Source organism: Psychrobacter sp. T6-1 (assembly GCF_052258445.1).
This window is the reverse complement of sequence record NZ_JBQQFC010000003.1, coordinates 1-40551: the sequence shown is the minus strand read 5'-3', so window position 1 is coordinate 40551 and position 40551 is coordinate 1. Positions and strand designations below refer to the sequence as shown.

The following is a 40551-nucleotide window of genomic DNA, read 5'->3' as shown; positions in this document are numbered from 1 at the left end:
TGCTGCTCTGCTGCTCTGCTGCTCGATTTATGGCTCGCTTAAAGCAAATTGCCAAGTGATTGGAACGTCTTGATAAGTAAAGCTCATACCAACGCCGTTTGGTAGTAGTGGGTTTTGCGCAGTTGCAGCGGTGTCCGTATTGGTATTGGCATTTGAATTATCTTGTGGAAAAGTACTACTTGGCTCTGGTAAATAGGCTTGCATGCGTCCATCGCTCACATCTTTTAATATTACACTATCTAAGCTGATCCCCTCAAAATTGTCATCGATACTATCGCCTTGAGGACTCAGATATTGACGGCGAATAAGCTGCTGATCAGCAAAGACGTAATCAACGCGAACGATAGTAGGACTGCTCTGATACCTAGGGTCTGGATCGGCAAAACGGATAAAGCTTATCGTCTCAGTGCTTACGCTCATAAATGGCTCGGCAGGACTGACTTGCACGCTATTGGTTTGAGCATTATTAGCTTGGGCATTGCTGTTTTGATTATTAGGGTTTGATGTGAGCGCGTTATTGTTGTTTTCAATAGAGGGTATCTGATAAGGGATGATTTGTCCCATATCTTGTTGTAGCTGCAAGTAAGCATACTGCAAGAGCGCTAGATTATCTGCTTGATACTGCGCCCGTTCTCGCGCTCGATTGACGCCGTCAAATACTTGCCAGCCTGCCACAGCGAGCATCGCAAATATCGACATGGCTACCATCAACTCAAGCAGCGTAAAGCCGCGCTCATACTTCACTGCATGCCTCTTAACGCTTGGGTAGGCTGTGCTTGAGGCGACTGTGCTTGCACGGACAAGTCTAGGCTACCGACCTCTTGCTCTGGATCACTAATCATGACAGTGATATCGGTGACCACAGAGCGCGTTTGCCCGTCAACGACAGGAGCGACTGTTATAGTCACTTGCTTTAGTGCAGAAGATAAGGTGTCAGAGGGGATCATCTCCACTTGCCAGTCGCGCCCTTGCTCACTTGTCATCTGACTACGGTTGGTCGTCAGCCATGTTTTTTGAATATACAAGTCACTAGCAGCATTTTGCGCCACAAAGTGCGCCAGCGTACGCGTACGCAGAGTATCTACCGAGCTTAGATAAGCACTACTAGCGCGGCTAGCGGCAACTGCGACGACGGCGAGTATAGCCAGCGCTACCATCACTTCGATTAAGGTAAAACCGCTTTGATGCTCTGATCTACTTTTAGGATAGACGGCTTTGGAGGAGTCAGGCATTGTTATATTTCCTGTCCTATCACTATATTACCATCGGGCATAATGGTGATGACCTCACCCACTAGACGGGAGTCATGACGTATCTCAATAGTGACAGGGGTTGCCTGTCCTGTCCCAAACCATAAGACTTGTGGCACAGTTTGATCGGTGAACCAAGGCTGTAGTGTCCGCGTCTCTATCACACGATTACTCATACTAGAATCATCTAATCTTTGAATATTAACACTTACTCCAGCTGGCATAGTAGGTAGCGTGATGTCTGGCTCAATATTCCAGCTGGGCGCTTGAGTTTGCTCATTATTTGCAATATCTGCTGACAGCTCCATAGCATTCTTCGGTGTACTACTTATGTCAGTAGCTTCTACAGATCTCTGATAAGCAATATAAGGATTAGATAAGGTCATGATAACGGGGGCAACTTGACCTTGTTTGTCTGCTTGCAAAGCCAGTCCCATAGGCTGCATGCGCTCAGCAGAGAGTAGTCTGACATAACTGAGTGAATCGGTTATATGCTCATAAAAGGCGCGGTTTTTGCGGGAGTCGCTGCTACCGACAGACAGACTAATCATGCCTGCAAATATAGAGAGAATAACAACGACGACTAATATCTCAACGAGAGTGAAACCTGCTTGAGACGAGATGTTTACAGGCAGTGGAGTAACTGATTTATCGATATAAATAACGCAGGCTTGCTCAATTTTTTTCCCGTTTACAGCCGCGTAATGGCTAGCATGATGGTTGCTAACCTTATAGGGCAATCTCGTAGGTAATAGATAAAGTGCTGATTGAGGCGTAACAGGCATGTTGCACCTATACTTTTTGAGATCATCAATAGTTAGTATTACGATGCTCTTCTGATTCGGTATCAATCTGCTCGACCAGCTCTTGCATATCTTCATCAATAACTTCATTAGTATGTGCAGGATAATGACTTGGCAACTCTAGCATTTGCTGAACCAAAGCATAGCGCAAAGTGTCACGACGACCCAAATAACGCTGGTAAAAACTTGAATTTAGTAGTCCTGCGCCGCCTTGACCCATTGCCCACAATGATGATAAATAGTCGCGGGTACTCAAGCTGCTCTGCTGATCTTTAAGATAAGTGCTAATAATATCGAGCATGTGTTTCATGCGCTGACGACGAATGTCGTACAGTTCACCAAATAAACGGTTAAGTCCTGTGACCGAAGCGGCCAGGCGCTCTTCTATTTGATTGAGCAGCATCGCTTTTTGCGGATTCATCAGTTGCTGAAATATCATGCGCGAGATACCAGCTGAGGGACAATCATCGATACGATTGATCTCAAAGAGCTGCTCCTCGTAGCGAATAATAATGCGCAGATACAGCTCATCTTTGCTAGAGAAATGCTTATAGAGCGTACCCTTAGCTAAATCAAGCTGGTCAGCTAGGCTATCTAATGTGATATCACCATCACCCGACTCAAGCAGCAGCTGCTCAGCCATTGCTAAGATATTCTCTTCTCGTATCTTGAACTGGTGTTGACGACTCATATTATCTCCTAAAATCTGACAGCGTTAAGCGTATGGCATCAATAGGAAAACCTTAGCTTGACAATGTCTGGTAACTGCTTGATGACGCAACAGATTTAAATATAAATGACTGATTGGTCATAGCATAACGATTTTAGCGATACTGTGCCAGTAAATTTTCAAAGTTTTTTGCAGTGAGCGTACCGATCTTTTTAGTCGTACACCCGTGTAGCTCAGCTAAGCAATCAGCAACATACGGCACAAAAGCGGGTTCATTGGGACGACCGCGCTTAGGTACTGGCGCTAGATAGGGGCTATCTGTTTCTATCAGTATTCTGTCTTTAGGCATATTTTGCGCCGCCTCTTTAATCATCTGCGCGCTCTTAAAGCTAACGATTCCTGAAAAGGAGATATAAAAACCCAAATCAAGCGCGCGCTTGGCTGTCTCCCAATCCTCAGTAAAGCAGTGGATAATACCGTGCTCTGCGTTCTCAGATTTTAGGATATCAAGCGTATCCTCTTTAGCGTCACGCATATGTACGATTAGCGGCTTTTTGAGCGCTTGACTGGCATGGATATGACGGGCGAAGCTCTCGCGTTGCTCATGAGCGTTTTCGGTAGACCAGTAATAATCTAGCCCCGTCTCCCCTACTGCCCAGACGTGGTCGCAGGCAGCAGTCTTAATCAAGCGCTCTACAGTTGCTGATTGCAACACATCGATATCCTCACAAGGATGAATACCGACGCTCATCCCCAAGTTTAATTGCTCATCACTATAGGTCTGGATAATACCATTGATCTCGTCATACTCAGCAAAGTCGCACATAATTGCCATAGCACGCGTGACGTTAGCCGCTTTCATGGCATCGATAGCGCCTGATAGTTGACCATCGTATTTGCTCAAATCGAGACGATTTAAATGACAATGACTGTCTGTAAACATATACACTCTCGTTATAATATAGGTTTGACCTTTTTACTTTAAAGTAAATAGGCTTATCGTGGTCATTAGATTGACACGCAAAGAGCATATTTCAAGTGACTAGCTTTGTAAGTCAGCGTTACAAAGTACTGCTTTGGCAAGCATTTATTTGCTTAAGTTAAGATGAGTCACTACTGTAAGGGCACCACTCGCATGACCTCTTCTATACTAGTCACCCCTTCACTAATACGCTTGGCACCAGAGAGTCTGAGCGGTTGCACGCCTTCGCGGTAGGCTTGCTGTTTGAGGGTATCTAAATCAGCATCAGCGGCGACGAGTTTTTTGATCTCATTAGATAAAGGCATAATCTCGTACAGTCCAATACGTCCCTGATAGCCCGTATGACGACAATGCTCACAGCCAGGCGCGGTATAGATCTGCGCAGGCAAAGGCGCGCGCCAAGGCTGTACAAGCTCTTGCCACTGAATCGCGATATCGCTATCTGCAGGTACAGGTTTGCCTGTTTTGCAATGCGGGCAAAGTGTGCGTAGTAGTCGCTGCGCCATGACACCAAGTATCGTCGCTGAGGTCAAAAAAGGTTGCACGCCCAAATCATGCAAACGCGTAAGTGAGCTTGGCGCATCGTTGGTGTGTAAGGTTGAGAGCACCAAGTGACCGGTCAAAGACGCCTGCACTGCCATATTTGCCGTCTCAGAATCTCGTATCTCGCCCACCATAATGATGTCTGGATCTTGGCGCATGAGCGAGCGAATACTATCGGCAAAATGCAAATCAATGCCTGTATTGACCTGCATCTGATTAAACGCCGGCTCAATCATCTCAATAGGGTCCTCAATAGTGCAGACATTGACCTGCTCGGACGCCAATTGCTTAAGCGTGCTATATAGCGTTGTCGTCTTGCCTGATCCTGTCGGACCTGTGACCAAGATAATACCATTGGGATGCGCAGTCAGCTCATGCCACATCTCAAGCTGCTTGCCCGATAAGCCTAACTGCGCAAACGAGCGCACTAAAACTTCAGGATCAAAGACGCGCATCACTAACTTCTCACCAAAAGCAGTTGGCAGAGTCGATAAGCGCAGTTCCGTCTCCATACCGTTGTGCGTGCGAGTTTTTAGGCGTCCATCCTGCGGTTTGCGTTTTTCAGCGACGTTCAGCCTTCCTAGTATTTTGATACGGGCGGTAACCGCGACCATAATCGCAAGCGGCATCTCATAAACCGTATGCAGCACGCCATCGATACGAAAGCGCACTTTGCCCGTCTCGCGGCGCGGCTCAAGATGAATATCACTGGCGCGCTGCTCAAAGGCGTATTGAAGCAGCCAGTCGACGACTTTGACGATGTGCTGATCGTTGGCATCAGGATTGGTTTTGTCACCTAATTGCAATAAGGCTTCGACATTGGTGACATCAGCAGCGGCGCGTTTATGCAGGGTATTTGCTCCTGCTATCGCTTGCGTGACTTGATAAAACTCTTGGCGATAGCGGTTAATCTGCTCAGGACTAATATAGACCGTACGATAGCGTCGCCCTTGAATGATTTTATCGATAGTGGCTTGCCAGTCTACAAAGAACGGCTGATCAGTCCCTACAACGACCTCGTCGGTTGTGACCTCTATCGGTAAGATATGCTGCGAGCGTGCATACTCAAAAGACATAATCTGCGTAACCGCTGGCACGTCAATCTTTAAGGGATCAATACGTATTAAGCTCATATCGGCTTTGGCAGCTAACCATAGATTGAGCCATGCCAGCGTGAGTTTTTGCTCGCCTTCTTGGCTCTTAGCTTGCTGATGAATCAGATGAGCATTTGGCAGACCAAACTCACTAATAGTCACTAATGGATGCTGAGCCTTGTCACGGCGGCTGGTCATTACAAGGTTATAGCCGCGCGAGTCTATAACTTTATCAGCCAACAACTCATCAAGGCACCAGCGTAGATCGATTACTAGCGAGAATTTTGGAGTGGACATAAGGATCTTCTTTTATTAAAGTGCAGTGATAGCAGTGATTTGTAGTTGTCCTGCCTCTATCTGGCCAAAACTGATATCAACTGATTTGTAGCGCATGATAAAAGTAGTTCCTATCTCACAGCGGCGATAGGCAGGGCGAGGATCTTGAGCGATCAAGGCTTTGATATGCTCGATATCCGCTGGCGTCAATCGCGTTTGCACGTCATCTATCATAGCGTTTAAACCTGTCTTTTGGGTATCACCTTTATTTTGAGCATCAATAATAGATAAGATCTGATCAAATGCCTGAGCAGTTATCTCAACGTCTAAAGATATAGGTGCTATCGGCGCAAAACCACTACTAGTGTCCTTTAACGCGTCGCTATAAGCGATATAGGGTTTAATATCAACAATAGGCGTACCCTCTATCATATCAGCGCCGCTTATTAATAATAGTACGCGGCCCTCAATAATATCGATACGCTCAAGTTTAACCACTGATAATCCTAAAGCTGATGGACGATACATACTACGACTGGCAAACACCCCTATCTTTTGATTACCGCCAAGCCTTGGTGGTCGTACTTGCGCGCGAAAAAATGGGGTCTCATTGTTATTAGCAGCTTTTACATCGTTGTGATGAAACTGCCAGCTGACCCATATATGGCTAAAGGCTTCTAATCCGCTAAAGGCAGCTGGCGTATTAAAAGGTGCGATCATCTCTATGATGCTTGGCACAGCAACAAGGTTTGGCTGTCTTGGCACGCCAAACTTTTGTGATAAAGGCGCGCGGTGATAGCCAATAATAGGTAAAACATGAGCCATCTAGGTTTGCCTTGTTTAAAATTGATATGAGACTGAGTCGTTAATATTAATAAAACTTACTAACGATATTCTATTTTATCATGCTAGGCCAATGGCGCTTACCAGATTTTATTTTTAAAATTTGTTATCATAGCCGACATTATTTATCACAGAGATTTTTGTCTTTGATACTAACAATAGCTCATAAGTCGCGTTTGCACTTTTAGCAAGCTTGCACCTTTACAGAGTTAATGGTCAGTAGTTATATCATATAAGACGGTTAGGACTAAGACACCAACTGCTACAACGACACGCACATAAATATTAAACGACAGCGCTAAAAACGCTTTGTATCAATCAATAATGAGAAATAATCGAGGGCTTTATGTCAAAACTTCGCACCGAAACCGTCACAGAGGTTCATCACTGGAGTGATGATCTGTTCAGCATTAAGACCACGCGTGACGATGGTTTACGCTTTCGCAACGGCGAATTTGCGATGATAGGCATCGTCGTCGACGGTAGACCTCTACTGCGGGCCTACTCTATTGCTAGTCCTAATTATGAGGAGCATTTAGAATTCTTTTCAATTAAAGTCAAAGATGGCCCTCTCACTTCACGCTTGCAACATATCAAAGTTGGCGATGAGCTATTGGTCAGCAAAAAACCAACGGGTACGCTAGTGCTTGATGACTTACTACCGGGCAAGCATTTATATATGTTATCAACAGGCACAGGTCTTGCGCCCTTTTTAGCATTAGCACGCGACCCTGAAGTGTATGAGCGTTTTGAGAAAATTATATTAGTACACGGCGTGCGCCATCAGCATGACTTGGCGTATCAAAAGATGTTCGAAGAAGAGCTGCCTAACGATGAGTTGTTTGGAGAATGGTACCGTGAAAAGTTTATCTATTATCCTACCGTTACCCGTGAAGACTTTAGAAACACAGGCCGCGTCACTGATCTTATGAAATCAGGCAAACTATTTGAAGATATTGGCCTGCCGCCAATGAACAAAGAGGATGATCGAGTGATGATCTGCGGTAGTATGCCGTTTAACGCTGACGTTTCAGCGATATTGGACGATTTTGGCTTAACTGTCTCTCCGCGTATGGGCGTGCAAGCGGATTATGCAGTTGAACGTGCATTCGTAGGATAAGGCACTCAACAATTATAATAAATAATTCTTGACGCTCAAAGTCTAGCTGTTATAATACGCAGCCTATACAGCTTACCCTGCAACCTGATTTGAGTAAGAAGCATGCTCTTAGCTGCTAGTATCACCAGATATGCCAGTGTGATGGAATTGGTAGACATGACGGATTCAAAATCCGTTGCCTAATAAGCGTGTCGGTTCGAGTCCGACCACTGGTACCATATACATCAACTAAGCCTCCTATTTTGGAGGTTTTTTTGTGACTTTAGCTTATGCACTGCGTGTACATATCGACCTCTTCTTGCTTGACAGCAATAATCTTGATCGGTACGGCGCAGGCCCAAGGTGTGCCTTGATCGCAGTAAAAATATTGCCCATCACACGATACTATACAAGCCGTAAAATCATTACCACAGTGATCTCTCATCGCCTGTTCGTCGTTATCGTCATCGACAGCGCACCATATTTGCTCATAACCCCATGCAAGCATCGCACGTGTCAAATCGCTTCCTTTTAATTCATTATTCATGATCAGCTCCTTGATTCTTTGTCTCAAGACATTTACTTCTTCTTGATTGACTTTGGCGGTAGTGCAAAAAATAATAGATAGTGCCTCTATAGCTCGGTTCGATATAAGAGTATAAGCTATCCATTGATTAATACTTTCTATCATTGAGTATCAGTGTAGAACTTAGTAGCAATAACTGTAATAGTACAAATATACTATTTATGATAAACGGTATAAATTTAAGGACAAACGGTAGCAAATTTTGTAGAAGTTGCATTCAAAATATTAGTTGCCGTCTTTAATACTTTAGTTAGCCCTTTAAATAAGACTATTAATCAAAACTAAAGTTGACTTATAAGTTTTTCTTACATAACTATTGCACTCTCTTATATAACTAGTATATTCAAGTATAATTATATACGCCACTACTATTTACATCTAAAAAACGACTTACACTTAACCATTTTTTCGATTAATCTAAAGCTATAAAGAGACAAGTGCGGGTAAGTAAAGAGCTATGACTTCTCCTCTAAAGCCAAATTTAAGAAAAATCATTCATCTAGATATGGATGCTTTTTATGCCAGTGTTGAGCAGCGCGATTTTCCAGAGCTACGAGGCAAACCTATAGCCGTAGGCGGGGATCCAAGCGGTCGCGGCGTTGTCGCTGCTGCCAGTTACGAGATACGCAAATTTGGGGTACGCTCAGCGATGTCTTGCTATGAGGCTCGAAAACGTTGTCCTGAGGCTATCTTTGTCAGGCCAAGATTTGAGGTTTACCGCGCCGTTAGCGCTGATATACGCGCGATAATGCTCAGCCTTACGCCGCATGTTGAGCCACTATCGCTAGATGAGGCCTATCTTGATGTAACCGGGCTAAGCGTTCATCAAGGCTCAGCGACGCTTATGGCCAATTGGCTACGCGCGCAGATATTAGCGCAAACTGGACTAAAAGCTTCCGCTGGCGTGTCATTTAACAAGATGCTGGCAAAAATTGCTTCTGATATTAATAAGCCTAATGGTACTGCTGTCATTACACCAGAGGATGCTAACGCTTTTATTAGCACCTTACCTATCGAGCGCTTTCATGGCATTGGTAAAGCCACGGCTAAACGCTTACATACTATGGGTGTCACTAATGGCGCTGATCTTAAGCGCGCGCCGGCTGCATTATTGATTAGTGAGTTTGGCAAGCGAGGGCAGTTTTATCACGACATTGCTCATGGACGCGATGAGCGCGCTGTCAAGTCCAAGCGCCAGCATAAATCTGTAGGCTCAGAAACTACTTTTCGAGACAACTTAAGTGATGACACTGCCCTCTTTGCACAAATATTTGAACAAAACGCTGACGCTTTTAGCCAACTACAACAAAAGCGCCTAACGGCTTATACGATAACTTTGAAGGTGAAGTACGCAGACTTTACGCAGATAACGCGCGCGCATACGTTATCTACCGCCTTTACTAGTGCTCAATCAGCTCATTATTGGCTTAAGAAATTGTTTAATGACATACCGCGCAATTTGCCTATTAGGTTAGTTGGCGTCACCTACTCTTCTTTGGTACCTGAAACTCAAGTCGCCCCGCAGCTTAACCTGTTTTAGATTCAATATTCATAATGTAGCATGTAGATTACTTGTCATTTTTATCAATTATTTAAAGCGCTTAGGCTATTTTGTAATGATTATAATTCTTGATGTGCTATAGGGTCATTGGTGAATAGGGTCTGCCGATTTCTGCTACAATATTGCCAAAATTTTCTCTATTTAAAGACTAATTATGAGCCATTCTCACTCTGCAGCTAGCACCAAACTTGATACCGATAACCTTGCGTTAGAGTATCTAAACGTTGAGGACTATGATTATGAGTTGCCTGACAAGTTGATCGCACGCTATCCTCTTACTAAGCGTTCAGCTTCTAAACTGCTTTATCTAACCGCAAGTGGGGAGATAAAAGATCAGCAGTTTACCGACCTGGCGAAGTTGTTAAATAGTGGCGACCTTATTGTCTTTAACGACACTAAAGTGATGAAGGCACGGCTATTTGGGCAAAAGGATACGGGCGGCAAAATCGAGATGCTCGTTGAGCGTCTGATTACAGCATCAGATGTCGATCTACCCAATACTGATGTGCCAAGCGCCAAACCTCTTGCACTTTGTCATATCAAAGCCAGTAAAGCACCCAAACTCGGACAGCGACTATTGCTTGCAGATAGTCAGATGAGTGCGGTCATGCTAGGTCGTCAAGATAATCTATTTATAGTCGCTTTTGATGCGCCTATTCTGCCTGATTTAGAGCGCTATGGTGAGCTGCCTATTCCGCCCTACTTTGAGCGTCATGCTGATGCCACTGATAATACTCGTTATCAAACCGTTTTTCATGATCCTGCCAAGCTCGCTAGCGTTGCCGCACCTACTGCCAGCTTACACTTTGACGAAGCTGTACTAACCTCGCTTAAAGATAAAGGGATTGATACCGCTTTTGTCACCTTGCATGTTGGCGCTGGAACCTTTGCGCCTGTCAAGACTGACAACCTACTCAATCATAAAATGCATAGCGAATATGCGCACTTACCGCAAGCGACCGCTGAGCTAATCAATCAGGCGCATGCTCGCGGCAACAAAGTGATTGCTATTGGTACTACTGTGACGCGTGTGCTTGAGAGCGCTTATCAAAGAACGGCTATCAATGGACAACCTCTTGCCAGCTGGTCTGGAGATACCGATATCTTTATTTATCCAGGGTTTGAATTTAATGTCGTGGATCGATTGTTGACGAATTTTCATCTACCCAAGTCAACGCTGCTCATGCTAGTGTCTGCGTTTTCAGGCAAAGCTGCCATCGAGCGAGCTTATCAGCATGCTATAAAAAACGAGTATCGGTTCTTTAGTTACGGTGATGCTATGCTGCTAGATAACATCAAATAAAAAACGTTTTTGCCAAATTGAGCAGTTACATAAGGATGAATAATCAAAGGTAGTCATTGTTTTAGGTCGTTAAAAAACACAAAGATACTCTCTATAAAGCATCCTTCTATTCACAAAAATATCGCTCATTTTTGCTTTGCTAATTCAATTAAGGACACGTCCTAGAAATAAGCTGGTAAACTAATCTTTATTTTGTTATAACACTGTAAGTGGTTTATATTCTAAAGGGTTTTGCATGTCTTGGTATTCCTCTCATCGCTCAACGACTCTACATTATGCGGTATCAAGAGCACTACTATACTCAGTAGGCTACGCGGTGCTATCCTCTAGCACGCAAGCGGCTACCATTGGCAAGACTGTTGTAAGCTCCGCTCAGCACAAACCTCTTTTTGCCAGTATTTCAGTCACTGATATCCGCAGCAAAGACTTCTCTATCGATATGGCAAGTACAGCTATTTATCAGCAGATGGGTATGATGCCGACGGACTCTATGAGCGTCAATTTCGTGCCCACCTCAGAGACTACAGGCCAGCTGATTATCAGTACCACGCAGCCTGTATCCAAACCATTTGCAGATTTAGTACTAGCGCTCAACGACGGCGCGCAGCGCACAGTAATACCTAAAACTTTGCTTATGCCATTAGAGGGTAGTTTGCCCATTAAGGTGTCTAACGTAGCGTCTAACAAGATATCGAAGACGCCAGTCGTTAGTACTGTGATATCAGGTGCAAGACAACCAAATTTACCCGTTACCTCCCTCAGCAATGCCAAACCTCTCACACTCAGAGCTGGCATGCCGCCGCCGCTGCTACCCATACAAACTGCTAACTTGCCGACGTTAGCTACTACCTCACGTATGAGTAGCGCTGTCAGTGCACCCAAAGTGGACAATGTTTTGGGTAGCACTAGTGCGATAAATACATATCCTGATAGCGAAACAAAGACTACAGTAAATCGCTCTGTTACTAGTAATCCAGTTAATCGCTCTGCTGCTAGTGCTTTGACTATAGACTCTGCGGATAAAAACATCCTTGCTAATGAGCCTTTTATAGCAGACAAAATCGCTACTGCTACTGACAATACAGCTCAATTAGGCACCAGTGAATCAGCTAATAATACTAGCCTTATTGTCTCAAACAACGTAGCGCCTGATACAGGCTCGAGCCTGCGACTTGATACCTTGAGTATTCAAGTGACTCGCCAAATTCAACCGAGTAGCGCCGTTATTGCAACTAAGGCAGCTATCGATACGTCTAAAACCTTATCAGAACCCTTAAGTTTAGGTAGTGAAGCGGTTTTTAGTAAGGCGCTTTCGGCAACTCGTACAGCGGCTACTGCTACTGCTACTGCTACTGCTACAAGCTATACCGTACAGCCTAACGACAACCTATGGATTATCTCGCAGCAAATCGCTGAGCAAAATAACTTAAGCATCAAAACAGTGATGACGCAGATTAAAGAGCAAAACCCTAATGCTTTTATAAATAAAGATGCCGGTCAACTCAGAGCCGATGCTCAGCTCACTCTACCTGATTACGATGTTGTACCCTCTCAGCAAAAACTACAGGCAGCTATCGATGCGCAAAGAAAATATGTTCAGCGCGCACAAAAAACCAAAGCCAAACGCAGAGCGCCTTTACAGCCCAATACTGAGACGACTCAAATTGTTGGACGTCAAAACGAGCCGGCGTCTATAAAGAAGCTACCAAAAGCACGCTTTTCTGTTGTAGCGCCTGGTCGCGATGGTAGTGCTGATGGCACGCAAACCAAGGCTAGTGCAGAGGCAGGCAATGGATTGAACACAGATATATTATCCACACTTAAAGCAACAAGACAAAGCACTGCCGATCAAGCTCAAAGTCTAGTTGATACGAATAGCACCTTGAGCAGCTATACCCAAAAGATACAACTACAAAATCAAAAATTAGCAGCGCTACAAGCCCGCCTAAAAGAGTTGCGTGATCAATAATAGATTCAACTATCAAGCAGATGGCTTGAATAGTTATCGTAGACATGAGAATAACTATGGATAATATGCTATATATCGTTGCAGGATTGGTGCTCATCTTATTGATCGCTATTTTGGTATTACGTCGCAATAAAACTAAGCAACCAGCGCCGTCCACACCCCTGCGTACAAATAAAGAGACGATCAGAGCAGTACCAGTCTCATCGGATCGTATGCCGCAGCCTTCGGTAAATAGTGCAACGAAATTTGATGATATTACAATCGCTCAGCGCTTTATAGACCAGCAGCGCTATGACAAAGCGATAGAAGCGATAGAGCGCGGACTTATGCGTAAACCTCATGACGAGCAGCTATCGCTTAAGCTCCTCAGTATATATGCAACAACCAATGAGCTCAGCGAATTTAACCGTGTTTACGATGACCTAGTCCAAAACAATACTCAGGCAATACCACAAGCAAACGAGCTAAAATCCTTGCTTTTACAAGATCAGACGACCTCTGCGGCAGCGCCTGTAAGTAGCTTTGATCAATCAAGCGTTGAGGCTATAGACTTTGACTTGCCACAAAGCTCTGTACAGGTTGGTAGTGATACCAGCGCTCATGAACCTGTACAGAGTGTCCAAAATCACCTAGTGGAGAGCGCCAGCCCTCTTGAGCCTACCGACTCGCTTGATGATTCATTTGATAATTTGGATTTAGCTAATTTTGATACTGCTGATAACTCTTATACTGATAGCTCTTATGACATAGATACTATCAGTAATTCTAGTATGGCAAGCGACGATATCTTTGAGCTGACGCTGGATGATCTAGAAGACAATGATAGTGATACTCAAGAGAGCCTCTTAGACGATAGCCGCACTGAAACTAATGGCACGCAGCCAGTTCATGTTGTAGATAGCACACCTTTAGAGAGTTTGGACTCAAGCGACTTGGATCTGGATACAAACTTTGATTTCGATGACAGCTTTGATTTAAATGATGAGGCATCTACTGTTCCACCTGTCAATGAGCCTGCTTCAGAAGCTATTACTAATGACGATAGCTTCTTTGATTTTGATCTACAGGCAGACTCAAAGAGCATTAATACCAATAATAGTGATAGTAATGACGTCAGTCAAAGCGGTGGTCTGGTTTTAGATGAATTAGATGTAGAGAGCAATGAGTATAACGATGCCAATGATGAAGATTTTGTATTAGATTTGGCCGACCTTGAGACCGAAACTGAGACTGATGACAAAATCTTAGACACTTATGCGCCAAGTGATAGTTTGACATTGTCCCTAGATGAGGATGACACAACACGGAGCGATTTTGTTTTTGAAGACAGTCAAATTTTGGGCAGTTCAGTTCAAGACAGTGCTCCTGTCACTATTGATAATGCTGCACAGGGCGCTGGCGACCAAGCTGACACGCCTATGCTATTTGATGACAATACACCCATAGAGGATAGCTTTGATTTTGATGACGCTTTGGCGCCTACAGAAGCTAAGCCAGTTGAGGTAGCAGACAGCGACGATAATAAATCAGCCGCTGACTTGACTTCGCGCTTTGCAGCTGACTTTGATTTTGTTAAAACGCTAGATACCAATCAGGTCACCTTAGACCTAGCCACACAGTATGTCAGACTAGGCGAGTATGATAGTGCCAAACGCTTATTGAACGAAGTCATCGCTCAAGGCAATAGTGAGCAAAAGCAGCAGGCACAAATGATGCTTGAGCGCACTGCATAATGATACTACCGCAGCTAAGCCAAGTGTTTCAATGCTTGGCTTATTCGCTTTTTATCTCTTTACTAAGTCCTTATAACCTATGATCCAACCTGATACCTTACAAATTATCTATGCTGGTGGCACCTTTGGCAGCTATGGTCGTCCGCTTGCGCCCCTAGACGCTACTGCGTTTTTGCCTATTGTGCAATCGCATATTACTACGCATAGCCACACCCTTAATCTGCCTGCGACCACTTGGCTTGATAACGCTTTAATCAAAGACAGCAGTCAATTAACGCCTAATGATTTTGTACATTTTTATACTTTGGTATTAGATGCTTATAGTAAAGGCTCTCGCCGTTTTGTCTTGATCACAGGCACTGACACCCTAAGCTATCTAGGTGCTTTTTTGTCTGAGGCATTTGCAGGTAGTGATTTGTGTTTGGTCGTCACAGGTAGTATGCGCCCTTTACTAGATCCTGAGGTCATACAAGACTACGCGATAGATGAGCATAGCGATGCTTGGGATAATTTGATAGCTTCAATCAAACTGGCTAGCGCTGGTGAGTCTGGGGTTAAGATAAGCTTTGGCGGTGAATCGTGGCCGGCGCAAACCGTACAAAAAATACACAGCCATGATTTTATGGCGTTTACTGGACACTCAAGAGCTGCTTATCCTGCTAATAGCTATATCAAACTATTCACCGATACGCGCCGCCAGCATTGGCTCGACGATCAATATACAGTAGTAGCTGATGTCCAAAGTCATGCTAAACACGCTTATGTTCATGCGATCTATTGTATGCCCAATCATCCTGATATCTTAAGCAAGCAATTACAGGCGCTTATCGATCAACCGCCAAGCGGCATTATCTTATTAGGCTTTGGTGCAGGTAACGTCCCTTATTCAGCAGCGCTGGCTGAGGCTTTAGATCAGGCATATGAGCAAGGTCATATGGTGATTTGTGCCAGCCAGTGCCCCTTTGGCGGCGTTAGTGACAGTTATGCAGCAGGCAGTTGGCAGTATGATCATCACGTTATAGCAGGCGGCCGCTTGACCATTCCTGCTATTTACGCGCGCCTGCTATGGCTGTTACTACGTTATCCATCGCCTGCTCGAAGACGACAACGCTGGACCAATAATGTCAGTCAAACAGCGACTACAATTAGAAAACGTTAAATACTAACTTTATTTACTCTTTTGCGTTTTAAACTCACTTTATATACGACCTTGCTATGACCCAATCTACAGTCTGCGATGATAGACCAACTTATACACTAGCGATTGCCATTGAGTTTTTGGGAACGCACTATTACGGCTGGCAGCGGCAAAAAGAGGTGCTGGGCGTGCAAGAAGTCTTGGAGCGCGCTATTAGTAAAGTGGCTAATGAGCCAATAGAGGTAATCGCTGCTGGTCGCACTGATTCAAGCGTACACGCTGGTAATATGATCGCGCATTTTGTCACTCATGCTCATAGACCTGCGCGCAACTGGCTGCGCGGCGTCAATAGCTTACTTCCTAATGATGTTGCCCTGCGCTGGATTGAGCCTATGCCCGCTGATTTTCATGCGCGCTTTAAAGCGATTGCTCGGCGCTATCGTTATATTACTTTGAACCAGCCTCAGCGGCCAGCTATCTTAAATCATCAAGTCACGCATATCTACGAGCCATTAGATCTCAGCGCTATGCAAGCTGCTGCGGCTGATATCGTAGGGACTCATGACTTTAGCAGTTACCGCGCAGCCGCCTGCCAGTCCAATCAACCTGTACGTACCATTGAACATGCCAAGCTTTTTGCTCACGGCCAATTTATTGTATTTGATATTCAAGCAGATGGGTTTTTGCATCACATGGTGCGTAATCTAATGGGTACGCTGTATGCTATTGGCAGGCATGAATTACAGCCTGCTGACTTTTTAAATATCTTAGCTAAAAAAGATCGTACTATTGCGCCGCCCACTGCCTCAGGTGATGGCCTATATTTTATCAATGCTTATTATCCTGAGCGCTATCAAGCGCGACTCCCTAATGCGCCGCTAACTCCTATTTGGTTAAACCTGCCAGATTAGGCTTTGATAATAAGACTATAACCTGGCATACATACCATATACACACTGTCAAGCAAAAACTGGGTTCGCCATTGCTTTAGTATTCAAACTTGCGTATAATATCCGCTTATTTTTGAGTGATTGATACAAATATGGCAAAAGACGATATTATTGAATTTGAAGGCGAAGTCATCGATACCCTTCCAAACACATTGTTTAAAGTTCGTTTAGAAAACGGACACGAGATTATCGCGCATATCTCAGGCAAGATGCGTAAGCATTACATCCGCATTCTAACTGGTGACAAGGTTAAGGTTGAGATGACGCCTTATGATTTGTCAAAAGGTCGCATTACTTACCGTGGTAAGAACTAATTAATTATAAGCCGTATTGCATTAGGGTTGGCATCGATTATCGGTTTAACAACTGACTTGAAACAACCGATATCAGAGCTACATAGTTAATGCTAACTTTACGCTTATTCCAAAAAAAATACCGCTATCAATCAGCGGTATTTTTTTGGCTTAATATTCTGTCTTTAAGACAACGTATCTATCTAAACTCTACAGTAGCGTCATCTTTAATGGTGCCTAGTAGCGCTAGCGCATCCCAGTTGGTCAGACGTACGCAACCAGATGAGGCTTGACGACTAATGCGAGCAGGATCTGGTGAGCCATGAATACCATAAGAGGGCTTGCTCAGTCCAATCCATACGATGCCTACTGGATTATTAGGGCCTGGTGGAATGATGAGCTGACCACCATCGTCTGCGCTATAAGTATAATTAGGTTCATGTACTTTGACTTCGACCGTATGCGTACCCGATGGTGAGGGCGTCGCGCTGCTACCAACTGTGGTAGGATAGCTGGCAACTAGATTGTCGTTGTCATCATAGGCATATAGCGTCTGCGTACCCTTGTCAGCGACCACGCGGCTCACAGGTTTGGTATTAGGGTTGCCAGGATTGTAGACTGTGATCGTCTCGCCTGCACGAAAGCTTGTATTAGGATTGAGAGATTTAAGATACTTCTCATTAATATGGAACTTCTCTGCAAGTCCCTCAGTTATACTTTCATAATACATGCCCTCAAGCTCAGACTTGCCCTCTGCGCTAGCAGGAATGTTTGTCGTTTTGATGTTGACATCGCCCTCTTTTATCGTATAACGAACCAGTACAGGCTGACTTGTAAGACGTTCACTGGCTCTAAGCGCTTGCCAAGTCTCGTCATTTAAATTATCAGTTACTTTGAGACCATTGGCTTTTTGAAAGGCCTGCATCGCTTTACGAGTATTTTTGCCCCAATATCCATCCACTGGGCCTACGCCGTGCTGATGCCAATTGAGCAGGGCTTGCAACTTAGTCCCTGTATTGCGATCTATCTTCTCCCCGACTGACCACGTGGCATTGTTGACCTCTCTAGCAGTCTTTGGCAGATTTTCAGTGGTGTACTTGATGGTTGGTAACAAGTCATTGAGCGAGTTGACCGTTTTGCTATCGCCCTTGAGTTGTTGACTAACGCCATTAGTCACAGGACTTTTATCATTGCTTGTCGCTGCGTTAGCTGAATTTATTAGCATAGCACTGGACAATCCCAATGCAGCCATCATCGTACATACTTTTTTTAACTGATACATGCTGAGCTCCTAAAATAATTGGTAATCTACTCGTTATAGTTCTTATATTACTGGCGCTTAAGATAATGTCATAGTACTGAGGAGTTATATAACAGCTTTGTGTTAACGAATTGGGTCTATGATAACAACTTTGTTAAATAGTGCTCACTATGTCACTTAAAAGTATACATATAACAAAAAACCCATAAACCACTAGGTAGTTTATGGGCAGCTTGACTTGCTAAGGTGAGTCGATGTATTTGTTATGAGTCCAGCTTAGCCAATACTGCCTGTCCCATTTGCACGCATCCTACGCAGATGAGGTTGTCTTCATTTTTGTCTAAAATATCAACGGTACGTAGACCATCGTCAAGCACGTCGCTCACTGCCGCTTCAATCGCTTGCGCTGCCGCCTCTTGCTTAAAAGTATAACGCAGCATCATAGCCACAGACAAAATAGTCGCTAGAGGATTGGCTTTGTCTTGTCCTGCGATGTCAGGCGCTGAGCCATGACAAGGCTCGTACATACCCTTGCCATCCTCATCTAAGCTCGCTGACGGTAGCATACCGATAGAGCCTGTGAGCATAGCCGCCTCATCGGATAAGATATCACCGAACATGTTACCTGTTACCATGACATCGAACTGCTTGGGATCACGGATAAGTTGCATACAGGCATTATCAGCATACATGTGTGATAGTGCTACATCACTATAGTCGTTCTCTTGCATCTGGGTGATCGTCTGCTTCCACAGCTCAGTGACTTCTAGTACATTAGCCTTGTCTATCGAGCATATCTTGGCAGGTTTGCCAGAGCTTTGAGCGCGCGTTTTTGCCAGCTCAAAGGCCACTTTACCAATACGCTCGATCTCACTGGTCTTGTACACCATAGTATTGTAGCCTTGCTGCTCGCCATTATCTAGCGTGCGAATACCGCGCGGCTCACCAAAATAGATACCACCTGTCAACTCACGTACAATTAATAAATCAAGACCTGATATGATCTCAGGTTTAATGCTTGAGGCGTTGGCAAGCTGCGGATATAGCTTTGCCACACGCAAATTGGCAAATAAGCCAAGCTCACTGCGTATCTTGAGTAAGCCGCGCTCAGGGCGTTTGCTACGCTCAATCGTATCCCATTTTGGACCACCGACTGCGCCAAGTAATACTGCATCTGCAGCGCGAGCACGCTCAAGCGTCTCATCTGGCAATGGCTCGCCTGTTGCATCAAAAGCGACGCCACCGATCAAACCTGACTCTAGAGTTAAGCCTAAATCAAACTTTTTGTTTACCGCCTCTAATACATCAACGGCTTGGGTCATAATCTCAGGACCGATACCATCGCCTGCTAATGTCAAAATGCTTGCCATATAAATCCTTGTTGTTTTTTGATAGGTAATTGATTGATAACTTTAAATAAGACAGGTATTAAGATGCTTCTATTACGCTGCTCTCGACAAACTCGCCTTGGCGCTCAATATCTGCCAGTTTACAAAAGTGACGTTGCAGGCGACCATTAAAGGTAAGATCTACACATAAAGGATTAGGCGAAGCATTTTCTAGCAAACTTCCCTCAGTACTACTCGGTTTTTTACGGTACGCTCGTAGCTCGTAATTACCTGGCTGAGTAAACTCATGAATCATCGCAAAGCGCTCAATGTAACCTAGATTATTTTCAGGATAAAAATTAACTTGAACTTCGCGCTTACTAGGTTTGAGACGTATATAGTAAGTGGTTAATCCCTCGATATTAGACACTGATAGCGGTACTATCTTGATAGCATTTTTATCAGATAAAGGCGTTATATCTGGCGCTATCGTTGTCCTAAACCGATCACTAAAAGGTATCTTACTCGTCGTATCTGTACTTTGCATCACAGCTAGCATCGTAGGATTGACAGGCTCATGACTTTGCGCTGAGATAATAGGCGTTTTGTCTATTTGTACGATTTCGCAGTGATAAGTCCCCTGACAGCTCAGATTAATCTCGCCTGCAATGGGATCAAGCGCCTGAGCAGTTATCAGCGTATTGTCATCATCAATTTGATTATACCCTGTCAAGATCTGACATCCTGACAAAGATAGGCCTGTTATTAGAGTTAAAACAGCAAAACGTTTTTTATTCATAGCGATAACTACTATTCATCATATAAGTGAAACGATGGTTATTCATTCTAGCCATTTAGTACTTATAACTCAACATTATATTCATTTTTAACCATGTGATAAAACGCTGATGTTCTGCTTTTTAAGCACGTACTTGGTTAAATATCCAAGGGGTTTTTTGCATCATTTTATGCTCATAGTCCTTGATGTCATCACTCTTTTGCAAAGTCAGTCCGATGTCATCTAGTCCATTTAACAAGCAATGCTTACGAAATTCATCGACTTCAAACGCATACTCTTCGCCCGTTGGCGTTATCACCACTTGACGCTCAAGGTCAGCAGTAAGTTGATACCCTTCAAAAGCGATAGTCGCTTTCATAAGCTTATCGACAATCTCTTCATCGAGCACAATCGGCAACATACCATTTTTAAAACAATTATTATAAAAGATATCGGCAAAACTTGGCGCAATCACCGTACGAAAGCCGTACTCAGATAGTGCCCAAGGCGCGTGCTCTCGACTAGAGCCACAGCCAAAGTTTCGGCGGGCAAGCAGTATAGTCGCGCCCTCATAGCGGGGCTGATTTAGTACAAAGTCAGGGTTGATAGGACGCGTATCGTTGTTCCCAGAGCCATCTAACGAAGGTACGCCTTCATCTAGATAGCGCCACTCGTCAAATAAGTTAACGCCAAAGCCTGTACGTTTAATAGATTTCAAAAACTGCTTAGGTATAATCTGATCGGTATCGACGTTGGCGCGATCAAGCGGACAGACGATACCGGTTTGGGTGTTATAAGCTTGCATAATCATTCCTTAAAATATCAGTGTGCTACGCTTAAATCAAAACGTGCGTACATCTACAAAACGGCCCGCTAATGCGGCAGCGGCGGCCATTGCAGGACTCACAAGATGCGTGCGCCCGCCCGTACCTTGACGCCCTTCAAAGTTGCGGTTGGATGTCGATGCGCAGTGCTCCTCTGGCTCTAACTTGTCGGCGTTCATGGCAAGGCACATCGAGCAGCCCGGCTCACGCCACTCAAAACCTGCTTGAGTAAATATAGCGTCCAAACCTTCAGACTCTGCTTGTAATTTGACTTGTCCTGAGCCTGCGACCACGATAGCTTCTTTAATGCTATCTGCAACTTTGCGACCTTTAATCACGGACGCCGCATCACGCAAATCTTCGATACGTGAGTTGGTACAAGAGCCGATAAATACGCGGTCAAGCTCAATATCAGTAATTTTTTGACCTGCTTGTAAGCCCATATAAGTATAAGCGCGCAGCCAGCCTTCTTCTTGTGCCTCATCAGCCGCTTGATCAGGCGTTGGAATAGATTGAGTGATATCGACGACCATTTCAGGAGAGGTTCCCCAAGATACTTGCGGCGCAATAGAGCTACCGTCGATCTCAACGATAGTATCAAACACCGCGTCATCGTCGGAATACAAGGTACGCCAGTAGCTCTCGGCTTGCTCCCACTGCTCATCAGTTGGTGCGTAAGGACGGCCTTTAACATACTCAATAGTGGTGTCGTCAACCGCAACCATACCCACGCGCGCGCCCGCCTCAATCGCCATGTTACAGACGGTCATGCGACCCTCCATACTCATATCTTCGAACACTTGACCGGCAAATTCAATAGCGTGACCGGTGCCACCTGCCGTACCGATTTTGGCAATAATAGCCAGTACGACGTCTTTTGGGGTCACGCCAACACCGAGTTTACCTGTGACGCGAATTTGCATGTTTTTTGATTTCTTTTGAATCAAACACTGTGTCGCTAGCACGTGTTCGACCTCTGAGGTACCAATACCATGTGCCAGGCAGCCAAGTGCGCCATGAGTTGCTGTATGCGAGTCTCCGCAGACAACCGTCATACCAGGCAAAACCAAGCCTTGCTCAGGGCCAACCACGTGCAAGATACCTTGACGTGCATCGTTGATGGTAAATTCTGCAATATCAAACTTAGCGCAGTTATCATCTAAAGTAACCACTTGCAAGCGCGATACTTTGTCTTTGATACCTTGTACGCCCTCACGGCGCTCACGACTGACTGTAGGTACGTTATGATCTGGGCTTGCGATGTTCGCAGACAAGCGCCAAGGGGTTCTGTTGGCTAGATCTAACCCTTCAAAGGCTTGCGGACTTGTGACCTCATGTAATAGATGACGGTCGATATAAATGAGGCTTGAACCATCGTCACGTTTGGTGACTTCATGGGCGTTCCAAAGTTTGTCATATAAAGTTTGCGCAGTCATTTTGCTGTCCTTCTTTGTGACTAATGATCAATCGATCTAAGTATAGTTCTGAATCGGGATACCATTTAAAAGTCGAGATAAATAAGAGTCAATCTAAAAGTAATTTAAGCATTAAATAGTTTATATAAGAGGTTATAAGTATTGTTTGATAAAATCTCAATGTCGTTTTGATACCATTGGGCATATGTATCCGCTAATTGATAACTTATCGTTTTATAATCAAATAAAATGTCTTTGAGTCTTGTGATTATACCAGTCTAATCCTATAATAATAATTGATGATTTTTGCATATACGCAAACTTTTTATTTACAATCACTAGCATTCACACGAGCCAACTTTTATTTATAGCTAACTAAATAGCTAAGGACATCGGTTTGAATACCACTAATTTGACAACGTTTGTGACTGTAATGCATACAGGCAGCATATCAGGGGCGGCAGAAAAGCTCTTTATTACTCAGCCTGCGGTCAGTAAACGCATCAAAAATCTAGAAGACGAATTCAAAATCACTCTCTTTGATACTGTAGGTCGCGGTATTGTTCCAACGCAAGCGGCGAGCGAGATGCTACCCCATGCTAAACGCTGGCTTGAGGATTACGAGAACTTCAAAATCAACTTGCAACATGCCGAGCATATTGTATCAGGTAAATTGGTCATAGGGACCAGTCATCATATTGGTTTGCATCATTTAGCGCCAGTACTCAAGCATTTTATTCAAGCTTATCCTGCCGTACAGTTAGAGGTGCACTTTGTAGATTCAGAAGAAGCGCACAAGGCCGTACTAGATGGTGATCTGTCTTTGGCTTTTTTGACCTTGCCGCCCGTTTATGACAAACGCCTCACTTACCATACGCTTTGGTCAGATCCACTATATTTTATGACAGGCACCCTCTCCTCACTTGCCAATAAGACCAATGTCACTTTGGAGCAACTAGCGCGTTATCCTGCTATTTTGCCCTCAGCCAATACTTTTACCAGTCAAATCACGTTGGCAGAATTTGCTAAGCATAATCTTAAGCCTTATGCGACGATGAGCACCAATCCATTAGAATCTATTCGTATGCTGGTATCCGTAGGCCTTGGCTGGTCGGTCTTGCCACAGACGCTGATCAGCCAAGATTTAGAACGTATCAATATGGCTGATAATATTGAGCTGCAACGTTATTTAGGCGTGGTGATTAACCCTAAATTGACACGTTCTAGTAGCGTGAGCGCCTTATTAGATTTACTAGCGCCTATTGATTAAGTCATTTAAGAAATGTGTTATTTTACTAACAAATCATAAAACGGTACTGATCATGATTGCAGTATCGTTTTGTCGTTTTAGGCCATATACAACTAATGAGTTTAGCGTACTTACAATTTATTTGTGACAATGCCCATCGTCATTTGTTATTGTAACAAGCAGTTACGCTAATAACTTGGTGGTAACGTCAGCGCGATAAACGTAGTTAAAAATAACGCAGTTAAGAATAAAAGTATAAACCATACAAATATTTTAGATAAACCCATAATGGTATTTTAGCTAAATGTTTGCTTATTTTTATTATAAAATATTGTTTGCCATTGTCTGACTCGTTAGATAACTCAGCAATGAGCTTCAATGCATATTATAGTAAAAATAGTAGTTGCCACTTTGGTTCTATCATTATCTATTTATTAGAAACCCGTTCTAACAAATAGGTGATGTAGCTGCAACTAGCTAGTGGATAAATAGCAAAAATATAAAGCCATTACTTGAATAGAATGGCTTTTTTGTTTTTTTGACACTGAAACTTTATCGACAAATAATTTTATTATAAAGTAAGTTTTACTTATAGACATAACTAAAGCCAATAGTTTTTGGCTAAGGATAACGATATGAACGGAGTTTCTAGTGGTGTGTTAATTTCACTTGCCGCTTACTTTTTAGTGATGATAGGTATCGGTATATACGCCTATTTTAAGCAAGCCAACGACACTGAGGGCTACATGCTCGGTGGGCGTAACCTAAGTCCTGCGGTCACCGCTTTATCAGCAGGCGCCTCAGATATGTCAGGCTGGCTATTACTCGGTTTGCCAGGCTATATGTATGGTTCTGGTGTGGTTAGTATTTGGATTGCGCTAGGCTTGACCTTAGGCGCACTTCTGAACTATATCATTGTAGCGCCGCGCTTGCGTGTCTACACTGAAGTAGCTGACAATGCCATTACCCTCCCCGATTATTTTGCTAATCGATTCGAAGACAAATCACACATGCTGCGTGTTATCTCAGCGATTGTCATTATTTTGTTCTTTACCGTATACACCGCTGCAAGCTTAGTGGGCGGTGGTAAATTGTTCGAAAGCTCATTGAATCTCTCATACAGCACAGGCCTATGGGTCACTGCTGGCGTCGTTGTAGCTTATACTTTGTTCGGTGGTTTCTTAGCGGTATCGATGACCGATTTTGTGCAAGGCGTTATCATGCTATTTGCGCTTGTCATCGTACCTATTGTTGCCTTTACTGATTTGGGCGGCGTATCTGAGGTCACAACAGCGGTCAGAAATATCGATCCTGCTCTACTAAATGTCTTTAGCGGTATGACCTTTTTGGGTATTGCATCACTCATGGCATGGGGTCTAGGTTATTTTGGCCAGCCCCATATTATCGTACGTTTTATGGCGATACGCTCGGTCAAAGATGTGCCGACGGCTCGTAATATCGGTATGAGCTGGATGGTTGTGAGTTTAATAGGCTCGCTCATGACAGGTTTTGCAGGTCGCGCTTATGTACAAAGAACCTCAATGACTTTGGACGATCCTGAGACGATCTTTTTAGTATTCACCCAGTTCTTGTTCACACCCCTTGTATCAGGGTTCTTATTGGCTGCTATCTTAGCCGCTATTATGAGTACTATCTCATCACAGCTACTAGTAGTATCAAGCTCACTGACCAAAGATGTGTACAAGCTATTTTTTGATAAAGATGCGCCAGAAGCGCGGCAGGTACTCGTAGGTCGTATCTCAGTTGTCGTCGTCGCTGTGGTATCGATAATACTCGCCTCTGACCCAGACAGCTCAGTACTAGAACTCGTCTCTCATGCTTGGGCAGGCTTCGGTGCTGCATTTGGACCGTTAGTTATCTTTAGTCTAACATGGCGTGGTATGAACCGTAATGGCGCAGTCGCTGGTATGGTCGTTGGTGCTTTAACCGTTATCCTTTGGGTCTATGGTCCATTTGAGGCGAACGGCATGGCACTAAACGATTGGCTATACGCTATTATTCCAGGCTTTATCTTGAGCACTATCGCCATCTTTGTAGTCAGTAAAATGACAGGTGGACCTAAGTCTACGGTTTCAGCCAAATTCAAAGAGATGGAGCTAAACTTGCATAAGTAAGTAAAGCGCTAGCTGAATTTCTATTTCTATTTCTATTTTTATTTCTATAATTACTAACCTCGTTACTGTTCTAGTAGCGAGGTTTTTTACTGCCTGTATTTGTTTGATACTAAATAATAGCTACCTTGTACTCTTTAAACATAAGACAGTTTGCTTGGACTATTGTCTTGTTCACTCAGCACTATCTACCCTAAACGTTTAACATCAGCATTTCACGTTATAAACGTAAACGTTACCTGCCTGCTCCTAGATCTCTAGTTTCTATACAAGCTGTTTGATAGACCTCTAATACTGTAAAAGCAGATTAGAGATGCATCTAACGCTCATGATTGATCTAAAAATCTCTTTAGTCCCTTAAATTAAAATATAAACACCCATAAAAAAACGACCCATTAAGGATCGTTTTTCTCAAAAAGTCAGTTTCTAATAACTAAATTAGAAGCCCTGCTTTGCTTGGTAAGATAGTTTTGCACCTAAGATAAAGCCATCATTGTCTTCGGCATCGACAACAACTTTTCCTGTTGGTAGTTGGCCTTTTGCATCACCGAACCATAGATATTTACCACCCGCTGATACGGCCCAGTTCTCGGTAACGTTGTACTTAGCACCAAGACCAACACTGTAGTAGCCATCAACAGGACCTAGTGACGTCGTTGGATCGCCAGCGCCGCTATCCCAACCTATTGTTCCGCTAACTGCTAAAGCAGGTGCTAAGCGCTTAGCCAAACCTAGCTCTACTTGCCATTGATCATCTTCATATTCAACTAAGTCTAAGCCATCTGGACCAAAGCTACGCTTACTGACTTCATTATACAAAGGTGGCGTAATTGTAAAGTCACTCCATGGTACCCAGCGTACTTTTGCTGTAGCTAGAGTCGTTGGGTTGATACCTGTTTGGAAATCAAAGTTCACTGACTCAGGAGTAGTGACTTCATAGCTATTCGTTTGAGTAGCTGCTGCTGGATTTCCTAATAAAGTACCTTGTAGAGGGTAAGTTTCAGTAATATCTATGTCATGATCAATTTCAGAGCGATAAGTTAAAGCAGCTTTAAGAGCGATTTCAGGCTTGCTATATGAAAAACCTGCTAAATAACCATAATCCATTTCCGGATTATTATTAGAGGTATAGCCAGTAGCAGGACCATAAGCGAGTCCACGTAGTTTTACATTCGCTTCAATACGCTGTGCGACTGGACCACCGTATATTTGAAACTCTTTGTTCGCACCAAACTTAGCACCAAGAATAGCAGTTAAGCTCTGGCTACGTACTTCAACTTTAGTATTTTCACCAGCAGTTTGAAACTCTGCATCCACAATCCCAATTGCTGGAATTAATGGCGATAATGCTGCTAATTGTGCTTCTTGTGCAGGTGTTAATACGCCAGCAGCTGCACCTGCTCGAAGATTATTTACTGCACTCTGTGCTTGTTCGAAAGTATTAAGACCGAAAGGTGAGTTTGGACCGACAGCCCCACCAGAAAGCGCAGTAAGAGTAGCATCACGATTATCCCCATCACGAGCCACAAAATTACCTTGCGTATACTCAGCAGATGCCCCAAATGGCTCATCATAGATCAGACCTATGCTAAATGTATCATTGATATCCGCTTTTACCCCATAACGGAAAAAATCATAGTCTTCAGCGATATCGCCAGTACTATTACCTTCGACATAATCATTACTATTGGGATCTCCATTCGCACTGTCTTTACCACTAACATCAGCGTCAATATAGGTATAAACAGCTTCTGCGTAGACGCCATCTTGGAAAAAGGCAGTGACATCTTGACCTGAACGATCAAGGCCAGCAGCACTAGCGGCGCTAGCGACTGAAAAAGCAGCGATAGCTACTGTGAGGGTTTTTAAGTGAAAGGTGGCGCGCATTGTATTTCTCCAAACATCCCAGTTGTTTAATCGTTAACATAAGTAAGTGTTACTAAATATGTAGACGATGTCCTAAATTGAATAGTAATGGCTTTTTGACACTAAAACAACATTTAAAGTACTTTATTTCTCCATTATGACTGAACAGTACATGATATATACTGGTTTCTAAATAAAACAGTTCTGTGTTGATAGTTTAAATGACTTATATATATGCGATAGAATATATTAGTCTAACTTTTTGCCTAGTCCGCTTCGCCCAAATTAAAAAAACGACCCTGAGAGGATCGCTTTTTTGTTGATTTACCATTTTTATTTTAACTTACTCTTTAACAGAGTGACTATTTAGCCTGATAAGAGATTTTGGCACCTAAGATAAAGCCATCATTGTCCTCAAAGTCACTAACGATTTGTCCGTTCGGTATTTGACCTTCAGCATCACCGAACCATAGGTACTTGCCGCCTGCTGATACCGCCCAGTTTTCAGTCACGTTGTATTTAGCACCAAGGCCTACACTATAGTAGCCTTCGATAGGGCCTAGTGAGGTGACAGGATTGCCTGCACCGCTATCCCAGCCGATGTTGCCGCTAACCGCTAACGCTTTCGATAAACGTTTGGCAAGTCCTAACTCTACGACCCACTGATCGTCATCATAGCTGACTAGCGCTAAACCATCATCATCCTGCGTCGCAACCTTGCTGACGTCGTTATAGAGTGACGGTACGATAGCGAAATCACCCCAAGGTACCCAGCGTACTCTTGCGGTCGCGAGTGTCGTCGGGTTGATGCCGGTTTGAAAATCAAAGTTGACGGATTCAGGCGTGGTGATTTCAATTTTATCGTTTCTGGTAGTTGGTATTGCCCTACCTGCTCTAGCGCCAGCTGCAGTCGCAATTGGAAAGATCTCGGACGCATCTGCTTCATGTTCAATCTCTGAGCGATAAGTCAAAGCGGCCTTTAAAGCAATTTCAGGTTTGCTGTAAGAGAGGCCTGCTATCCAGCCATAATCTTGATCGTTAGCAATGTGAGCGGTATAACCTGAAGCGGAGCTGTAAGCCGTACCGCGCAGTTTCACATCTGCTTTGACTTGTTGAATAACGGGACCACCATAAACTTGAAACTCTTTATTAGCACCAAACTTTGCACCGAGTATACCCGTTAGGTTCTCGCTACGAACTTCTACTTGCGTAGCCTCACCTGCGGTATCAGCAAGGTTTCTAGCGGCTTGTAATCCAATGAGATCTCCTTGCGCTTGCTGCAATTGTTCAGGAGTTAGACCACCAGGATTACCTGGCGCCAATGCACCTTGTAAGTTTGTTATGCTCTGATCAACGATAGCTTCGGTCAAATTGGGATTTTGTAAGAATCCTTGGACAATAGCATCAGCACTATCATTAGCTATAAAATTATTCTCGCCCACGTAGTCTGCTGCCGCGCCAAAAGGCTCGTCATATAGAACACCGATACTAAACGTGTCATTAATGTCTGTTTTTACGCCATAACGAAAAAAGTCATAATCCTCAGCGATGTCATCTATTTTATTACCTGATGAGTCTTTACCCGTTACATCTGCATCTATGTAAGTATATACCGCTTCAGCATAAACGCCGTCTTGAAAGAAAGCCGTCACATCTTGACCTGAGCGATCAAGACCAGCGGTATGGCCTAGGCTAGTAGCAGACAGCGCTGCTATAGCTAATGTTAGAGTTTTGAGGTTAAAGATAACGCGCATAGTATTTCTCCGAACATCCAAAAGATTAGCCATACCATAGTGAGCAGGCAGTTATAGAGCCGACAGATACTAATCGCTTTTGAGCACTAAGACAACCAAAAAGATACACTATTGCCCGATTATGACTATTTGGTCACCAGTTAGTAATGAGGCGGTTTGTCCGCCATAATGTCAAATGGTGCAATGCCCTCATCAGCGCTTTGGTTTTGTAGCTGCTTATTTATGAGTTGCAATTGGCGCTGTAGCGTTTGGATATGCTGATCTTGCCGCGTCACCACGACGTCTAATTGCTCCATTGTCCGCTCTAGATGCGCCATACTCATCTGCAAGTCTATCATCTGATCTTGCGTATCGGAGGTGCTCCCTTTATCCCCATTTTGCAAATCATTGTTCTGTTTGTCATCATTGTATTTATTGAATGTTGATGTGCTCATTGTGTTCTCACTGTTTGTGATTGTGATCTGTATCTTAGTAAACGTGTTTTGGTTATCAGTAATTTGTATAGTCGTCTATACCAGATGACGCTCTAAATATCAGGATAAAAGTTGCGGGTGGCACAAAACTACTCGGGTGACATGTTATACTGCTGGCAACGAGGTACCACCTTTTTATTACTATTCACCAGTGTATTCTCTCATCATCACTCACACTACTATATATAAGCTTAAGACAATCTATGGCACTGATACATCTAAAAAACATCCATCTCGCCTTTGGCGTAGCGCCCGTTCTCGACGGTATTGATTTTAGCATTAATGAAGGCGAGCGCGTTTGCTTGATTGGTCGTAATGGCGAAGGCAAGTCTACCCTATTTAAACTCATTAACGGCTCTTTGCAACCTGATAGTGGCGAAGTCATTATCAGTGGTAGTGCAAGCGTTGCTATGCTCGAGCAAGACGTGCCTGAAACCAGCGGTAAGATACTAGATATCGTCATGGGCGGTAGCCGCCGCACCGCTGATCTACTCATCAGCTACAATCAGCAAACCGACCTGTGCGCTGATGGTGATATGGATGCCTGCGAGCGCATGGCAACGCTACAACACGATATCGATGCGGTACACGGTTGGGATTTAGAGCGCGAAGCTCGCCGCCTTATTACTACTATGGGGCTTGATCCTGAAGATGATCTGTCTTCCTTGTCTGGTGGTCGTAAGCGCCGCGTATTATTAGCGCGAGCCTTGGTGACCAAACCTGACATGCTACTTCTCGATGAGCCAACCAACCATTTGGATGTTGATAGTATTGAGTGGCTTGAGCGTTTTTTGCTTGATTGGCAGGGTTTGACTCTCCTATTTGTCACCCATGATAGAGCCTTTGTCGATAAATTAGCCACGCGCATCGTTGAGCTTGACCGAGGTCAATTGACCAGTTATGACGTGACACAAGGCGCAAAAGGCTATGCGCGCTATCAAGAGCTTAAAGAGCAGCAGCTGCTTGCAGAAGAGAAGAACAACGCTAATTTCGATAAAAAACTAGCGCAAGAAGAGGTTTGGATTCGCCAAGGCATCAAGGCGCGGCGTACCCGCAATGAGGGCCGTGTCCGTGAACTAAAAGCCTTGCGCGAGGAGCGTAGCGAGCGCCGTGAGAAAGTCGGTAACGTCAATATCACGATGGGTGAAGGCGAGAAAAGCGGTAAGCTGGTCTGCAAAGTCAAAAACCTGCATCTTGAGTACGATGGTAACGTACTGGTCGATAACTTTACGACAACGATTATGCGCGGTGACAAGATCGGTATTATTGGTCCCAATGGTGCGGGTAAAACGACCCTTATCAAAGCTATACTCGACATGTCTGATGATGAAGTGATCAAAACGGGCAGTGTTGAGCTTGGTACTAACTTAGAAATTGCATTTTTCGATCAGCTGCGAGATCAATTAGATCTTGAGGCAACGGTCGCGCAAAACGTCTCAGAGGGTTCAGACTTTATCGAAGTCGGTGGTCGTAAGACGCATATTATGAGTTATTTACAAGATTTCTTGTTCGCACCAGAACGCGCTCGTACTCCAGTAAAAGCTTTATCAGGAGGTGAGCGTAACCGCGTACTTTTAGCCAAACAGCTATTAAAACCTGCCAATATTTTGGTACTTGATGAGCCAACCAACGATTTAGATATGGCGACTCTTGAGCTGTTAGAGGAGTCTGTTAGCAGCTTTAACGGTACTATCTTACTTATCAGCCATGATCGCTCATTTATGGACAATGTGGTGACCTCTACTTGGGTATTTGATCAAGACGATGGCAAAGGGGTGGTCAAAGAATACGTCGGCGGCTATCAAGAGTATCTGGTGCAAAAAAACCGTATGCAGGCTGCAAGTGCTACCAAAACGGTCACGGCGACCAAATCAAGCAACAAAGCCCCTTCGACAGTTACCCCAAAAAAAACAGTCAAAAAGCTAAACTTCAATGAACAGCGTGAACTTGATAACTTGCCTAAGGAGATTGCAGCGCTAGAGGCAGAACAAAAAGATCTGCAAGATAAGCTAGCGGATGGCTCTTGGTTCACCAAGGACTTCAATAGTGCTACTGCGGCCAGCGAGCGTTTGCTGATAATTGAAGATGAGATGATGAACAAGCTTGAGCGCTGGGAGATTTTAGAGGCCCAATAGGCTCAAAACATAGATATAAATGAGGCGCAAACTTATATAATTAGTGTGCTCAAAACTTAAAGTTAATGAACATTGCTCCGTTTTCAAGTATCATTCCCTATAGTAATACGTTTTTGTGAAATAGAGAGTAATTGTTAATCAAAAGTATCTTGATTCTACTGCTAGGTACTGATAACCAGTAGGCTCTAGGTGCTTTTTTTATTTCAATAGCTCAATTAAGCCTACTGAGGTTGTTTTATTTTTAACCGTACAATTTATTTTATGACCAAAATAGCTTAGAATAGTAACAATTAGCAAAACTAGGTATAGCCTAATCTGGCTTGCCTTTTTTACTATAATCCTTTAAGCCATAAACCCAGTGTGGGATAATCCCATGTCATTCACCTGGAGGAAGTATCAATGCGCAACACCGAAGGCGTTAATGTACAACGTCGTAGAGTCCTTATTGCCTCGACTGCCGTGATTGGTGCAGCTGGGGTAGCTGCTGTTGCAACCCCTTTTGTGCGCTCGTGGACGCCAAGTGCTAAAGCTGAAGCTGCAGGCGCTGCTGTGACTCAAGATATCGGCTCTATAGAAGAGGGTCAGATGATCGTCGTCAAATATCGCGGCAAACCTATTTTTGTGGTAAAGCGTACTCCAGACATGGTAGACACTCTAAGCGCTGTAGAACCGCTTTTGGCTGATCCCACTTCTGATGCGTCACTGCAGCCAGAATACACCAAGAATCAGACTCGCTCTTTAGAGCCAGGTTTGCTGGTAGTTGAAGGCGTCTGTACACATTTGGGCTGCGCGCCAAACTACCGCCCTGACGTCGGTGCGGCTGATTTAGGTGGCAATGACTGGTATGGCGGGTTCTTTTGTCCCTGTCATGGCTCTAAGTATGACATAGCAGGTCGCGTCTATAGTGGCGTTCCTGCACCGACTAACCTACCTGTTCCAGATTATAGTTTGGATGGGTCTATCTTGACGGTTGGAGAGGCTTAATATGAGTATGGGTAAAAAGTTAATGCATTGGGTGGACGCGCGTTTTCCAGCGACTGAAACCTACGAATACCATATGTCAAAGTACTACGCACCAAAGAACTTTAACTTTTGGTACTTCTTTGGCGTATTGTCAATGATCGTACTCGTCAACCAGCTGGTTACTGGCATTTGGCTGACAATGATGTACAACCCTAGCGCAGAAGGTGCTTTTGCTTCTGTTGAATATATTATGCGTGATGTCAAAGGCGGCTGGCTCATTCGTTATATGCACTCGACTGGTGCATCAGCATTCTTTGTTGTCGTCTACTTGCATATGTTCAGAGCGCTGTTATATGGCTCATACCAAAAGCCTCGCGAGCTTATTTGGCTTATCGGTATGGGTATTTATCTTGCGCTAATGGCAGAGGGCTTCTTTGGTTATCTATTGCCATGGGGCAACATGTCATTTTGGGGCGCGCAGGTTATCTTGAACTTACCAGCAGCGCTACCTGTCATTGGTGATGGCCTAGCTGAGTGGGTACGCGGTGATTACATTATCTCAGGTATTACTCTCAACCGCTTCTTTGCCTTGCACGTTGTGGCGATTCCACTAGTACTTGTCGGCCTTGTCTTTATGCATCTGGTCGCTTTGCATCACGTGGGTTCTAACAACCCTGATGGTATCGACATCAAAAAGCTAAAAGATAAGAACGGCGTACCCTTAGACGGTATCGAGTTCCATCCGTACTATACTGTGCATGATATGGTCGGTATCGTAGTCTTCTTTATCTTATTCTTTGCAGTGGTCTTCTTCTTCCCTGAGGGCGGTGGTTATTTCCTTGAGCCACCAAACTTTGAGACTGCCAACTCACTGAAGACACCAGCGCATATTGCACCCGTCTGGTATTACACGCCTTTCTACGCAATTTTGCGAGCGGTTCCTGATAAGCTTGGCGGCGTTATTGCTATGGGCGGCGCGATTGCAGTGCTATTTTTGATACCTTGGCTAGATAGATCGCCGGTACGCTCCATGCGTTATAAAGGCATACTATCAAAAATCGCTTTGACTATATTCGCTATCAGCTTTGTAGTACTCGGTTACCTAGGTGCGACGCCTGCAACGCCAACAGCGACGCTAATGTCTCGTATCTTTACCGTATTGTACTTCTTATTCTTCTTATTGATGCCTATTTATACGTCTATTGAGACGTGCAAACAGCCACCTGAACGCGTTACCGGAGGTCACTGATGAACACCTTAACAAAATCCCTAACCGGTTTGGGCTTAGGTGCGACTTTGATGTTGACAGCAGGTACTGCTATGGCAGCAGGCGGCGGCGGATGTGGCAGCTTCGTCAACGCTGAAGGCGTAGAAGAGCATCTGCTATGTAGTGAAGCCCCTATTGATTTTACTAATAAAGGCTCGCTACAAAATGGCGCTAAGATGTTTATGAACTACTGTGCTGGGTGTCACTCAGCGCAGTATGTACGTCACTCTCGTATTGCAAAGGATTTAGAGATACCGCCAGAGCTGGTCGAAAAGTATCTGATGGTGACAACCGATCAGATCGGTGATTTTATTAATCCTGAAATTGATCCTGAAGTCCAAGCCTCTTGGTTTGGTGCAGCGCCACCTGATCTATCGCTGGTTAACAGATTACGCGGTGATGATTGGGTCTATACTTACCTCTTGTCATTTTATGAAGATCCAAGTCGTCCTTGGGGCGCAAATAATTTAGTACTACAAAATGCAGCAATGCCTCACGTATTAAATAACTTGCAAAATGATTTGAGTACCGAAGAGTTTGAATCTGAAGTCGGTGATTTGGTTAACTTTATGGCATGGATGGGCGAGCCTGTTCGTCATGATCGTCAAGTGATTGGCTTCTTTGTTATTTTGTTCTTATTAGTGCTTCTTATTCCAGTATACTTACTCAATAAAGAGTTCTGGAAAGACGTTAAATAGAGCGATATTTAAAATATCAGATGAATTAAAAAGCATTACTTCGGTGGTGCTTTTTTTTGTTTTGACATTTATTCATGAAATCGCAAAACCATAGAGAAAGGTTAAGGTAATACTCGTCACTGTTTACGCATGCTATCTTGATAAATAAGGCGACTTTGTTTACGATGGCAATCTTCACTATTAACATTAGGCTTTCATGATTGATGCGAATGACATTCCAAGTAGTCAGCTGATTTTGTATGCGGACGACGGCTACGATAGTCATGTGGTACGCCTATTACTTGAAGAAAAAAAGCTCGCTTATTACTTATCGCGCCTACATTCTGAGCGGCCTGAGGATTTGACGGAGCTAAACCCTTATCATACTCTGCCAGTGCTACAACAGCGCGAGATTGCTCTGTATGAGATCAACGTTATCTTTGAGTATTTAGAAGAGCGTTATCACGCCAATAAGCTACTGCCCGACACGCCGCAAGAGCGCGCGCAGTTTCGTCAATTGGCATGGCGTATTCAGCACGACTGGCTGGTACTAGGTAAGCGCCTACTTATGCACCCAGACAGTTTTAATAAGGCACAAGCTGGCGTCGCAAAAAAGCAATTAGCAGACTCTCTTATTACTTTATCACCTCTATTCGCCCATAAATCGTATTTTATGGCTGATGAGTTTGGCTGGTGTGATGTGTTACTCGCGCCGCTATTATGGCGACTTGAGGAGATGAATATCGAGCTACCTCGTGCTATTAGTCGTCCTCTACTTGACTACCAAACTCGCGTATTTGAGAGAGATAGCTTTAAAAAGAGCGTGCGCTGATTTAAAATCAAAAAAAATGAACCTTTTACAATTGTTAGTATAGGAAGTTAGAACATGAGTGAAACAACCTCCATTACCCCAACCCGTCCTTATATGGTACGTGCGCTTTATCAATGGATAGAAGATAATGCATTGACGCCATATCTTATGGTAGATGCGACTGCTGAAAATGTTCAAATACCGACAGAGCATGTGCAAGATGGTCGTATTGTCTTAAATATCGCCAGCCGTGCGACAGGCAATATGAGTATGGAAAACGACTATATTCACTTTAGTGCGCGTTTTGGCGGAGTGTCACAGGAGATTTGGGTACCTCTGACAGCAGTCATGGGTATTTATGCCAAAGAGAACTCGCAAGGAATGTTCTTTGATCCTAACGAGTATGATAACTATCAGCCTAAAGACGATGCAGAAGGAGCTGTTAAAAAGAGCCCTAGTGCTGCGCCAAAACCCAAACGCGATAACAAAGCAGGTTTAAAAGTGTTGAAATAGTCTAAGTATAAAATACAAAAAGCTGGTCGTATTGTATACGACCAGCTTTTTGCTGCCTGTTTAAAAGAGCTTTAACCTTAGAACCCTTTCTAATTTTTAGCTTAGGTTCTTGGCAGAGTCACACCGCGTTGACCTTGATATTTACCGCCGCGATCTTTATAGCTGGTCTCGCAAACGTCATCGGCATCGCTCTGAAAAAACAGCATTTGCGCGACCCCTTCACCTGCATAAATACGCGCGGGCAAGTTGGTCGTATTGCTAAATTCTAGAGTGACATGCCCTTCCCACTCAGGCTCTAGTGGCGTGACGTTAACGATGATACCGCAGCGAGCGTAAGTCGATTTACCTAAGCAGATCGTCAAGACATCACGCGGAATACGGAAATACTCCATCGTACGCGCCAAGGCAAACGAGTTGGGCGGAATGATACACTCATCACCTACGATATCGATAAAGCTCTTTTCATCGAAGTTTTTAGGATCGACAACGACAGAATGCACGTTGGTAAAGACTTTGAATTCAGGCGCGCAGCGAACATCATAACCATAGCTTGAGGTGCCGTAGCTAATGAGACGCTCGCCTGCATCATTAAAGCGCACTTGACCTGCTTCGAACGGCTCAATCATGCCATGATTTTGAGCTTGCTCACGAATCCAGCGATCAGACTTGATAGACATTTTTATCCTTAACTATTGAGTACAATATGTAACTTATAAATTTGTAAGAGGTTTTGGTACTGGTGATTATACGGAACTCAGACGCTGATTTATAGATTTTATAACAGATATAAAGGATTGTTTATATCAGTTTTATCCATGCCTTTATTATTTATCTGATTCATCAGCTACTGATTGTCCTTGGTAGCTGATTACTGTACTTACTGCTCTTCTTTTTGCTTGGTTTGATGCAACGTGAATTAATTCTATGATCATCCTAGTTTCAACAGGCGTTAATCCATCCAATAACGCTTCGCTGACATTAATAATAGCAATACCACTGATCCCATAAGAGTGTTTGGGAAATTTAGATAGTAAGTCTACTATTGCTTGTGTAGCAGTAGAGAAGTCTATAAATAGCAGACGGCGGTTGCTAAAGTTAGCATTAACCTGATGGCTTTTGGTACTGCCGTCTTTATAGTAAGCCGTCGCATTCAATTGATTATTTGATAACTCAATCTCATACACGGGCGGACGCAGCATTTTTAATAACTTATGCTGCTTAGGTAGCCTTTTCAGATAGTTATCATAGGTCATTATGCTCACTAAAAATCCCTTTTTATGCTATTGATCATGAGTTACTCTTCTAAAATATCCGCTTGTCATCAACAGGCTTAGCGAACTTATTAATATTGGCTTCGATGTTTTTGGCGATATTTATATAATATGATGCAAACTCATCATCAGCGAGTACGCTAGGCTCACCTTTATCCACTTGTGCGCGAATACCGCTAGCGAGAGGCAACTGACCTAATAACGGTACTTGATACTGCTCAGCGATAATTTCGCCGCCGCCGACTCCAAAAATAGCTTCGGTAGTTCCGCAGTTGCTACAGGTATGCAAAGCCATATTTTCAACCACGCCAAGTACGGGAATATTGGTCTTATTAAACATCTCAATGCCTTTTTGCGCATCTAACAGCGCTACATGCTGCGGAGTAGTCACAATCACCGCTCCTGTCACTGGTATTCGCTGAGCGAGTGTCAGCTGAATATCACCTGTACCTGGCGGCATATCTATCACCAGATAATCAAGCTGCGGCCAGTTGGTTTGGTTGTACAGTTGCATCAATGCGCCAGTAGCTTTGGGACCACGCCAGGCAACAGGCGTATTATCACTATCGAGCAAGCTACCAATAGATAGCATTGCAAGGCCATGCGCCTCAACTGGGACGAACTGCTCGTTCTCTAGTTGCGGTTTGACATCGGCGACGCCTAGCATCGTTGGTATACTAGGGCCATAGATATCAGCGTCCAGCACACCGACACGCCCGCCAAGCTTTTGTAAAGCTAACGCAATATTGACCGTCGTTGTTGATTTGCCAACGCCGCCCTTGCCAGAGGCGACGACGATGATATGACGAATGCGAGGATGCGCAGTTAGGGAGGCTTGCGTTGGCGCAGCCTTGGTAATCGGTGGTTCGGCGTCAGTATCATTAGTACTAGGAGTTGTTTTAGACATGCTATCAGGTTTTGCTGCTGGCTGGCTCTGAGCGTCCATAGCATTGATCGTCTTTGGCATTTGTTTTGGCAACGTTGACCCTGTGCCTTTGGCTGGTGCAGGTAGGCGTACATTCATATGAATGGTCTTGATGCCGTGCGGATGCAGTAGTTGCCCAAGCTCCTGTTGAATGGTTTCAGGGTCACTGTTGACAGGCAAACGCAAATCTAAAGTCAGCTCATCACCATTGCGCTCAAGCCCAGTCACCATAGTAGCGATACTAATAGTGCCGACTTCATAGCCAAGCAATACCTTGTCCACTGCACTATCGCGCTGTGCTTGCTGCTGCGGGGTTTCAGGTTTGTCAGAGGTTATTTTTTTTATAAAGTTGAACATAGCTATTTTTACTTCTTATAAAAAGATGGTTTTTAGGGGCTAGATCATCAATCATTATTGGAGGTTCAGTGTAGCCCAATTGACACTATTAAAAAACCAGCAACTCTTATGAGTCAACAGATTGTTACCTTTTAGTGTGAACGAATGATTTGTTAGTTAATGCTTAAAGCCGACTTTATATCGCCAAAAACTTTGAAGCGATGAATAAGTAAATAAGCACGCCCGAGGCATCACTTATTGAAGTTATCAAAGGCGCACTGGCCGTGGCAGGGTCAAAGCCTAACTTGTTAAGTACAAAAGGCAGACTCATGCCGATCACACTACCAATGATAACTACCGACACCATGCTCAGCGCTAGCACCACCGATACGATAGCGTCACCGCGGATATAGCCGATAATAGCGACAGCGACCGCCATCGTAGCTCCTAGCACAAGTGCAACTAAAGCTTCACGGCCTAGTAGTGAAAACCAATCCTTCATCACCACATCGCCAGTAGCGAGCGCTCGTACCATCAAAGTGGCAGACTGTGAGCCTGCATTACCACCACTATCGACCAATAACGGCAAGAAAAATACTAGTACTAAATTGGCGGCAATAACATCTTCAAAGTTGGCAATACTAAAGCCTGAGAGCAGATTGCCAAATATCAATAAGACCAGCCAAAAGACGCGCTTACGATACAGCACTTTAACGCTCACATCTTTGAGCCTACCGACCATAGTCGTGACGCCAGCTGACTTATGAAAGTCATCAGTCGCTTCATCGCTAGCAACATCCATCGCATCATCATGAGTGACGATACCAACTAAAGCGCCATTATCGTCAGTAATTGGCAGTGCAATGAGATCGTAACGAGCTACGACTTTGGCGACGTCTTCTTGATCGTCAGAGGCGTTAGATGACACCACACTACTCATCATAATATCGTTAATCACTTGCTCAGGGGACGCTAAAATGAGCACTCGTAATGACACCACGCCTAGGAGTTTACGGGCATCATCTATGACATAGGCATGATAAATCGTCTCAGCGTCAGGTGCCTCTAATCTTAGAGCATCTAGCGCTTGCGCCACCGTCATCTTTGGCGCTAAGGTGGCATAATCAGAGGTCATCAAAGCCCCAGCGGTACGCTCCTCGTAGGCCGATAGCCTGCGAATGTCTTCGCGTTTGGCTTGCGCTAATGCGGGCAGCAGGGCATCGCGCTGCTCTTGGTTAAGATGCTTGTACAGGTCAGTGCGCGCGTCCGCTGGCATCTCCCCTATCAAGATTGCCATACTCTCACGCGGGAACTTGTGCGCCATAGCGACCTGTACATCAGGCTCTAGGTACGCAAATATAGTTGAGCGATTGGGCAGGCGCTCCAATAACTGCCAAGCGAGCGTCGTATCCATCAGCGCAAGCACATCAGCGCTATCAATAGGGCGCAAAGCCTGTAGTTGATTCATTGCGGGCGTAAA

Annotated in this window: 36 protein-coding genes and 1 tRNA gene; 17 read left to right on the top strand and 20 right to left on the bottom strand. The window is 44.2% G+C overall.

All coding sequences use genetic code 11. From position 1 onward, the window contains the following. Nucleotides 1–27: 27 nt before the first annotated feature. The 7 genes from ACTXGO_RS00630 to tsaA form a co-directional block, all read right to left on the bottom strand. Complete coding sequence (locus tag ACTXGO_RS00630) at nt 28–744, bottom strand: prepilin-type N-terminal cleavage/methylation domain-containing protein (RefSeq protein WP_443541830.1); 717 nt, start codon at nt 742–744, stop codon at nt 28–30. After that, nucleotides 741–1232: a type II secretion system minor pseudopilin GspI gene (gene gspI, locus ACTXGO_RS00625; RefSeq protein ID WP_443541831.1), complete on the bottom strand. Its 492-nt coding sequence runs from the start codon at nt 1230–1232 to the stop codon at nt 741–743. The genes ACTXGO_RS00630 and gspI overlap by 4 nt, the downstream gene beginning before the upstream one ends. A gap of 2 nt (nt 1233–1234) precedes the next feature. Then, nucleotides 1235–2035: a prepilin-type N-terminal cleavage/methylation domain-containing protein gene (locus tag ACTXGO_RS00620; RefSeq protein ID WP_443541832.1), complete on the bottom strand. Its 801-nt coding sequence runs from the start codon at nt 2033–2035 to the stop codon at nt 1235–1237. Nucleotides 2036–2060: 25 nt separating this feature from the next. Then, a complete protein-coding gene (locus ACTXGO_RS00615; protein WP_443541834.1) occupies nt 2061–2744 on the bottom strand; it encodes a TetR/AcrR family transcriptional regulator in 684 nt (227 codons plus the stop codon). A gap of 133 nt (nt 2745–2877) precedes the next feature. Next, nucleotides 2878–3666, bottom strand: a complete 789-nt coding sequence (locus ACTXGO_RS00610) for a TatD family hydrolase (protein WP_443541836.1) — start codon at nt 3664–3666, stop codon at nt 2878–2880. A 170-nt stretch (nt 3667–3836) separates the two neighbouring features. Then, on the bottom strand, nt 3837–5639 hold the full coding sequence (locus ACTXGO_RS00605; RefSeq protein WP_317200347.1) for a GspE/PulE family protein: 1803 nt from the start codon (nt 5637–5639) through the stop codon (nt 3837–3839). 15 nt (nt 5640–5654) lie between these two features. Then, nucleotides 5655–6443, bottom strand: coding sequence for a tRNA (N6-threonylcarbamoyladenosine(37)-N6)-methyltransferase TrmO (tsaA, locus tag ACTXGO_RS00600; protein ID WP_443573120.1), 789 nt, complete (start codon nt 6441–6443; stop codon nt 5655–5657). Nucleotides 6444–6807: 364 nt separating this feature from the next. Between tsaA and ACTXGO_RS00595 the strand changes: the two genes are divergently transcribed. Both ACTXGO_RS00595 and ACTXGO_RS00590 read left to right on the top strand, forming a co-directional pair. Next, a complete protein-coding gene (locus ACTXGO_RS00595; protein ID WP_317200349.1) occupies nt 6808–7581 on the top strand; it encodes a ferredoxin--NADP reductase in 774 nt (257 codons plus the stop codon). A 132-nt stretch (nt 7582–7713) separates the two neighbouring features. After that, nucleotides 7714–7799 (top strand) — tRNA-Leu (locus tag ACTXGO_RS00590). Between the two features lie 44 nt (nt 7800–7843). On the opposite strand, the gene ACTXGO_RS00585 is transcribed toward ACTXGO_RS00590, so the two are convergent. Then, nucleotides 7844–8107, bottom strand: a complete 264-nt coding sequence (locus ACTXGO_RS00585; protein WP_435949173.1) for a hypothetical protein — start codon at nt 8105–8107, stop codon at nt 7844–7846. 496 nt (nt 8108–8603) lie between these two features. Here ACTXGO_RS00585 and dinB point away from each other — a divergent pair, with 496 nt between their 5' ends. The 7 genes from dinB (at nt 8604) to infA (ending at nt 17114) form a co-directional block, all read left to right on the top strand. Continuing rightward, nucleotides 8604–9686 carry a DNA polymerase IV gene (gene dinB / locus ACTXGO_RS00580; protein WP_435949174.1) on the top strand — a complete coding sequence of 361 codons (1083 nt, stop codon included), beginning with the start codon at nt 8604–8606 and terminating at the stop codon, nt 9684–9686. A gap of 175 nt (nt 9687–9861) precedes the next feature. Next, on the top strand, nt 9862–11010 hold the full coding sequence (queA, locus tag ACTXGO_RS00575) for a tRNA preQ1(34) S-adenosylmethionine ribosyltransferase-isomerase QueA (RefSeq protein ID WP_443541842.1): 1149 nt from the start codon (nt 9862–9864) through the stop codon (nt 11008–11010). Nucleotides 11011–11245: 235 nt separating this feature from the next. Further along, entirely contained in the window at nt 11246–12979 is a 1734-nt protein-coding gene (locus ACTXGO_RS00570) for a type IV pilus assembly protein FimV (protein WP_443573119.1), read from the top strand. Between the two features lie 56 nt (nt 12980–13035). After that, entirely contained in the window at nt 13036–14712 is a 1677-nt protein-coding gene (locus ACTXGO_RS00565) for a FimV/HubP family polar landmark protein (RefSeq protein WP_443541846.1), read from the top strand. A 79-nt stretch (nt 14713–14791) separates the two neighbouring features. After that, a complete protein-coding gene (locus ACTXGO_RS00560) occupies nt 14792–15871 on the top strand; it encodes an asparaginase (RefSeq protein ID WP_443541848.1) in 1080 nt (359 codons plus the stop codon). A gap of 56 nt (nt 15872–15927) precedes the next feature. Next, nucleotides 15928–16761, top strand: a complete 834-nt coding sequence (gene truA / locus ACTXGO_RS00555; RefSeq protein WP_435949179.1) for a tRNA pseudouridine(38-40) synthase TruA — start codon at nt 15928–15930, stop codon at nt 16759–16761. Between the two features lie 131 nt (nt 16762–16892). Then, complete coding sequence (infA, locus tag ACTXGO_RS00550; RefSeq protein ID WP_021814850.1) at nt 16893–17114, top strand: translation initiation factor IF-1; 222 nt, start codon at nt 16893–16895, stop codon at nt 17112–17114. Between the two features lie 178 nt (nt 17115–17292). Here the strand turns inward: infA and ACTXGO_RS00545 are convergent, their stop codons facing one another. The 5 genes from ACTXGO_RS00545 to leuC form a co-directional block, all read right to left on the bottom strand. Further along, a complete protein-coding gene (locus tag ACTXGO_RS00545) occupies nt 17293–18375 on the bottom strand; it encodes a L,D-transpeptidase family protein (protein WP_435949180.1) in 1083 nt (360 codons plus the stop codon). Nucleotides 18376–18617: 242 nt separating this feature from the next. Next, the gene (gene leuB, locus ACTXGO_RS00540) at nt 18618–19724 is read right to left on the bottom strand and encodes a 3-isopropylmalate dehydrogenase (RefSeq protein WP_435949181.1); all 1107 of its coding nucleotides are present in this window, start codon (nt 19722–19724) and stop codon (nt 18618–18620) included. A gap of 58 nt (nt 19725–19782) precedes the next feature. Further along, nucleotides 19783–20481, bottom strand: a complete 699-nt coding sequence (locus ACTXGO_RS00535; protein ID WP_443541851.1) for a hypothetical protein — start codon at nt 20479–20481, stop codon at nt 19783–19785. Nucleotides 20482–20602: 121 nt separating this feature from the next. Further along, nucleotides 20603–21265 (bottom strand): 3-isopropylmalate dehydratase small subunit, encoded by a 663-nt coding sequence (leuD, locus tag ACTXGO_RS00530; RefSeq protein WP_435949183.1) that lies wholly within the window; start codon nt 21263–21265, stop codon nt 20603–20605. Nucleotides 21266–21301: 36 nt separating this feature from the next. Next, on the bottom strand, nt 21302–22720 hold the full coding sequence (gene leuC, locus ACTXGO_RS00525) for a 3-isopropylmalate dehydratase large subunit (protein WP_435949184.1): 1419 nt from the start codon (nt 22718–22720) through the stop codon (nt 21302–21304). 376 nt (nt 22721–23096) lie between these two features. On the opposite strand from leuC, the gene ACTXGO_RS00520 reads away from it, so the two are divergent. Together ACTXGO_RS00520 and putP are read left to right on the top strand one after the other, a co-directional pair. Further along, entirely contained in the window at nt 23097–23969 is an 873-nt protein-coding gene (locus ACTXGO_RS00520) for a LysR family transcriptional regulator (protein ID WP_317200362.1), read from the top strand. A 614-nt stretch (nt 23970–24583) separates the two neighbouring features. Then, on the top strand, nt 24584–26083 hold the full coding sequence (gene putP, locus ACTXGO_RS00515; protein ID WP_443541854.1) for a sodium/proline symporter PutP: 1500 nt from the start codon (nt 24584–24586) through the stop codon (nt 26081–26083). 435 nt (nt 26084–26518) lie between these two features. On the opposite strand, the gene ACTXGO_RS00510 is transcribed toward putP, so the two are convergent. From ACTXGO_RS00510 to ACTXGO_RS00500, 3 genes are all read right to left on the bottom strand, one after another. Further along, entirely contained in the window at nt 26519–27967 is a 1449-nt protein-coding gene (locus tag ACTXGO_RS00510; RefSeq protein WP_443573118.1) for an OmpP1/FadL family transporter, read from the bottom strand. A gap of 341 nt (nt 27968–28308) precedes the next feature. Next, a complete protein-coding gene (locus ACTXGO_RS00505) occupies nt 28309–29700 on the bottom strand; it encodes an outer membrane protein transport protein (RefSeq protein WP_443541946.1) in 1392 nt (463 codons plus the stop codon). 140 nt (nt 29701–29840) lie between these two features. Beyond that, the gene (locus ACTXGO_RS00500; RefSeq protein ID WP_317200366.1) at nt 29841–30134 is read right to left on the bottom strand and encodes a SlyX family protein; all 294 of its coding nucleotides are present in this window, start codon (nt 30132–30134) and stop codon (nt 29841–29843) included. A gap of 242 nt (nt 30135–30376) precedes the next feature. Here ACTXGO_RS00500 and ACTXGO_RS00495 point away from each other — a divergent pair, with 242 nt between their 5' ends. From ACTXGO_RS00495 to ACTXGO_RS00470, 6 genes are all read left to right on the top strand, one after another. After that, nucleotides 30377–32308, top strand: a complete 1932-nt coding sequence (locus ACTXGO_RS00495; protein ID WP_443541858.1) for an ATP-binding cassette domain-containing protein — start codon at nt 30377–30379, stop codon at nt 32306–32308. 399 nt (nt 32309–32707) lie between these two features. Further along, nucleotides 32708–33292, top strand: coding sequence for a ubiquinol-cytochrome c reductase iron-sulfur subunit (gene petA, locus ACTXGO_RS00490; RefSeq protein ID WP_317200368.1), 585 nt, complete (start codon nt 32708–32710; stop codon nt 33290–33292). A 22-nt stretch (nt 33293–33314) separates the two neighbouring features. Further along, nucleotides 33315–34520, top strand: a complete 1206-nt coding sequence (locus ACTXGO_RS00485) for a cytochrome b (RefSeq protein ID WP_317200406.1) — start codon at nt 33315–33317, stop codon at nt 34518–34520. After that, entirely contained in the window at nt 34520–35236 is a 717-nt protein-coding gene (locus tag ACTXGO_RS00480) for a cytochrome c1 (RefSeq protein WP_317200369.1), read from the top strand. The genes ACTXGO_RS00485 and ACTXGO_RS00480 overlap by 1 nt, the downstream gene beginning before the upstream one ends. Before the next feature lie 196 nt (nt 35237–35432). Next, nucleotides 35433–36047 (top strand): glutathione S-transferase N-terminal domain-containing protein, encoded by a 615-nt coding sequence (locus ACTXGO_RS00475; protein ID WP_317200370.1) that lies wholly within the window; start codon nt 35433–35435, stop codon nt 36045–36047. Between the two features lie 54 nt (nt 36048–36101). Next, on the top strand, nt 36102–36539 hold the full coding sequence (locus ACTXGO_RS00470; protein WP_317200371.1) for a ClpXP protease specificity-enhancing factor: 438 nt from the start codon (nt 36102–36104) through the stop codon (nt 36537–36539). Nucleotides 36540–36640: 101 nt separating this feature from the next. Here the strand turns inward: ACTXGO_RS00470 and dcd are convergent, their stop codons facing one another. The 4 genes from dcd to mgtE all read right to left on the bottom strand — a co-directional run. Next, nucleotides 36641–37216 (bottom strand): dCTP deaminase, encoded by a 576-nt coding sequence (dcd, locus tag ACTXGO_RS00465; protein ID WP_317200372.1) that lies wholly within the window; start codon nt 37214–37216, stop codon nt 36641–36643. Nucleotides 37217–37363: 147 nt separating this feature from the next. Beyond that, entirely contained in the window at nt 37364–37792 is a 429-nt protein-coding gene (locus tag ACTXGO_RS00460) for a hypothetical protein (protein ID WP_317200373.1), read from the bottom strand. A 49-nt stretch (nt 37793–37841) separates the two neighbouring features. Continuing rightward, the gene (gene apbC / locus ACTXGO_RS00455) at nt 37842–39092 is read right to left on the bottom strand and encodes an iron-sulfur cluster carrier protein ApbC (RefSeq protein WP_435949189.1); all 1251 of its coding nucleotides are present in this window, start codon (nt 39090–39092) and stop codon (nt 37842–37844) included. 175 nt (nt 39093–39267) lie between these two features. After that, nucleotides 39268–40551 (bottom strand): magnesium transporter (mgtE, locus tag ACTXGO_RS00450; protein WP_443573117.1); only part of this gene is annotated, 1284 nt, incomplete at its 5' end.

What these genes read in the sequence shown, in the direction of transcription:
- gspI (WP_443541831.1), bottom strand. Translation starts at nt 1,232, where the DNA reads ATGCCTGACTCCTCCAAAGCCGTCTATCCTAAAAGTAGATCAGAGCAT.
- ACTXGO_RS00620 (WP_443541832.1), bottom strand. Translation starts at nt 2,035, where the DNA reads ATGCCTGTTACGCCTCAATCAGCACTTTATCTATTACCTACGAGATTG.
- ACTXGO_RS00615 (WP_443541834.1), bottom strand. Translation starts at nt 2,744, where the DNA reads ATGAGTCGTCAACACCAGTTCAAGATACGAGAAGAGAATATCTTAGCA.
- ACTXGO_RS00610 (WP_443541836.1), bottom strand. Translation starts at nt 3,666, where the DNA reads ATGTTTACAGACAGTCATTGTCATTTAAATCGTCTCGATTTGAGCAAA.
- ACTXGO_RS00605 (WP_317200347.1), bottom strand. Translation starts at nt 5,639, where the DNA reads ATGTCCACTCCAAAATTCTCGCTAGTAATCGATCTACGCTGGTGCCTT.
- tsaA (WP_443573120.1), bottom strand. Translation starts at nt 6,443, where the DNA reads ATGGCTCATGTTTTACCTATTATTGGCTATCACCGCGCGCCTTTATCA.
- ACTXGO_RS00595 (WP_317200349.1), top strand. Translation starts at nt 6,808, where the DNA reads ATGTCAAAACTTCGCACCGAAACCGTCACAGAGGTTCATCACTGGAGT.
- ACTXGO_RS00585 (WP_435949173.1), bottom strand. Translation starts at nt 8,107, where the DNA reads ATGAATAATGAATTAAAAGGAAGCGATTTGACACGTGCGATGCTTGCA.
- dinB (WP_435949174.1), top strand. Translation starts at nt 8,604, where the DNA reads ATGACTTCTCCTCTAAAGCCAAATTTAAGAAAAATCATTCATCTAGAT.
- queA (WP_443541842.1), top strand. Translation starts at nt 9,862, where the DNA reads ATGAGCCATTCTCACTCTGCAGCTAGCACCAAACTTGATACCGATAAC.
- ACTXGO_RS00570 (WP_443573119.1), top strand. Translation starts at nt 11,246, where the DNA reads ATGTCTTGGTATTCCTCTCATCGCTCAACGACTCTACATTATGCGGTA.
- ACTXGO_RS00565 (WP_443541846.1), top strand. Translation starts at nt 13,036, where the DNA reads ATGGATAATATGCTATATATCGTTGCAGGATTGGTGCTCATCTTATTG.
- ACTXGO_RS00560 (WP_443541848.1), top strand. Translation starts at nt 14,792, where the DNA reads ATGATCCAACCTGATACCTTACAAATTATCTATGCTGGTGGCACCTTT.
- truA (WP_435949179.1), top strand. Translation starts at nt 15,928, where the DNA reads ATGACCCAATCTACAGTCTGCGATGATAGACCAACTTATACACTAGCG.
- infA (WP_021814850.1), top strand. Translation starts at nt 16,893, where the DNA reads ATGGCAAAAGACGATATTATTGAATTTGAAGGCGAAGTCATCGATACC.
- ACTXGO_RS00545 (WP_435949180.1), bottom strand. Translation starts at nt 18,375, where the DNA reads ATGTATCAGTTAAAAAAAGTATGTACGATGATGGCTGCATTGGGATTG.
- leuB (WP_435949181.1), bottom strand. Translation starts at nt 19,724, where the DNA reads ATGGCAAGCATTTTGACATTAGCAGGCGATGGTATCGGTCCTGAGATT.
- ACTXGO_RS00535 (WP_443541851.1), bottom strand. Translation starts at nt 20,481, where the DNA reads ATGAATAAAAAACGTTTTGCTGTTTTAACTCTAATAACAGGCCTATCT.
- leuD (WP_435949183.1), bottom strand. Translation starts at nt 21,265, where the DNA reads ATGCAAGCTTATAACACCCAAACCGGTATCGTCTGTCCGCTTGATCGC.
- leuC (WP_435949184.1), bottom strand. Translation starts at nt 22,720, where the DNA reads ATGACTGCGCAAACTTTATATGACAAACTTTGGAACGCCCATGAAGTC.
- putP (WP_443541854.1), top strand. Translation starts at nt 24,584, where the DNA reads ATGAACGGAGTTTCTAGTGGTGTGTTAATTTCACTTGCCGCTTACTTT.
- ACTXGO_RS00510 (WP_443573118.1), bottom strand. Translation starts at nt 27,967, where the DNA reads ATGCGCGCCACCTTTCACTTAAAAACCCTCACAGTAGCTATCGCTGCT.
- ACTXGO_RS00505 (WP_443541946.1), bottom strand. Translation starts at nt 29,700, where the DNA reads ATGCGCGTTATCTTTAACCTCAAAACTCTAACATTAGCTATAGCAGCG.
- ACTXGO_RS00500 (WP_317200366.1), bottom strand. Translation starts at nt 30,134, where the DNA reads ATGAGCACATCAACATTCAATAAATACAATGATGACAAACAGAACAAT.
- ACTXGO_RS00495 (WP_443541858.1), top strand. Translation starts at nt 30,377, where the DNA reads ATGGCACTGATACATCTAAAAAACATCCATCTCGCCTTTGGCGTAGCG.
- petA (WP_317200368.1), top strand. Translation starts at nt 32,708, where the DNA reads ATGCGCAACACCGAAGGCGTTAATGTACAACGTCGTAGAGTCCTTATT.
- ACTXGO_RS00485 (WP_317200406.1), top strand. Translation starts at nt 33,315, where the DNA reads ATGCATTGGGTGGACGCGCGTTTTCCAGCGACTGAAACCTACGAATAC.
- ACTXGO_RS00480 (WP_317200369.1), top strand. Translation starts at nt 34,520, where the DNA reads ATGAACACCTTAACAAAATCCCTAACCGGTTTGGGCTTAGGTGCGACT.
- ACTXGO_RS00475 (WP_317200370.1), top strand. Translation starts at nt 35,433, where the DNA reads ATGATTGATGCGAATGACATTCCAAGTAGTCAGCTGATTTTGTATGCG.
- ACTXGO_RS00470 (WP_317200371.1), top strand. Translation starts at nt 36,102, where the DNA reads ATGAGTGAAACAACCTCCATTACCCCAACCCGTCCTTATATGGTACGT.
- dcd (WP_317200372.1), bottom strand. Translation starts at nt 37,216, where the DNA reads ATGTCTATCAAGTCTGATCGCTGGATTCGTGAGCAAGCTCAAAATCAT.
- ACTXGO_RS00460 (WP_317200373.1), bottom strand. Translation starts at nt 37,792, where the DNA reads ATGACCTATGATAACTATCTGAAAAGGCTACCTAAGCAGCATAAGTTA.
- apbC (WP_435949189.1), bottom strand. Translation starts at nt 39,092, where the DNA reads ATGTTCAACTTTATAAAAAAAATAACCTCTGACAAACCTGAAACCCCG.